Consider the following 56,225-nt stretch of genomic DNA (forward strand, 5'->3'; position numbering starts at 1 on the left):
GGGGCGGCCAGCAGGCTCTCCGGAGCCGCGGCGGTCGGTGCTGTCACAGTGTCTCCTTCGACGGGCGGAACGGCGTGCATCCATTCTCGGACACCGTGCCGCGGGCGAGCGATGCGCTCCCGATGAATGGGAAAAACGATCGATCCGTGGCAGCATGGAGCATGGCCAACTCCCCCACCGGCGACTCAGGCACCGACCGGCTGGTTCGCATCCTCGACACCTTCACGCCGACGCGCACCGTGCAGACGGCGACGGAGATCGGTCGGCGGTCAGGGCTTCCGAGTTCGACCGCGCACCGCATCGTGAACGAACTCGTCGACGCCGGCCTGCTCGAACGCGATGAGGAGCGGCGCGTTCGGATCGGGATGCGGCTCTGGGAACTGTCGACACGCTCGTCGCAGGCCCTCCGGCTGCGACAAGCCGCCATGCCCTTCATGGAACGGGTGCAGGCGCGGGTGCGGGAGCACACCCAGCTCGCCATCCTGGAACAGGATGAGGCGCTCTTCCTCGAGCGGCTGAGCAGCCCGGAATCGGGCTCGAACATCACCCGCGTGGCCGGACGGCTGCCGCTGCACGCCTCCAGCTCGGGACTCGTGCTTCTGGCCTTCGGGCCATCGGACCTGCAGGAACGCGTGCTCTCCTCGCGACTCGCCCCCCTCACCCGGGCGACGCTGTCGGACCCGGCGGCGGTGCGCCGGAAGCTCGCCGAGGTGCGCCGGCTCGGGCACGCCATCGCGCCGGGCTACATCGAGGAGGTCTCCACCGGCATCGCCGCGCCGGTGCGGGACGAGACCGGACGGGTCATCGCGGCCCTCTCCGTGGTGTTACCGCGCGATGCGGAGTCGGATTTCGCCGTGGTGGAACTGCACCGCGCCGCCGGGGACATCGCCCGCTCGCTCGGCTACCGTTCCTGACGGCGGTTCCCGATCATCGGGAATCATACAGACGACGGCGGCCATCGATCGCACACTGGCACCAGGCACCCGCCAGCACACCCACCGGCACCCCCGCCAGCACGACCGTCGAAGGAGACGCCATGACCACCACCGTCCGCACCCGGGTCGCCATCGTCGGTGCCGGTCCCGCCGGGCTCATCCTGTCGCAGCTGCTCGCCGACGCCGGCATCGACTCGATCGTCGTGGACTCCCGCTCCCGGGAGCAGATCGAGTCCACCATCCGCGCCGGCATCCTCGAACAGAACACGGCCGACCTGCTCCGCGCCATCGACCCCGACACCCGCGTCGACACGGTCGGCCACCGGCACGACGGCATCGAGCTGCGCTTCGGAGACGAAGGCCAGCGCATCGACTTCCCGTCCCTCGTCGGCCGGAGCGTCTGGCTCTACCCGCAGCACGAGGTACTCAAAGACCTGCTGGCGCTCCGGCTCGGCCGGGGGCAGGATCTGCGTTTCGGCGTGACGGTCGACGGGGTCGAGGGCGGTGAGTCCGAGCATCCGGTGGTCTTCGCCTCGGATGCCCGCGGCGAACACCTTCGGATCGAAGCCGAGTTCCTGGTCGGGGCCGACGGGTCGCGGAGTGTCGTCCGCGGCGCCGTGAGCGGCTCGCGTGCAGACGGCTACTTCCGCGAATACCCGTTCGCGTGGTTCGGGATTCTCTGCGAAGCCCCGCCGAGCTCGGAGGAGCTCATCTACAGCAACTCGGGGCAGGGCTTCGCCCTGATCAGCCAGCGGAGCCCCACGGTGCAGCGGATGTACTACCAGTGCGACCCGTCCGCCGACGCCGCGGCACCGAGCGACGCCGAGATCTGGGACACCCTCCAGGCGCGCGTGCCCGGCACGACGCTGAACGAAGGACCGATCATCCAACGCGACGTGCTGCGCTTCCGGAGCTTCGTGGCCCAGGAGCTCCGCCGTGGCCGGGTCGCGCTGGTCGGCGACGCCGCACACACCGTGCCGCCCACCGGCGCGAAAGGCATGAACCTCGCCATCGCCGACGTCGTGCTGCTCGCGGATGCCCTGCGAGCCCTGCTCGTCACCGGCGACGAACGGCTCATCGACAGCTACGCCGAGCGCGCCCTCGACCGCATCTGGAAGGCCCAGCACTTCTCCTGGTGGATGACGAGCATGCTGCACGTCACCCCCGACGCCAGCGACTTCGACCGCCGCCGCCAGCGGGGCGAGCTCCGCACCGTCGCCTCATCGGAGGCCGGTCGCACCTACCTCGCCGAGGGCTACACGGGCTGGCCGCTCGCAACGGATTCGGTTTAGAGGGCGAGAGACCGCGCCGCAAGCTCGACGATGCGCTCGGCCGGCATGCTGATGTCAATCGTTGTTCCCAGCTCGTCCGCTTCCAGCTCCTCCAAGGTCTCGATCTGCGAGGAGAGCAGCGCGGCCGGCATGAAATGGTTCGCCCGGTGAACGAGCCGGGACTGCAGCAGTGATTCTGTTCCAACCAGGTGCACGAAGTGAACGCTCAGGCTCTTGCTTCTGATGGAGTCTCTGTATGCGCGCCTGAGGGCTGAGCAGGCGATGACGAGTCCCCCATCCGACGGGGCCGCCCTCTCGAACGCATCGGCAACCTCAGACAACCACGGCCAACGATCACTGTCGGTGAGAGGAACTCCGGCAGCCATTTTGCGGAGATTCTCAACGGGATGGAGCGAATCCGCATCGAGGAAGCCGACTCCCAGTCGCGCAGCCAGTAACGCTCCGACGGTGCTCTTGCCGCATCCGGACACTCCCATGACGACAACATGGTACGGCGGGGTCACGCCAGTGCCGTTCACCAATCGTGCACAGTCCCGTCAGCGAGGCGGTTGTAGGGGAGGTAGGCCGTTTCGTACGGGTATCTTCCGGCTTCGTCGACGTCGAGGTCGACACCGAGTCCGGGCTTGTCACCGGGATGCAGCATGCCGTCGTTCCACGTGAAGGACTGCTGGAAGACGGCGTTCGTTCTCTCCCCGTGCTGCATGTATTCCTGAATGCCGAAATTGTGGACAGCAAGGCCGAGATGCATTGCCGCCGCCATGCCCACCGGAGAAATGTCGGTCGGGCCGTGCATCCCCGACTTGATCTGGTACTGCGCTGCGTACTCGAGGATCTTCTTCAAGGCGCTGATCCCGCCGGTGTGGGTGACGGCGCTCCGCACATAGTCGAAGAGCTGCTCGCGGATGAGTTGCTGGTAGTCCCACACGGTGTTGAAGATTTCACCGATCGCGAGCGGCGTCGTGGTGTGCTGACGGACAAGACGGAGCGCCTCCTGGTTCTCCGCCGGCGTGCAGTCCTCCAGCCAGAAGAGGTCATACGGCTCGAGCGACTTGCCGAGCTTCGCGGCCTGGATCGGCGTCATGCGGTGATGGCCGTCGTGGAGGAGCGGAATTTCGGGGCCGAACTCGTTACGCACTGCTTCGAAGACGGTGGGCACATGGCGCAGATAGCTCCGCGTGTCCCAGTCCTCCTCCGCAGGAAACGCGCCGCGCTGCGCGGGCTCGTGGTCGTACCTCTTTCCGTCGTTGCCCTCGAGGGTTGCGTTCGAGGCGATGCCGTAGATCGACTTCAGGCCCGGCACCCCTGTCTGGATACGGATCGCCCTGTAGCCCTGTTCCTGATGCATTCGAACACTGTCGAACAGTTCCGACGTGGTCTTCCCCGACGCGTGGCCGTAGGCGAGCAGTCCGGTTCGGGACGCGCCGCCGAGCAGCTGGTAGAGCGGCATGCCGGCGGCCTTGGCCTTGATGTCCCAGAGCGCGACATCCACTGCTGCGATCGCGGCCATCGTGACGGGGCCCCGGCGCCAGTAGGCGCTTCGGTAGAGGAACTGCCACGTATCTTCGATCTTGTGGGCGTCGATGCCGATCAGCAACGGGACGACGTGTTCCTGCAGGTAGGCGACCACGGCCAGTTCGCGCCCATTGAGGGTTGCGTCACCGAGACCGGTGACGCCGTCGTCGGTCGTGAGCTTGAGCGTGACGAAGTTACGGTCGGGGCTGGTGACAATGACTTCTGCCTTGTCGATTCTCATTGTTCTCTTTCAGTTTTCGATGTCGGTTGAGATGCGATGCGGTTCGTTGCAGATCAGCGTTCGGGGCGCTTGGACCCGGCACCGCGCGGAACAGTGAACGCGGCTGTGGAGAGGGACGGGTCGGTGGGTGCGGCGGATCCGTTTTCGGCGCGGCGTTCGGCTATTTCGGCGACGATCTCTCTGTGACGCTTGTCTGTGAGCGGGTAGAAGAGCATGACGATGATGGCGACGAGTGAGGCGGCGAGCGGGATGAGCCCAGCTCCGGCGCGGATGCCGAGTTCGGCTTCTGCCGACTGCCGGGCGGCCCCTGCTGCGTAGCCTCCCCACGCCAGCGAGAAGGCGGCGAGTGCGCCGCCGACGGCCTGGCCCGTCTTGCGGGTGAAGGAGAAGAGAGCGTAGGTGATCCCCTCTGCACGCACTCCGGTCTTCCACTCGCCGTACTCGACGGTGTCAGCCTCCAGGCTCCAGACGAGCATGTTGACCAACACGATGCCGATCTGGCAGAGGACCAGCCCGGCGAATCCGAGCGCCGGCAGGCTGGATGGTGTGACGAAGACGACTGCGCCTCCGAGTGCCATGATCCCTGCTCCGACGATGTAGCCCTGGCGCTTGCCGAATCGGCGCACGATGCTGGGCACCACCGCCGCCAGGCCGAAGGTGGCGGCGAGTTGCACGATCGAGATGACGGCATAGAGCGGAAGGGCGTGGAGTACGTCGCGCAGGTAGTAGAGCTGCACGGTGCTCAGCGCCAGCATGCCGGTCAGGAAGAGGAAGGAGCTGATGCAGAGCATGAACAACGGCTTGTTGCCCTTCAGCACAGCAAAACTCTGGCGCATGGTGACGCGCGGCACATCGCGAACGACCCTCTCCTTCGCGGTGAAGGCCGTGAAGAAGTACAGCACCGTTCCGACCACAACGAACGACAACGTCATCACGGTGAAGATCGTCTGAAGGTCGGCGCCGGGCACGATCAGCGGAGCGACGAAGATGCCAAGACCTGCCCCGACGAGCGCGGCGCCGATCGAACGCGCACTTCCGAGCTTCGCGCGCTCGGCGGGCACCTGGGTCATGGCGCCGGCCAGGGAACCGAAGGGGATGTTCACCAGGCTGTAGGCGAGGCCGAGGGCCGCGTACGTCAGGTAGGCGTAGAGCAGCATGCCACTCTCGCCGATCTGCGGAACGGAGAACGCGGCAGCGGAGAGAAGCAACAGCGGCACTGAACCGAACATCAGGAACGGGCGGAACTTGCCGAATCTCCTACTGTAGGTGCGGTCGACGATACGCCCCGCGAAGATATCGGCAAACGCATCGAAAATGCGTACGACGAGGAGCAGTGTGCCGGCGGCGGCCGCGGAGATCCCGGCGACGTCGGTGTAGTACACGAGGAGGAACATCGTCGCGGTGGTGAATGCGAGGTTGTTGGCCGCATCGCCTGCCCCGTAGCCGACGATGCTCAGTCGGCTGAGCTTCGTGCCGACCGCGGGCGCGGGTCGCGCGCCTGACGTGGTGAGATCGGGGTTCTGGTCTATCACGGCTGCCTTCCGGTCGCGTCTTTGCGGGCGCGTCATTGCGGGGAATCGACGGAGGGATCACGGGCACCATTCCGTCTGGTGTGACCAGTCAAGCACTTTCAGCACATTTTGGCAAGCGGTTGCCGAAATCAGATGGCGCGCATTTCCACCCGCTCGGCCCGCACCACCGCCGAGACGGCTTCACGCACGCCGGCGTCTGCGACCAGGCGCGGATCAAGGAGTTCGAGCAACGCGGCAACCGGCTCGTCTGCGCTCTTCGCGAGCGCGACAGCCTCCCCCGCGCTGTCGACGAGTCGTGCGCCCGAGAGCACGAGCGCGACCCATGAGCCGATGGCCCGGATGGAGGCACCGGCGTCGAGTCCGTCGGCACGTTCGGCCAGGAGCGTCGGTACGATGCGCACCCGGAGCTTCAGGACGCCCTCGCCAGAGATCTGCGAGAGCCGGTGCTCGATGCGGGTGTTGGTGAAGCGGCGCACCAGTGCAGAGCGATAGCCGTCGAGGTCGAGGCCGTGAGCGGGCAGGTGCCGAACCGCTTCGTCCCAGAAGGTGCCGACCCACGCACGACAGACCTGATCGGTCATCGCCTGCGCGACGGTCTCATGACCGCGCAGCATGCCGGCGTAGGCGAGCAGACTGTGCGCGCCGTTGAGCAACCACAGCTTGCGGTTCTCGAAGGGCTCAAGGTCGTCGACGAACAGTGCGCCCGAACGCTCCCAGGCGGGCCGGCCGGCGGGGAATTCGCCGCTCAGCACCCAGTCGCTGAATGGCTCGGTCACGACAGTGGCGTTGTCCCGCCAGCCCGTCAGTTCTGAGGCGATGAGGAGATCGGTCGGCATCGTGTGGGGTGTGATCCGGTCGACGGAGGTCGAAACGAAGGACACGTTCGCGGCGATCCAGTCCGTGAGTTCACGGCTCACCTCGGCCGCCAGAACGCCGATGGCACGCTGTACGAGGTACCCGTTCGCGGGCATGTTGTCGCACGGCACGATCGCGATCGGACCCGCATTCGCCCGCCTGCGAGCGTCGAGCCCGAACACCAGTCGGCCCATGGTGGTGACCGGCCCCCCGAGCGCAGGATCGGGCTGGTCGGCACCCGCCAGGTTTCCGACCAGCCACTCGCGGTCTGCGCACAGCTCGTGGTCGGTCTCGTCGGGGAGGCCGTCCCTCATCCGGTAGCCCGCCTCGGTGACAGTGATCGTGATGATCGCGGTCTGGGTAGCCGAGAGCAGCTCGATGAACCGGGTGAGGTCAGCGCCGTTGCGGGCTTCGACGATGCTGCCGACCACTTCGGCCCGGTCGCCGTCGTCGTCTCGCTCGATGAGCGTGAAGAGTCCACCCTGCGGCTGCAGGTCTTCGGCCGCCGCAGGGCTGCGGCCGGTGAACGCCGCGATACCCCACTCCGATCCCTCATCCACCCGGGAGGTGTACCACGCCTGATGCGCCCGGTGGAAGGCGCCGAGCCCGATGTGCACGATGCGCACGCCGGCGGTGGGAGCTTCTCCGGGATGCTTCCGGCTGAACGCCGTGCGGGTCAGGAGGGGAAGTGTGCTGTTCGGGGTGTCGATCACAGTTTGAACGCCTTCCGGGGCACGAGGTGAACAAGGTCGTGGATGATGCGCTCGGCACTGGGGCGGTCCACACGCCCCTCGCGGACGAGCCGAGCGAGGAAGCTCGCGTCGAGCCGCCTCGACATGTCGTGGCGGGCTGGAATGGAGAGGAACGCCCGCGTATCGTCGATGAACCCCGACCCACGGTAGAAACCGGCGGTCTCGGTCGTTGCTGCACGGAACCGCAGGACGGCGTCCGGAGCATCGAGGAACCACCACGGCGCACCGATGTACACAGCCGGGTAGTAGCCGGCCAGCGGCGCGAGTTCGCGGGAGTAGACCGTCTCGTCGACGGCGAAGAGCACGAGGTGGAACGAGGGGTCGTTACCGTAGCGCTGGAGAATCGGGCGGATGCCGTCGACGTAGGTCGTCGTGACAGGGATGTCGTGGCCCGAGTCTGGTCCGAAGGTCTCGAACGTGGAGGTGTCGTGATTGCGGAAGATGCCCGGGTGCACGGTCATCACCAGGCCGTCTTCGACGCTCATGCGGGCGGATTCGAGGAGCATGTGAGCTGCGAAGAGGCCAGCGCCCTCGGAATCCAGCCGACCCTCGAGTGCCTCGGAGAACAGTGCCTCTGCACGGTCCCGGGTGATCTCGGCGGCGACGGGCTGGAGAACACCGTGGTCTGCCGAGACGGCTCCGTGGTCGATGAAGTGGCGGCGGCGGCCGGCCAGGGCGGCGAGATAACCGTCGTAGTCGGCGGTCGGGGTGCCGTTCCAGGTCGCCAGGGCCGCGACGTTGTCGGCCCAGCCCGGGGCGGCGGGGTTGAGGTAGCTGTCGGGCCGGAAGGTCGGAATGACGCGGCCCGGGAAGCTCGGATCGGCGGCGAGCGCGGCGTGGGCGGCCAGATCGTCCATGGGGTCGTCGGTGGTTGCGAGAACGTCGATCCGGAAGGAGGCGAACAGCGCGCGCGGCAGGAACTCGTCCGTCTGCAAGGAGGCCGAGATCTGGTCGAAGAGTTCGTCGGCGGTATCGGCAGAGGGATGTTCGGCTATCCCGAAGAGGTCGACGAGCTCGTGCTGCAACCAGTATCCGGAGGCCGTTCCGGCGAAGAGGTGCCAGTTCTCGCAGAATGTGCGCCACGCTTCGCGCGGGCTGGCTGTGCGGCCCTGAGCGTCTCGGGTGGGGATTCCGAGCTCGCCCAGCCCGATTCCTGCTGCGTGCAGCAGCCGGGTCACGTAGTGGTCGTAGCGGAGAAACAATTGTGCGGGATCGGTGAACGGAACGTTCTCGAGCAGGATGCGGGGGTCGACGTGCCCATGCGGCGACACGATGGGCAATCCTGCCACGCTCTCGTAGAGGGCACGGGCGATCTTTCGGGTCTCGGGATCTGAGGGAAAGAGTCGGTCGGCATCAAGGTCAAGCATCATTTGCATTGCTCAATTCAAGGGTAGGACGCGAATTTTGTCAACCGGTTGCCATTCCATGCAGGCGGCAGTGCCGAAGCACTCGGGCCGAGCGTCAGGATCCGGGCAGAGGCCCGACCGACCCGCGCGAGACGAGTTCGGTGACAAGCGCGCGACCCGCGGAGTCGCCGGCCGCGACGCCAGTCGGGGAGTCGATGAGCTCCAGCGATCTCCGCACCGCCCTCTCCCCGATCTGATCGAGGGGAGTGCGGATGGTACTCAGCTGCGGAGAGGTGAAATCGGAGCCGAAGATGTCATCGAATCCGATGATGCTCAAGTCGTCGGGAATGATGATGCCGCGCTGCTGTGCGGCACGCATCAGGCCGATCGCCATCAGGTCGTTGTACGCCAGCACGGCTGTGACCCCGGAGGCGAGCACTCGCGTGAGAGCGTTCGTGCCCCCCTCGAGCGTCGGAGCGCCGACGGCGATCTCGACGATCGTCATGCCGTGCTTCGGAGCTCTCGCCAACAGCGTTTCCCACCTGGCCCTGCTCATCCAGGAATTCGCCGGTCCGGAGAGAAACGCCAGCGAACGGTGACCGAGCTCGGAGAGATGGGTGAGAGCTTGCTCGACTCCCGGCACGATGTCGGGCACCACTCCGTCGACGCCGTCGACCTGACGGTTGATGACCACGAGGGGCTTCCATTCGGCGAGTTCGCGGATCTGGTCGTCGTCAAGCCGGGTCGTCACCAGAATCAGCCCGTCGACGAACGGCGCGACGCGTTCGGCAGCTTCCGCCTCCCTGAACTCCGACTCCTGTGACTCCGCGAGGATCAGCGTGTACCCGCGCTTGAATGCCTCGCGCTGGGCCCCTCGAACGACGTTGAAGAACATGGGGTTTGTGATGTCGGCGATCAGCAGCCCGAGGGTCTGCATGCGCCCAGTGGGAAGAGCGCGGGCCATAGGATTCAGCCGGTAGTTCAGTTGTTTGGCCGCGGCCTGAATGCGCTGCTCGGTCTTGGCGTTGATTCGCCCCGGCTTGTTCAGCGCCCTCGACACAGTCGACGGATTGACACCTGCCGCCTTGGCGATGTCGTAGATCGTCGGAGCAGGGTGCCCCCGGCGCGGCGCGCGTGCCTGCTCCGGCACAGAGGGTGCTGCTTCGTCAGCGCTCACGGCGTGGCTCGACTCTCTTTTTCGATGCCCGGCGGGCGCATCTGGTCTCGACTCTCATCGTCGCACAGGATGCCCGCCACTCAGTTGACGGCCGGTACCGCATGGGCCGCAGACTCCGCCCGGATGCTGGCCTCGCGACGCTCGATCCGACGTGCGGCCTGTCGGTCGGGGTCGGGCACCGGCGACGCGAGAAGCAGGCGCTGGGTGTACGGATGCACGGGGTTGACGGTGACCGCGGCGGCTTCGCCCTGCTCGACGATCTCGCCGTGGTACATCACCGCGACCCGATGACTGATGTGCCGTACGACGTCGAGGTCGTGCGAGACGAACAGGTAGGACACCCCCGTGTCGCGCTGGATCTCGAGGAAGAGGTCCAGTACTCTCGCCTGGGTCGTCAGGTCGAGAGCGCTGACGGGTTCGTCGCAGACAATGAGTTTCGGCGACAGCACCAGCGCACGGGCGATGGCCACGCGTTGCCGCTGGCCGCCGCTGAACTCCCGGGGCGTCCGCCGGGAGGTGTCTGCGGGCAGTCCCACCTGTTCGAGCACTTCACGAACCCGCTTGCGGGCATCTGTGCGCGGCACCCCCTGGACGGTGAGTGGTTCGGCAAGGATCTCACCGATCGTCAGCGACGGATTCAGCGAGGTGTACGGGTCCTGGAAGACGACTTGGAGATCCCGACTGAGCGCGCGGCGCTTCTTTCCGCCGGCATGCGAGATGTCGTCGCCATCGAACGTCACCGTTCCACTCGTGACCGGGGCGAGTCCCAGCACCGCACGGCCGAGTGTGGTCTTGCCCGACCCCGACTCCCCGACCAGCCCCAGGGTCTCCCCCGGCGCGATCTGGATCGAGACCTCGTTGAGCGCTCGGAACGAACGGGCCCGCCACCCCTTGCCCGGGTATTCGACGACGAGCCTGTCGACGCTCAGGAGGGACGGTTCTGACGTGCGGTTCATGCGAGGCCTGCTTCCACGGGTTCATCATCGGGCACCGACAGGGGCGTCATGGGGGTTTTGCCTTCGAGCATGGCGCCCAGGAGCGTCTGCGTGTAGCGCTCGGACGGTGAACGCAGGATGCTCCGCACATCGCCCGTCTCGACGACGACCCCGTTCTGCATGACGACCACACGGTCGGCGAGATCGGCGATCACGCCGAAGTTGTGAGTCACGAGCACGACGCCCATGTCGAATCGTGACTGCAGGTCGCGCAGCAGGTCGAGTACTTCGGCCTGCACAGTGACGTCGAGTGCCGTGGTCGGTTCGTCGGCGATGAGCAGGTCGGGGTTGCAACTCACGGCTCCGGCGATGAGCACACGTTGCGCCATTCCGCCCGAGACTTCGTGCGGATAAGCGTCGAAGGTGCGCTGCGGGTCGGTGATACCCACGATGCCGAGAAGTTCGAGTGCCCTGGCCCTGGCGGCCGTTCTACTGAGCCCGAGCACTTTCACGAGGGGTCGCACCAGCTGGTAGCCGATCGTGAAGTTCGGGTCGAGGTTGCTCATCGGCTCCTGCGGGATGTAGGCGATCCGCTTTCCGCGAAGCGCCGCGAGCCGACCCTCTGAGAGGCGGCGGCCGTCGGCAGACACGAGCGGGATACCGTCGAAGGCGATGCTCCCGCCGGTGATGCGGGCCTCCGGTGGGAGCAGGCCGAGAATCGAGAACGCGGTCTGCGTCTTGCCCGACCCCGACTCGCCGACGATGCCCAGCACCTCGCCGCGGTCGACGAAGAACGACACGTCGGAGACGACGGTCTTGGTTCCGTTCGCCTGTGGATATCCGATGCCGAGCCCGGAGACGGTGAGCAAATGCCTGGAGTCCACTTCGGCGTGCTTGGGGTCGAGCACGATCGCCTCGGTCTTCGGAACCGACAGCGCCAGGCGCTTGACACCTCTGATCTTCGGTGCGTCTTCGAGGGCGTCACGGAGGGCGTTGCCGAGAATGACGAAGGCGCCGACCGTGATCGAGATCGCCAGCGCAGGCCAGACAGCAAGCAGCGGGGAGCTGTAGATGTTGATGAAGCCTTCGTTGAGCATCACACCCCAGGTGGAGACCAGCGGGTCGCCGAGGCCGAGGAACTCGAGCCCCGCCTGGATCGCGATCGCGATTCCGCTGACGATGGAGGTCTGGATGATCACCGGTGCCCGCACGACCGACAGGATGTGGCGGCCGATGATACTCGCGGTGCCGACCCCCGCCACCCGGGCGGCGTCGACATAGAGCTCATTGCGCACCGCTCGCACCGAGGTGCGGGTCAGCCGGAAGAACCCGGGTGTCATGAGCACACCGAAGACGGTCATCGAGACCCACACCGAACGGCCGAGCGCGGCGCTCACGGCCAGCAGGATGATGATCGCCGGCAGCGACATCAGTACGTTCGTGCACCAGCTGGCGACCGAATCGAACCAGCCACCGAAGTAGCCGGCCATGAGCCCGGTCGGCAGGCCGATACCGACCGCGACGACAGCCGCGAGGGCGGCAGCGATGAGCGTACTCTGAGCGCCGGTCAGCAGTCGGCTGAGTACATCGCGGCCGGCACTGTCGGTGCCGAGAAGGTGCTCGGACCCGGGAAGTTGCAGCGCGTCGCCGAGGTTCGCCACAGTCGGGTCGAAGGGCGAGATGAGCGGTCCGACGACCCCTGCGAGGATGACGATGGCCAGCACGGCCAACGATGCAGCACCGAGCGGGTTGGTCACGAGCCGGTGAGCGATACCCGGTCGCGCGGCGATTTTCGGGGCTCTGAGCGGTACGAGTGGTTCGGTCATGAGACACGCGCCTTGGGGTTGAGCCAGCCGACGGCGAGGTCGACCAGCAGATTGACGATGACGACGATGACGACGATGTACACGACCACGCCCATCAGCACAGGCATGTCCCCCTGTGTTGTCGACTGCAGGGCGAGGAAGCCCATTCCCGGGAGCGCGAAGATCTGTTCGATGATGACGACCCCGCCGAGCATCCCGATGAACTGGAGGGACAGCACTGTGAGGCCGGCCGGAGCGGCCCCCCTCAGCACGTGGCGGAACAGGATCTCACGCGGAGCGAGACCGCGACTCCGGAGAGTTCGCACGTAGTCGCGCCCGAGAACCGAGATCGTGGCACTCCTGACCTGCTGTGCGGTACTTGCGACAGCGCCGATCGCCAAAGCAAGCACAGGCAGGGTGATCGAGAGCAGCCAGAGTCGTGGGTCCACCGCTGGGGAGACGTATCCGGTGGCCGGAAAGAGTCGCAGTCGGATGGCGAGAACGGTGACGAGAATGATCGCGATCACGAACTGCGGCACAGCTGACGCGCCGATCGAGAGCAGCTGGAGCAGCCGGTCGACCCATCCCCGCCTGACCGCCGCCGTGACACCGAGAAGCGTGGCGCACACGGCGGCGATCACGATCGTCACGAGCACGATCGACAAGGTGGTGGGGATGCGGGCGAGGATGCTGTCGACCACGGGCTGATTGGTGAACCACGATGTACCGAAGTCCCCACGGACGATTCCCCCGAGCCAATCGACGTACCGGGTCACCAGAGGTTGGTCCAGCCCGAGTTGCGATTCTTTGAGCTTCACCTGGTCGAGGGTCGCTGACTCGCCCAGAATGTTGCGGGCGACGCTGGTTGCCGAGAAGTTCAGCAGAAAGAAGGTCAGGGTCGAGACGACGAAGAGTACGACGAGCCCCGAGCCGATCCTCTTCAGGATGAAGCCCAGCATCACTTGGCCGGAGCGTACGAGTACAGCGACGGAACGGCCTGCTGCAGCTGCGGGGCGGTGGTGGTCTGTGAATCGGTGAAGAAGACCTGGTCGGGACGGTAGAAGGGAGCGAACCACGCCTGGTCGGTCAGGTAGCTGTTCAGGGCCTTCGCCGCAGTCGCCTGGTCTGCCTCGCTACCGCTCTGGATGCCCCCGATCAGCTTCTCGACCTCAGGATCGGTCGTGCGGTCGGGGTTGTAGGTGGCGGTCGGTGCCACGATCTGGTTCACAGCAACCCACGGAGAGCCCTGGAAGAGCGAGAACCAGCTCATCGGCCACTTGCCCTGAGTCAGGCCCGAGACGAAGTCGCTGCCCTGGATGTTCTCCCAGTTGACCGTGATGCCGATATCACTGAGGTTCTGCTGGATACCAGCGGTGAGCGCAGGGTCGAAGAAACCGGAGACGGTCGGCATGGTCACCGAGAATCCGCCGGCGTAACCCGCGTCGGCCATGAGCTGCTTGGCCTTGGCCGGGTCATACGCGTAGGTGGAATCGAGCGCAGGATCGAACGCGGGGGTTCCTTTGCCGAAGACCTGGCTTGTGGTCGTGCCGAGCCCCTTGCCGACCTGCGCCAGCAGGGCATCCTTGTCGATGGCGTATTTGATGGCCTGGCGCACCTTGACGTTCGCCAGGGCAGGAACGGTGGAGCCGTCACGGTCGAAGATCAGGAGCCCCTGCCAGTCGGTCGGGTAGGTGTACTCGGTCATGCCGGCGCCCTTGGCCTGGTCGGCCGTCTTCGGGGTCAGGAGAGCGGCATCGACTTGGCCCGAGATCAGGGCGTTCAGCATCGCCGTGGTGTCGGTGATCGGCTTCAGCACGATGGTGTCGTAGACCTGCAGCGACGGATCCCAGTAGCCGGGCGTCTTCGTGAACGTGTAGGTGGAACTCGCGACGGTCGCGTTCTTGTCGAGGGTGTACGGCCCGCTGCCGACCGGGGTCGTGTCAAGCCCACCGGCTGCGGCGGCCGCAGGGCTCGCGATGAACCCGTCGGCGTTGCCGAGGTAGTCCAGCAGGGCCGGGTCGGCGGCGCTGAGGGTGATGACCACCGTGGTCGCGTCGGGCGCCGACACGTCTGAGACCTGCTTCAGCGTGGAGGCGTCAGGTCCGTTGCCCTGACGGAATCGGTCGAGGTTCACCTTCACCGCAGACGCATCGAGCACAGTTCCGTCGCTGAATTTCACGTCGCTCCTGATCGTCAGGGTCAACTGGGTGTTGTCGTCGTTGTACACCCATTTCGTCGCGAGCATCGGAACCAGGGTTCCGTCGGCTTCGCGTCGCAGGAGGGAGTCGTAGACGGCCTGGTAGTACTGGACGTAGTGCCCGATGTGCGCCTGGGCCGGGTCGAACGACTTGACATCGACGAGAGCGCCGATCGTCAGCGTGCCTCCGGTACCGGACTGCCCTTCGGAGCCGCTGTCGGTGCTGGCTGAGCAACCGCCGAGCGCGAGCGCTGCGGCGGTGAGCAGGGCAAATGCTGCTGCCCGTGGACGAAACTTCATTGTTTTCTCCTCTTGGTACGACCAGATTGGCAAGCGATTGCCATTCTGCGGCGCGGGGTCTCCGGCATTGGATGCGCCTATAGTATCCCGGCGAAATACTGGATGGCAACCGATTGTCAAATATTTTGGGGCGGAAAGATTCCCTCGTTGGCGATCCGCGCGTTGAGCTCGTCCAGGAACTCCTCCTGGTCGAAGTCGAGACCCACTTCCTGGCCCCGCCAACTCGAGAGATGAATGGCGTTGGCGAGCCGGACACCGATGATCCCGTCCGCACCCGGCGCCAGGAGGGGGGTGCCGTCGAGCACATTTGCGGCGAAGTTCGCCAGCACGCCTGAGTGCTGTGCACCCCAGGGCGAGTCGAACCGCAGGGTCTCCGTGGTGTACAGCTCGCTGGTGTCTAGCTGGCCCGTGAAGAGTCGCACGACGTCATCCATCGCCATCGACTCGCTGAGCTCGCGCTCCGGCTTCACCAAGCGGGTGACGGTGGCCACGGCAGAGTCCTCGACAACGATCTTCCCCTGGCTGCCCTGGATTTCGAAGCGGTCGGTACCGACGAGGTCATGGGTCGCCGTCACAAAGACTCCCGTGCGGCCACCGCCGAAATCAGCGAGCACCGTCACCTCGTCTTCGACCGCGATGTTGCGGGCGAAACCGTAGGCGACTTTGGAGAACACCGATCGGGGAACCCCGCAGATCCACTGCCAGAGGTCGAGCTGGTGGGGCGCCTGGTTCACAAGCACGCCACCGCCTTCACCGCCCCAGGTCGCACGCCAGGCGCTCTGGTCGTAGTAGCCCTGCGGCCGCCACCAATTGGTGATGATCCAGTTCGAGCGCAGTACGTCACCGATCTCGCCACTGTCGACGATCTCCTTCAGGCGGATGTAGAGGGGGTTGTTGCGCTGGTTGAACATGATTCCGAACGTCAGTTCGGGGTGCGCCGCGGCCACAGCGTTGAGCTGTTCGACCTGCTTCGTGTAGACACCCGCGGGTTTCTCCACCAGCGCATGCAATCCGCGGCTGAGAGCCTCGATTCCCAGCTGCGGGTGCAGGAAGTGCGGCACGCAGGTGACAACCGCGTCGACCTGCCCGCTGTCCATCATCGAGACTGCATCGGCGAAGAGTGCCACTCCCGGGTGCGCCGCCCCGGCCGCCTCGGCCTTTGCCGGGTCGGTGTCGGCTATGGCGCCGATCACTGTGTTCGGCACCAGCCCGTCGGCGATGAACTTCGCGTACAGGGAGCCCTGCGCTCCGTAGCCGATGATGCCCAGGCGGAGACGGGTGCGGGGTGCGGTTTCGTTCGTCATGCGTATGTCTTCCTCTGTTCGTTGGGGCCGGCCGGCCGTGCGTCTCGACCGGCGGCCGGGTGGTTCTCTTCGGCGGGCAGAGCCCGTTCGGGGTACGACTGGTCGTACACCTGCTGGATGATGTCGAGTGAGATGTAGGCCTCTTCCGGCGAGATCCAGAAAGGTTCAGGCGAGTCGAGAGTGTCGTAGAAATCGTTGATGAGACGTTCGTGCGATACGCCCCAATACGATCGGGCGCCGGTCGGAGCATTCTGCTCAGCCACCGTCTCAGTACTGCCATCGGCGCGAGTGACGATGAGGTCGCCCGCGATCCGCAGGGAGCCACGCTCGAGGACGATGTCGATCACGACGGGAGCATTCACGGCGTGAGCGTTCGTGGCGAAGAAGACGCTCCGCATGCCTCGGACGTGCTCGAGCACGAGCTCGGCCGTGTCTTCGACCTCGATCACGTCGGCGAGAGCTCTGGTCGCTGCGTGACCGCTCACCCCGGCCACGGGGCCAACAAGCCACTGCAGAAGGTCGAGGGTGTGGATGGCCTGATTCATCAGCAACCCGCCGCCGGCCGAGGCCCAGCGACCCCGCCAGGGCCGATCGAGATAGTAGTCGGCTGTGCGACTCCAGATCACTGTCGCCGACGCACCCAGCACCTGGCCGAGTTCACCGGAAGCCAACACGGCGGCTGCGGCCGAGGTCGACGCGTTGTACCTGTTCTGCAGGCAGATCCCGATTCTGGCACCGCTCGCCTCCGCCGCCGCGATGATGCGCCGGCCTTCCTCTCGCGAGTGGGCGAGAGGTTTTTCGAGCACGACGTGGATACCGCGCTGCAGGGCAGCGACGGCCATGGGTGCATGCAGGTGGTGCGGAGTGCAGATGTGCACGACGTCGGGCGCGGCAGTGGCGAGCATGTCGTCGAAGTCGGAGAATCCCGGTACGGCGTGGATGCGGGAAGACTCAGTGAGCCTGCCCTGATGCACGTCGCACACCGCAACCAGCGTGGCTGTGGGGCGGGCCGCGATCGCAGCGAGATGCAGGCTCGAGATGTCGCCGCAACCCACGACGGCGACGCGCACCGATGGTGCGGTCATACGGTACCCACACCGATCTCGCGGAGTAGGTCGGCAAAGGCCCTGGCGGCCTCGCCGAAGGCGACCGGGCCCGAGAATCCGCCGAGTTCGTGGGCGACCGCAAGGTGCGGCTCGAGGGAGGCGAAGCCGCTGTACCCGTCGTCTCGCAGGGCAGTGAGAGTCTCGAGCAGTTGGCCGTCGCCTTCGCCCGCCGGCACGACCTCGCCCGTGGCGGCGCGCGCGTCCTTCACCTGCAGGTAGTCGAGGTACGGCCGAAGCGCTGCGTAGCCATCTGTGAACGGGCGCACACCGACCTGCACGAAGTTCGCATTGTCCCAGGCGAGCCGGAGCGAAGACGAACCGACGCTCTCGACGATGTCGAGCACGCGTTCCGGCGTGTCGCCATAGATGTCCTTCTCATTCTCGTGCAGCAGCACGACACCCTCATCCTCTGCGAGATCGGCCATCAGACGCATCCGGTGCATCACGTCGTCGCGGATGCTCGACGCTTCGACGCCCGCATCCCTGAAGAAGGAGAAGACCCGGATGTTCGGGGTGCCGAGTTTCTGAGCAACCCTGATGACACGGGCGAGTCGGGCGACCTCCGCCTCCGCCGGGACCGAGATGTTCACCTTGCCGATCGGACTCGCTACGGCCGAGACTCCCATCTCCTCCGCCGCGAACCGCCGCGCAAGTTCTGCGAGCTGCTCGTCATCGAGGTCGATGACGTTCACGCCCCACGCGCTCCGCACCTCGATGTACCGGGCACCAAGGGCCTTCAGGACCGCGACCTGAACGGCCGGGTCGGGATCGATCTCGTCTCCGAACCCGGACAGGGTCCAGGCATCCGGTTGCACAGTCATGATGAGGAAGCGCCTTTCGTTCTCGGACCGGCAGATACCCGATCCGTTCGACCGGCGTCGGTTGCGGCCTACTGTACGCCCGGACGTGCATCTTTGGCAACCGGTTGACAACAGCTGTCCGCTCGGCTTGACTGGGATCATCAAGCAGAACTCCCGCGCCCCGTCCGGGGTGCCGTTCCCTTCCCCCGACACAAGGATGTGACATGGTCGACCTCGCCGCCTCGCCGTTCAATCTCGGCCCGGACGCCATCGAATGGGTGCACACCACCATCGCCTCGATGACGCTCGAGGAGAAGATCGGGCAGCTCTTCATCAACCTCAACACCCGGTTCGACCCGGCCTACCTCGACTCGGTGATCGACGGCTTCCACGTCGGCGGCATCCGGTACATGGGCTCCGACTCAGCAACCGTGCAGCAGCACATCCGGTACGCGCAGAGCCGCTCGAAGATCCCCCTGCTCGTGGCATCCAACCCGGAGATGGGTGGTTTCGGCAGCGCCGACGACGGCACGCTCGTGAGCACACATCTCCAGGCCGGTTCGCATCCCGATGCCTCGATCGCACGGGAGATGGGCCGGATCGCCGGCGTCGAGACGGCCGCCATGGGCTGCAACTGGGCGTTCGCGCCAATCGTCGACATCCACTACAACTGGCGGAACACGGTGATCAGCACGCGGGCATTCGGCAATGAGCCGGGAGTTGTCATCGAACGCGCGAAAGAGTACTTCGACGGTCTGAGCGAATCGAAGACCGTCGCGGCGATGAAGCACTTTCCCGGCGACGGAGTGGACGAACGCGACCAGCACGTGGTCACGAGCTACAACACTCTTTCGCTCGAGCGTTGGGAAGAGAGTTATGGCCGCGTCTACCGCGAGCTGATCGCCCACGGCATCCAGTCCATCATGGTCGGCCACATCGGCGCACCTGAGCTCTCGCGCGCCTTCCGTCCAGGGATCGCCGACGCAGACATCCGGCCGGCAACGCTGGCACCCGAACTGCTGAACGACCTCCTTCGGGGTGAGCTCGGCTTCAACGGCCTCATCCTCACCGACGCGTCGATGATGGTCGGGATGACCCAGGCGATGCGGCGACGGGATCTTGTTCCGGCTGCCATCGCCGCGGGCTGCGACATGTTCCTCTTTTTCAGGGAACCCTCCGAAGACTTCCAGTACATGCTTGACGGGTACCGCACGGGGGTGATCACGGAGCAGCGGCTGCAGGATGCACTCGAGCGCATCCTGGGGCTCAAGGCGACTCTCGACCTGCACGTGACCCCCACCGCAGAACTGGTTCCTCCGGTCGAGGCGCTCTCCATCATCGGCAGCGACGCGCACCACGCCGTCGCCGCCGCAGTAGCCGACAAGACCGTGACCCTCGTCAAAGACACCCAGAACAATCTGCCGCTCGACCCGAAGACGCACCGGCGCATCCGACTCTACGGAGTCTCGGGCGAGGCGGACTTCACCGGCACCGACCCCAACGGGTACCTTGCGATCGCCGCCGAAGAGCTCGAGGCGGCCGGATTCGAGGTTCACGTCTTCAAGAACGCCAAGCAGAGGGCCGCGGAGGGCGAGGCGGGCGTGTACTTCCACACTGTGATGGCCGAGGAGGCGAACGGCGACTACCCGAACAGATACGACGCAGCAGTCGTCTTCGCGAACGTCGCCGGATTCGCCCAGGAGGCCAGCGTGCGCATCCGCTGGTCTACTCCGATGGCCGCCGAAATCCCCTGGTACGTGACCGAGGTGCCCACGGTGTTCGTCTCGGTGAACCAGCCGAACCACCTGATCGATGTACCGATGGTCAAGACCATGGTGCATGCGCACAACCCGAGTCGCGAGGCAATCCACGCCGCCGTGCAGAAGATCGTGGGACTCTCCCCGTTCCAGGGCACCTTCAACGACAACGTCTGGTGCGACACCTTCGGAACACGACTCTAGAAAAGAGGACCCATTATGGCAAAAATCGGCGTACAGGCGATGATGCTCAAAAACGAATTCGCTGCCGACGGGCCGTTCGAAACTCTCCGAAAGGTGAGCGAGATCGGCTACAACGCGGTCGAGATATCTCAGATACCCATGACGCCGGAGAACGTCGCCGAGCTGGGAAGAGCACGTACCGATCTCGGCATGGACATCGCGGCCCTCTCGGCCAGCCTCCGACCGGGGCCAGCCACCGCCGAGTCACTCACCACCGACTTCGAGAAGATCGTGGCCGACGCGAAGACCCTCGACGCAGGTATGGTCCGCATCGGAATGCTCCCTTTCGACGCGATGGGGTCGCTGTCGAAGGTGCTGGAGTTCTGTGACCAGACCAACGACATGGCCGCGCGGCTGGCAGAGCACGGTATCGGCCTCTACTACCACAATCACCACATCGAGTTCCAGAAGTTCGACGGCCGTTACCTGCTCGACATCATCGCCGAACGGGCACCCCTCATGGGCCTCGAGCTCGATGTGCACTGGGTGCAGCGAGGCGGGTTGGACCCGGTGCGAACACTGGAGAAGTACGGCCATCGCGTATCCATGGTGCACCTGAAGGACTACCGCATCGGACAGATCCCCGCGGATGCCTTCGCGAAACTCGCCGCGGGCGACTACGCCTCATTCATGGCCGACTTCACAGGCGTGGTGCAATTCGCCGAGGTAGGCGAGGGTTCACTCGACTTCGCAGCCATCATCGCCACCAGCGTGTCGATCGGGGCTCGCTACCTGCTGGTCGAACAGGACGAACAGTACGGTCGCACCCCTCTGGACTGTCTGCGCACATCGCACGACAACCTCGTCGCGCTGGGCTGTTCAGCCCTGTTCTGAGCCAGAAGCGCAGCTACGCCACCGCCCGCCTCCGACTGGGTTTGTGAGACATTCGCGTCAGACAGTTCAGTGGCCACCCGAACCAACGTCTATGCTCGGCGCGGCAGAATGCAGTACATCCCCCAGTGCATCCTGCAGCATGGTGATCTGGGCGAGAACATGGTCCGTCAGTGTGGATGAGTCATCGAGCGCCACCCAGAGGTCGTAGCCGCTGTAGTAGGCCCTGATACCGAGGTCGGCCAACACTCCCGCCTGCCACCGGTCGATCCGATGACCGATGAGGGCCTGCTCGAGTGCCGAGGTGATCGCGGAGCGCTTGAAGATGGCCCGCTCGTTCAGTTCGGGGCTTCGGGCGAGGATCGGATCGAGGATCCGCCCCGTCGTGCGGTGCTCATGAGCGTGGGCGCCAGACAGGACGCGTATGCCGTTGATCATGCGGTCCAACGCGCTCGCGCCGCCAGGCGCTTCATCGACGCCCCGGGTGACGAGGCTGACGAGTTCACCCTGCCCCTGGAACACGATCTCCCGCTTGTCGGCGAAGAGACGGAAGAGCGTCGTCTTCGTCAGCCCCGCGCGTTCGGCGATCTGCGCCGTCGTCGTAGCCTCGTAACCGTTCTCGGCGAAGAGTTCCAGGGCGGCGCGCAGGAGTCTGCCCTGTGCATCCGGTTCCCATCGGCCCATGCTCACATCCTAGCTGATGCAACTCAGTCACATCAGGTGTACGGTGATGTTACTCAGTCACATAACACAGGGAGAACATCATGCACGTCTTCATCACCGGCGCGTCAGGCTGGATCGGCACCGCGCTGACCCGCGAACTTCTGGCTGCCGGCCACACGGTGACGGGGCTCGCCCGATCCGAAGCCTCAGCCGAGAAGATCCGGGCTCTCGGTGCCGGCGCGGTACTCGGCGACATGCACGACCACGATCTGATCGTGGCTGAAGCCGCGAAGGCCGATGCGACCGCGCACCTCGCCTTCACGCTCGACTTCGCGGCGTTCGATGAGACCATCGAGAACGAGCTGCAGCTCATCGCAAAACTCGATGGCGCCCTCGCGGGAAGCGGCAAGGCCGTCATCGCGGCATCCGGAACGCCGATTCTGGAAGGACGCCTCGCAACCGAGGCCGACCACCTCGACCCTGCCGGGCCCGCCGGAGCGCGGGTGAAGACCGCGAATGCGGTTCTGGCGCTCTCCGAGAACGGCATCCGTTCGGCTCTCGTGCGCATGCCCCGAACCGTTCACGGCGAAGGAGACCGCAACGGGCTGATCGCCGCGCTGGTCGGGCTCGACCGCCAGCTGGGCACGGCAGCGTACGTCGGCGACGGGTCGAACCGGTGGCCGGCTGTGCACATCAGCGACGCCGGGCGACTCTTCTTCCTGGCGATCGAGAAGGCACCCGCCGGGGCGGTGCTGCACGCCGTCGGCGAGGAGGGGGTGCCGATGCGTGACGTCGCGGAGGTCATCTCACGGAAGACGGGGCTGCCTGCCGCAGCGGTCGACCCCGCACAGCTGGGCGTTTTCGGCGCCCTGCTCGGCGGCGACCAGCCTGCGGCCAACACGGTCACCCGCCAGCTCGTCGGCTGGGAGCCGACCGGCCCGACCCTGCTCGAAGACCTCGAAGCCGGCTACTACACCTCCTGACCCCGCAGCTCCGAAAGGCATCCATCATGTCCACGTTCGCGCTCATCCACGACGCCTGGCACGCCGGTGAGGTCTGGGACCGCATGGTTCCCGGACTCATCGCCGCCGGGCACACCTGCCACGCCCCCTCGCTGACCGGGCACGGGGCCCTGAAACACCTGCTCGGCCCGGATGTCGGACTCCAGCGACATGTCACCGACATCGCCGGTCTCCTCGAGTCGGAGAACCTGGTCGACGTCATCCTCGTCGGCCACGGATACTCCGGCCTCGTCATCGAGGGAGTCGCCGACCGAATGCCCGAACGTGTCGCTCAGCTGGTCTACCTCGACGCCATGATCCCCGCCGACGGCGAAGCGGCAGTCGACATCGATCAGCCCACCCGCGTGCGGGTCGAACAGGCCGCGGCAACAGGCGAATCGTGGCGTATCGCGCCGGACGAACCGACCTCCGACGGATGGTTCGGCGTCACTGAGCCGGAGGACATCCGCTGGTTGCAGTCGTTCATCGGCGACGAGTCTGCGCGCTGCTTCACCGAGCCGGTGCGCATCCGCAACCCGCAGACCTTCCACATCCCCCGGGCCCACATCGACTGCGTGCGCGGGCCCTCCCCCGAAGCGGCACGCCGCCAGCTGCCGACGCTGCAACCGAACGGGGAGCCCGCCGTCGTCCGGCAGCTCGACGCCGGCCACGACTCCATGGTCACTGACCCTGATGCGCTCGTCGATCTTCTGCTGCGCTTCACCCGGCGCCGCTCATGAGCCGGTCCACGAGCGAAGTGCGATCCGCGCATCCTGCACCGGCCGCCCCGCGACTCGCAACAGTCGCACTCCTCAGCGCGGTAGCGGCCTTCTCGGTTCTGCAGAGCATGGTGTTGCCCGCGCTCCCCCAGATCCGGAGCTCCTTGAACGCCTCCGTCACCGAGACCTCGTGGATTCTCAGCGCCTTCCTGCTCGTCTCCTCCGTCTCGGCGATCATCCTCGGGCGGCTCGGCGACATGTTCGGCAAGAAACGCCTGCTGCTCATCAGCGTCGGCGCCCTCCTGGCCGGATCGGTCACCGCCGCACTGTCACCCACCATCGGCGTACTCATCGCCGGCCGAGCCCTGCAGGGTGTCGGAGCGGCCGCGTTCCCACTCGCCTACGGGCTCGTTCGGGAGATCGTCCCCGCCGAACGGATACCCGCCATCATCGGCGCGATCAGCAGCACCTTCGGGATCGGGTTCGCCGTCGGGCTGATCCTCCCCGCACCCCTCCTGGCCGCAGGGGGATGGCCGGCGATCTTCTGGTCGAGCGCGCTGGTGAACCTCGCCGCGCTCGTGCTCATCGCCGTCGGAGTACCGGAGTCGCCCGGCCGCACCCCCGGGAGGGTGGACTGGTGGGGGGCGGCCCTCCTGGCCGCGGCTCTCTCCAGCATCCTTCTCGCGATCGGTGAAACCCGCGCCTGGCCGGTGCCGTCGTTGCTGCTCGCTGCCGCCATCGGCATCCTCGCTCTGGGCGGCTTCGTGCTCCGCGAGCTCCGCGCCGCCGACCCTCTGGTGGAGCTCCGCCTGCTGGGGAACCCCGCCGTGCTCACTGCCGACATCGCCGGGCTGCTGGTCGGGTTCGCGCTCTACGGCGCCTTCAGCGTCATCCCGCAATACGTGCAGACCCCCACCACTCTCGGGTACGGCTTCGGCGCCACCTCACTGCAATCAGGATTGCTGCTCCTGCCGACCGCCGTGACCATGGTGCTCGTCGGGCCCGCCGCCGGGCGCCTGGGAGCACGGTTCGGGCACGCGAGAATGCTGGTCGCGGCCGGGGTGTTCGGCGTGATCGGCTACGGCATCCTCGTCGCCGCTGTCGACTCGGTCTGGGCGATCCTGGCCAGCACGACCATCCTGGGCATCGCCGTCGGCCTCGCCCTCACCGCAGCAGTGAACCTCCTCCTCGCCGCCGTCACACCCTCCGTCACCGGACAGGCGACCGGACTCAATACGATCCTCCGAACCATCGGAGGATCCCTCGGCGCCCAGGTCGCCGCAGCACTCATCGCCTCCACCGCGACGACCCCGACCCCCGAGACCGGATACCACCTCGCCTTCGGCGCGTGCGGCGCCGCCCTCGCCCTGGTGGCGGTCGCCGCCGGGTTTCGTTCTGCTCTCAGACTCCGTCGTATTCGTTGTCAGTGATGTGATCGAGCCAGGTGGTGGTTTCGGCAGGGTCGTCGCCGTTCTCGAGCATCGCGATGTGCTCCATGAACGTGCCGCCGGATGCTGCGTGGAAATGCTCCTCGCCCGGCGGGGTGTAGATGGTCTGTCCAGGGTGAACCTCGATGATGTTCCCCGCGCGGTCGCCGAAGCGGGCGACACCCTGGGTCACGCGAAGATACTGGCCGCGGGCGTGCGAATGCCAGGCCGTTCGGGCTCCGGGCGCGAACTTGACGATGGCCACGGTCATCCGCTGGTCGTCCGTGTGCGGTGCCGCGACGACATCGAGCCAGACGTCGCCGGCGAATTGCGCAGCGGGGTTCTTGGCGCTGGGCTTCTGCGGTTCGATCTCCATTGGTGCTCCTCTAGTTGTCTGCGTCGAAGACGCGTTTGGCGACGGTCATGGCGCCCATGCCTGTGGGCCAGCCTGCGTAGAACGCTACGCGGGTGAGCGCTTCGATGAGTTCGTACCGGGTGATGCCGTTCTCAACGGCGCCGCCGAGGTGGGTTCAGAAGAGTTCGCCGATGGCCTGGTCGCTGGAGTCGACGTAGCGGTCGCGCTGCTTCACACCGAACGGGCCGTACGGGTAGTCGTTCGGCGTCGGTGCGCTCGCGTCGTCGAGCCGGGTTGTCGCCTCGGCCCCGAGCTCCAGGTCGGCCGCTACGAGGTTCTCTTCGAGCTGCGCAAGGGTTCGTGCGCCGACGATCGGCGCGATCACAGCGGGCCGGTTGGCGACCCAGCTGTACGCGACCTGGCTCGGTGTCGCTCCGAGTGACGTCGCGATGTCGCGTACGGCGTCGAGGGTGGCCCAGTTCCGCTGTTTGGCGGCGAGGTCCCCGTGGATGTGATCCATCATCGGCCCACCGCTGCCGGCGCGGGTGCCCTCGGCGGGCTTGGCGTCCTTCTGGTATTTCCCGGAGAGGAACCCGCCGGCCAGCGGCGACCACGGCAGCAGCCCCACGTTGTTGTAGAGGGCGGCGGGCACGGTCTCGAACTCGATCTCGCGGGAGACGAGGTTGTACTGCGGCTGCAGGGTGACGGGCACGTTCAGACCGAGGGCCTTCGCAGCGGAGATGGCGAGCTGCATCTGCCAGGCGGTGAAGTTCGACAGGCCGATGTGGTGGATCCTGCCTGCCCGTACGGCATCGTCGAGGAAGCGCAGGGTGACCTCGATCGGGGTGAGCGGGTCCCAGCCGTGCAGCTGGTACAGGTCGATGTTGTCGCGGCCGAGCCGGGTGAGCGACGCCGTGAGCGCCCGGTCGAGGTTCCGGCGGGAGAGCCCGTTCTCGTTGACGTCGGGGCCGGTGCCGAACCGCGCCTTGCTGGCCAGAACGACCCGGGCTGTGACGTCGGTCGGCCGGCTGGCGAACCAGCGTCCGAGGAGACTCTCGGATGCTCCGGCCCCGTACACGTTGGCGGTGTTCTCTCGGTTCTTTTCAGTGGTCGATGGAGGCCATGTTGGCCTCGTCGTGCCGGTCGCCGGCGGCGGGGGTGAGGTTGTCGAGCCGTTCGAGCTGGTCGGGGGTCAGCTCGAACCCGTCGGCGGCGGTGTTCTCCTCCACCCGGGAGACGCGGCGGGTGCCGGGGATGGGGGCGATGTCGTCGCCCTGGGCGAGGATCCAGGCCAGCGCCGTCTGCGCGGAGGTGGCGCCGATTTCGGCACCGATCGCTCGCACCTCGTCGACGATCGCGAGGTTGCGGGCGAAGTTCTCGCCCGTGAACCGCGGGTTGGTCTTTCTCCAGTCGTCGTCGGCGAAGTCGTCGACCGACCGGATCTGGCCGGTGAGGAGCCCGTGCCCGAGCGGCGAGTAGGGAACGAAACCGATGCCGAGCTCGCGGAGAAGCGGGAGGATCTCTGCCTCGACGTCGCGTGTCCAGAGCGAGTACTCGGTCTGGAGAGCGGAGACCGGCTGTACCGCGTGGGCACGGCGGATGGTGGTGGCGCTGGCCTCAGACAGGCCGAAGTGCAGCACCTTTCCTTCGGCGATGAGGTCGGCGACGGCGCCGGCGGTCTCCTCGATGGGTGTGTTCGGGTCGACGCGGTGCTGGTAGTAGAGGTCGATGTGGTCGGTTCCGAGCCGCGTCAGCGACCCTTCGACGGCAGCCTTCACGTTCGGAGCGGTGCTGTCGACTGATCTGGGACCCCCACCGGCATGGGAGACGAGGCCGAACTTGGTGGCGATCACGACCTCGTCGCGGCGACCGGCGATTGCCCGGCCGACGATCTCCTCGCTGAGGTACGGGCCGTAGATCTCGGCGGTGTCGATGTGGGTGACACCGAGCTCGAGGGCGCGGTGGATGGTGCGGATCGACTCCGCATCATCCAGGGCCCCTTCCGAGGTGTAGGTGCCGGCCATCGTCATCGCGCCAAGGCCGATGCGGGAGACGGTGAGCCTGCCGAGGTGTGAGTTCTTCATTGCGATGTTCCTTCCAGCGGGTCTGCGCTTGTGACTCGAGTCTGATGAAGCGCCCGAAAGGGAGGGAGTCACCACCTATCGGGTTAACACCAGTGACCCCCAGCCCCGGTCGATCTGACGTACCGTCGAGAGATGGACACCCCGAACGACATCCGTGAGTTCCTCACCACCAGACGGGCCAGACTCACGCCCGAACTCGCTGGCATCCCAGACTTCACGACCCATCGCCGTGTCCCCGGGCTCCGCCGCGAAGAGGTCGCGCTCCTCGCCGGGATGAGCGTCGAGTACTACATCCGCCTCGAACGCGGCACGGTCAAGGGTGTCTCCGAAGCCGTCCTCGAGGGCCTCGTGCGAGCACTGCAGCTCGATGAAGCCGAGCGTACCCACCTCTACGACCTCGTGCGCACCGCCAACGAAGGCGCCACCCCGCGCCAACGCGCCAGCGCGACCGCCCCCCGCCACATCAGCACCTCGGTGCAGCAGCTGCTGAACGCCATGAAGGATGTGCCCGCCTTCGTGCAGAACGGCCGCCTCGACGTACTGTCGAGCAACCTGCTCGGCCGGGCACTGTTCTCGGAGATGTTCGAGCAGGTGCAGCCGCCGAACTTCGCCCGGTATGTCTTTCTCGACCCGAGGGCTGAGAACTTCTACCGGGACTGGAAGTCCACCGCCGCGCAGACCGTGGCGCTGATCCGTGCCGAGGCAGGGCGTTCGCCGCACAGCCGTCAGCTGAGCGACCTGGTGGGTGAGCTCTCCACGCGCAGCCAGCCGTTTCGCATCCTGTGGGCCGCGCACGATGTGCGCCAGCACCGCACCGGCGTGAAGAACATCAGCCACCCGATCGTCGGCGATGTCGACATCAACTACGAGGCCATGCAGCTCACCTCAGACCCGGGCCTGCAGCTCATCGCCTACAGCGCCCCTCCCGGCAGCGCCGCCGCCGATGCCCTGAACGTGCTTGCCAGCTGGGCCACCACGTTCGAGCAACGAACTCCGTCGGTGCCGCCCGTGGGAGCGGCACCGACGGAGTGTACCTAGCTCTGCGGTCAGGCCGTCTCGGGGAAATAGCCGCCTGCAGCCCCGCGCACTGCGCTGGCCAGCAGGTCTGTCGCCTTGTGTTTCGACATCGGGATGACCGGGGCTGAGAGCAACCAGGCGAGCAGCTGGTCGAACGGCAGTTTCTCCGTCGGCCACGCGGGCATGTACGGGTCGCAGTAGATCGGTGTGCCCGGCTCGTATCGCCAGCTGTCGGCAAGTACGCCGGTGTCGAGGCTGTCGTATCCGAGGGTGTCGAGCAGTTCGGCGACACGTGCATTTGCGGCGTCACGCTCAACGACAGAAGACCAGATAGCCCGGCCCACCGCCACCGCAGAGCGCGGCGACGCCAGAGGCCCCGCCGAGCCAGCAGGACGGTTTAGAGGAGGCGGTCGAGCGCCGGCTTCAGCACGCTCGCCCAGGCGCGGTAGCCCTGTCCGTTGAGGTGCAGGCCGTCGGGGGTGAACTCTTTGCGCAGGGTTTGGTCGGGGGTCGCGAGGGCGGGCCACAGGTCGAGGTAGTGCGCGTCGTACTGGGCGGCGATGCGGCGGTAATGGGTGTTGATGGTTGTGATGGCGTCGATGTACTTCTTTCCGCGGGGCATGACGCTGTTGATGATGAGGGGCGCGGAGGGTTCGCGTTCGCGGATCTGCGCGATGAGAGTTTCGAAGCGGCGGCCGATGGAGTCGGCGTCCTTCGGGTCGCCGCGCACGAGGTCGTTGGTTCCCGCGAGTACGGAGATGGCCAGGGGCGAGTCGATGGCAGTGTCGATGCGGGCCGTGAGTTGAGCGACGGTGTCTCCGCCGATGCCGCGGTTGGTGACGGGCCGGCCCGGCAGCCAGCCGTCCCAGAAGCCACCCTCGGTGATGCTGTCGCCGAACAGCACGAGGCGGCCGGTCGGCGCGGGCAGGGCCTCGAAGAGTTGGGCGCGTTTGCGCTCCATCTTGACGACGAAGCCGTCACCGACCTCTGTGAGCGGGGGCACGCGGCGAGCGGATGCAGCGGGCAGGCCGGTCGCGGTCGCAAGCGCCTGGGCGATCTGCGTGTAGACGGTCGCATCCCAGCGGAGGGGAGACACCATGTACCCGTCGGCGGACACGCCGTCGAACGAGCCGGGGGCGACGAAAGTGGCGCCACGGCCGGCGACGAGGGAGGCAGCCCGCCGGTTGAACCCCCGTGCCCGGGAGGCCATCGCGGGCCGCGAGGGCACGCCGACAACGAAGACAGACGAGGGATCGAATTGCGAGGTTGCACGGGCGACGAGCGCATCGAGGCGAGCCGCTGCGCGCTCGGGGGTGCTGCTTCCGCCCATGCCGAGCAAGTCGGCACTGCCGACGAGAAGCACGAGCGCCCGGGGCGCGGTGATCTGCGTGAGGTACGCACCGGCATCCTCGAGCAGTAGCAGTTCGTCACCGAGCACCCGCACCGTCGAGCCGGGGAACCATTCCGCCCATTCCCCGTGCAGGCTGAGGCCGTCGCCCAGGATGACGAGGTCGCCGGGCGTGGTCGGCAGCAGCTGCGATTGCAGTCGTGCTCCGGGGCTGAATCTGTTCAGGATGCTGTGGACAGCGCGTCCGCGGATCGACATTGTGTGCGCCTCTCGTCTTTGGTCTGGCGTGGTGTGGTGTGGGTGGTTCGGCAGCGAGATTCGGTCAGCGCTTCTTGAACTCCTGGCCGGCTCGGGTGCCGCCGTCGACGAGGATGTCTGTGCCGGTCAGGTAGCCGGGAGTCTCGCTCGCGCAGAAGGCGAGTACGGCGGCGACTTCTTCGGGCTTGCCGAAGCGCTTGATGGCCGAGAACTTGAGCAGTTCTGACGCTCCGTGGTCGGCCTCGAGCTTGCCCATGGCGGTGTCGAAGCTGCCCGGCGAGACGGAGACGATGCGCGCGCCGCGAGCCCCGAACGCGGCGGCCTGCTTGCGTGAGTACCAGATGACGAAGGCCTTGCTGAAGCTGTAGGCGAGGCCCGACTGCAGTTTCTTGCCGAGCACTCGCGACCGGCGCACGACGATCTTCTCGAACTCGGCCGGGTCGCTCTCCGCCTTCGGGAACGCGCCTGTGGGAACCAGCACCTTAGGGATGCTGTGCCCCGCCACCGAGGCGACGTTCACGAGCGCGTCGCCTTCGCCGGCCCGCGCCAGGAACGCCTGCGTCACGTTGACGGTGCCGATCGCGTTGATGCGGGCGACGAACTGCGCCGAGCCCATCTGCGGGCTGACACCGGCGGTGTGAACGACGGCTCGAACGTGGTGGCCGCCCGCTTCGGCGACGGCCATCAGGCGGTCGACGGATGCTCGGTCGGTGATGTCGCAGACAGAACCTGACACGTCGATACCTGAAGCGCTGAGTTCGGCGACAGCGGCGTCTATTCGCGCCTGGTCGAGGTCGGCGAGAACGATGCGGTGGTCGGTGCCGAGGATTCTCGCGGTGGCCATTCCCATGCCGCCGGTACCCCCGGTGATCACAGCAGTCTTGGTCATTTCTCTCCCTCGAAGTCACGTGTTCGAAGTTTACGATACACCTGTCTCGAAATACCATTGATCTCCTAGAATCAGTGGGTGCCGACACGACCGCCAGGACGACCGCGAAGCGAGGCCTCCCGCCGCGCCATCCTCGATGCCGCACGCGACCTGCTCGCCGAGGGCAGCTACGAGAGCCTCACCATCCAGGCGATCGCCGAGCGATCGGGAACAGGCCGGCAGACGATCTACCGGTGGTGGTCGACGAAGGCGCTCATCGTCGCCGATCTGCTGCTGGAAGGCGAGCTCGACGTGCCCTCCACGCCGGTCGCAGACACCGGATCACTGTCAAGCGATCTGACGACCTGGCTCGAGGCCATCGCCGCTGCGCTGACAGACCCGCGGCAGGCGTCGCTTGTGCGTGCGCTCGTCACCGCCGCGTCCGACGACCCGAATGAGGCGCGGCTGCTCTACTCGATGACCACGGGGCCTGTTCACCAGAGCCTGGTGAACAGGCTCGCGACGGGCAAAGCTGCCGGTCAGCTGCGCGCCGACGTCGACGAGACCGCGATCGCCGATGCCCTGATCGGAACCGTGCTCTTCGCGGCCCTCACCCCTGGCGCGAAGCCCGCGGCACCCGCTCACGTGGTCTTCGCCCTGCTCCCGCCACACTGAGTCGAACCGACGGGCGAGCCGCGCGTGTGGGGTGGGCGCGGCGCCATTCATGCACCCACGCATGGGCCTCGCGGCGGCACACCCGGTGCGGTGGCACGATGTGAGGGTGAACACCTATCGACTCATCGCTGCCCTGGGCAGCTCTTTTGCCGCAGGGCCCGGAATCGAGCCCATCGAAGAAGCCGCCGCCATGCGGTCGTCGAGAAACTACGCGCATCAGCTGACCACGCTGCTCGGCGCCGAGCTCGTCGACCTCACGGTCTCTGGCGCCACCACGGCGAACGTTCTGGACACCCCGCAACAGTTCAGCGAACAGCTCGTCTTCCCGCCGCAGGCCGATGGAGTGCCCGCCGACGCGGATGTCGTCACCATCACGGCCGGCGGAAACGATCTGCAGTTCGCCGGCGCCATGCTCTACACCGCGTGGCTCAGCGCAGACCCGTCGTCGCCACTGGTGCCGATGCTCGGCGCCATGTTCTCGGGCGGTATTCCCTTCCCCACCGAGGAGGCCGTCGAACAGGCGACCGCCGGCCTGGTTCGAGTCATCGAGAAGGTGCACACCAGAGCTCCGGATGCCCGCATCCTGCTCGTCGACTACCTGACGGTGCTCGACGACGAGTCGGTTACCGCGACACCCTTCACGGCTGGCGAACTCGCCCAGTTCCTGGTCATCCAGAACGCCATCGGTCGTGTCTTCGAGACTGCCGCAGATCGCACGGTCGCCGAGCTGGTGCGCGCGTCGGCTCTGAGCGTCGACCACGCTCTCGGCTCTGCCGAGCCGTGGGTGCAGCCTTTTCACCAGGACATGATGACAACGGCCGGCTCCTTCCACCCGAACGAGGCCGGCATGACGGCGATCGCGCTGGAGCTGCAGCGGGTTCTCGAAGCCTGAGACCGCGCTCGCTCCGGGGGCGCTGACGCCGCAGCCATCCCACTGCGGGGCCTTCATTTTGCGGGGCCGTCAGGCCGAGACATCCGCCCACCCGGGGTATCGCACGGCCAGCTGCCGGGCGTGGGCAATGAGCGCATCGGAATCGGCCGATAGCCGCGCGCTGTTCCACACAAGCCCGAACACGCGGTGGGCATCGGCATTCGCGATCGGCACGCTGACGGTTCGCGGGCTGAGCGAAGCGTCGGCCGGGAGGATCGCCACCCCGAGACCGGCCGCGACGTACCCGCGAACAGTCAACAGGTTGTCTGCCTCGAGAGCGATCCTCGGGCTGAAGCCAGCGGCCGCGCAGAGCGCGTCGGCTCTGTCGCGAGCATCGAAGCGGTGATCGAGCGCGAGAAAGGCCTCATCGCTGACGTCTGAGAGCGCGACACTGCCCGCCCCGGCCATCCGATGGCCCACCGGCACCACCAGCACGAGCGCCTGCCTCCCCACCGGCAGCCAGCCGAAGCGGCCCGGTGGCCTCGGCGCGGTGAGTGCGACGTCGATGCCGCCAGCGTCGAGACCGTCGAGCAGGTCTGCGCTCGACCCCTCGCGGTGCGCGATCACCGTCTGCGGCTGCGTGACGAGGAACGACGCGATGAGCTCGCCTGCTACGGTGGGCCCGAGGGAGCGCAGAAATCCGACGGTGAGCGAGGCAACGGGCGCATCGCCCCGGATGCGGTGCAGAGCCTGATCGAGCGTGCGAAGTGATTCGGCAGCCGCGGCGGCCAGGGTCCGCCCCTCGTCACTCAGCTCCACGCCTCGCCCACGACGGATGAGCAACTCGATGCCGAGCTGCTGCTCCCAGGCTCGAAGCGAACGACTGAGCGTCGGCTGGCTCACACCCGTTCGCTCGGCCGCACGCGTGATGTTGGGGTCGAGCGCCAACGCGGCCAGTTGGGCCAGGGCCGGTGCGAGGCCCGCGGCCGATGAATCATCCATCTATGCATGATTCCGTCGCCGGGCCCTTGGAAGCAAGGGGTACCGCGCCGAGAATGGCTTCATGACAGACGTGCAGAACCGATGGACGACCAGGCGCCGGGAGAAGAACCGGCGGATGACCGGGCTCGCACTTCGCTCCGGTTCGAAGATCGTCGATGCATCGGGTATCGACGATGTGCTCTCGACGCTCATTCAGCCGGGTGACCGGGTCTCGCTCGAAGGCGACAACCAGAAGCAGGCCGACTTTCTCGCCCAGGCTCTCGCCGATGCCGACCCCGAGCGACTGCATGACCTGCACCTGCTCATCTCGTCGGTGAGCCTTCCGGCACACCTCGATGTCTTCGAGCGGGGCATCGCCACCCGACTCGACCTCGCGTTCGCCGGGCCGCAGAGCCTGCGGCTGGCCCAGCTGGTTGAAGACAAGGTCGTGACGATCGGCGCGATCCACACCTATGTCGAGCTGTATGCCCGCATGTTCGTCGATCTGCCCCCCACTGTCGCCCTCCTCTGCGCTGAGGCCGCCGACGAACACGGAAACCTGTATACCGGGCCCAACACCGAAGACACACCGACCATCGCCGAGGCGACCGCGTTCCACGACGGAATCGTGATCGTGCAGGTCAACCGCATCATGAGCGAACTGCCACGTGTCGACATTCCGGGTGACTGGGTCGACGTCGTGGTCGTGAGCCCGCGCCCGTACAAGCTCGAGCCGTTGTTCACCCGCGACCCGGCGAAGATCGGGCGCGTCGAGATCCTCAAGGCGATGCTGGCCATCCGCGGGGTCTACGAACGCCACGAGGTGGTCTCGCTGAACCACGGCATCGGCTTCGACACGGCCGCGATCGAGCTGATTCTGCCCACGTTCGGAGAGGAGCTGGGTCTACGGGGGCGCATTGCCCGCAACTGGGTGCTGAACCCGCACCCCACGCTCATTCCCGCCATCGAGAGCGGCTGGGTCGAGTCGGTGCACTGCTTCGGCGGTGAGCCGGGCATGGAGCGCTATGTCGCCGCCCGGCCCGACGTGTTCTTCACCGGTCCCGATGGCAGCCTGCGCTCGAACCGGGTGCTCGCTCAGCTCGCCGGCCAGTACGCCATCGACATGTTCATCGGCTCCTCCCTGCAGATCGACGGCGAAGGCAACTCGTCGACGGTGACCGCGGGGCGTCTCGCCGGGTTCGGCGGGGCACCGAACATGGGCAACGACCCGCACGGCCGCCGGCACAGCAGTGCCGCCTGGCTCGACCTGGCCTCGGGCTCGGGAGCCAGCCGCCGCGGCAGGAAGCTCGTGGTGCAGCTCGTCGAGACCTTCAAGGCGGGCGGCACACCCACGTTCGTCGACCGCCTCGATGCTGTCGACGTCGGCACCGACGCCGGCATGCCCCTGCCGCCGGTCATGATCTACGGCGATGACGTCAGCCACATCGTGACCGAAGAGGGTGTCGCCTACCTCTACAGGGCGAACAGCCTGGATGAGAGGCGCGAAGCGATCGCGGCCGTCGCCGGTGCCACACCGATCGGCCTGCGGCACGACCCGCGGGTCACTGAACGGCTGCGGCGCGACGGCCTCGTCGCCTTTCCCGAAGACCTCGGGGTCGATGTGAGGCGTGCCGACCGGTCGCTGCTGGCCGCAAAGAGCGTCGGCGATCTGGTGGCGTGGTCAGGCGGGCTGTACGACCCGCCGGTGCGGTTCAGAAACTTCTGAGCCGATGACGACGACCTTGGCTTCGACCACTCCGACGGCAACCTCCATCGCGGCGGCAGCCCCGCGCCCCGGCATCGAACCAGCCACGCTCGAACCAGCCGCGCTCGCCAGGCTGGCGGTCGATGCGATCGCCAGCGAGGCGTTGCTGACCCCGAAACCGGGGCTCGTGGACGGCAATGGCCGGGGAAGCCACGACGACATGAACCTGCAGATGCTGCTGCGGTCATCCGAAGCCCTTCTTCCGACGTTCGAGGGTCTGGCCGGGCTCGGGCAGCAACAGCTCTCGCGGCAACAGCTCCGCGACCGGGTCGGCGTGCTCGGCCGCAGCGGAGAGGGGGCCATGCTGCAGGCCACCGACGGGGTGAACACCCACCGGGGGGCCCTCTGGGCGGTGGGGCTGCTTGTGACCGCCGCAGCCTCCTCCGCGACGGAGGACGAGACGCTCGCCCGGGCCGCCGAGCTCGCTGCAACGGCAGACTCCGCCGGGCCGCCACCCCGGTCATCCCACGGGCAGAAGGCGCTGCGGGCTCACGGGGTGTCGGGCGCGGTCGGCGAGGCCGTCGCGGGCTTTCCCCACATCGTGGATGTCGCGCTGCCCGCCCTGCGGTCGAGCCTCGGGCGCGGCGAGAGCGTCGAGCGCGCCCGCCTGCGCACGCTGCTCGCCCTGATCGCCACCGTCGACGACACCTGTGTACTGCACCGGGGCGGAGCCGCTGGGCTCCGCTGGATGCAGCGCTCCGCCCGCCGCGCAGAGAGCGCACCGGATTTCGACCACGCCCTCCGCGCCTTCAGCGACGAGGCCGACCGCCGACGCCTCTCCCCCGGCGGCAGCGCCGACCTGCTCGCGGGTGCCATCTTTCTCGACAGCCTCAGATTCCACCTTCAGGAGAACGATCATGCACACGTTTGAGTTCGAATTCCCGGGCGACCGGCCCGCTCAGCAGCGCGCGCACGTCGGAGTCGTGGGATCGGGCGACCTCGAGATCCTCGTCAGCCCGTCAGCCGATGGGGCCGCCGTGGTGCAGGTGCGAACGAGCGTCGACGGCTTCGACGATGTCTGGCGCAACGTGCTCGAACGCTTCTTCACAAGATACGGCCTGACCGGCGCGATTCAGATCAACGACTTCGGCGCGACGCCCGGGGTCGTCTCGATTCGGCTGCTACAGGCGCTCGACCAATCGACAACCGCTGAGACGGGGCGCAACTGACATGTCCACAGAAATCTCAGCCACACCCTCCACCGACGGCGGCGCCTACCTCCGTCGAGACAGTTTCATCGAGCGGGATGCCCGGTCCCGGGCCTTCGCGCTTCTCGACGCCGGGGCGCACGAACTACTCGACCCCTTCGATCGCATCGAGTCTCCGTGGCTCGCACTGCAGGGTGTCGTGCCGGAGTCGGATGATGGCCTGGTGGTCGTTCGCGGCACCGTCGAGGGGCGCGCGACTGTGGTGATCGCCATCGAGCAGGCGTTCCAGGGCGGCGGCATCGGCGAAGTCTCCGGCGCCAAGATCGCCGCAGCCCTCGGGTCGGCGCTGCGCGACACACTGGCCGGCCGGCCGACAGCCGCGGTGCTGCTGCTCGAAACGGGCGGCGTGCGGCTGCAGGAGGCCAACCTCGGTCTCGCTGCTGTCGCCGAGGCCTGCGCCGGCGTTCTGGCTCTTCGCGAGCATCAGCCCGTTGTCGCCCTCATCGCCGGAGGTCTCGGCAGCTTCGGCGGTATGAGCATCGTGGCCGCACTCTGTTCGAGCGTCATCATGACGCGAGAGGCGCGGCTGGGCCTGAACGGCCCCGAAGTGATCGAGTCAGAGGCGGGCATCCGCGAGTTCGACGCGGCCGACCACGCGCTCGTCTGGTCGATCGACGGCGGCGTGCAACGGCACTCGCTGCACCAGGCCGACGTGCTCGTGCCCGACGACACCGAGCCGATCCGGCTCGCCGTCGCCGAGGCGGTCGCAGCGCTCGCGGCGCCGCGCGTTCACGCACCGGCCGACGAACCGGCGGGGCCCGACGATCTCGCTACGCGGGATGTTCGCACCCCGGCATCACGGGCGCTCGACACTCTGCGCCGCCATCTGGCCGCGATCGATCCCGCCGACCCGCCGGCCCCCGCCGACCTCGGGGCGATCTTGGATTCTGCGGCAGAAGCACCGCTCGCCCCGCGGGGCGTCACGACCCGCGGGCTCGACCCCGCCGCCGGTCGCGGCACCGCGTGGACGATCGCACTGGCAGACACCGCCCCGGCCTTTCTCGAGTCGACACTGCTCCAGGCGACACTCGAGTTGGCCGGGCAACCGGCCACGCTGCTCACCGTGGTACCCGACCCGGGCAGCCCCTACCACCGGGCCCGCCACGGAGAGGTCGGCCTGCTCGAGGGCCTGGCCCTCGCCGAACGCATCACCCAGATCACCGCGGAAGACGCCGCAGCGCCCGTCGAGAAGAAGCGGCCGATCATCGCGATCGTCGACCTGCCGAGCCAGGCGTACGGCCTGCTCGAAGAGATGATGGGCATCCACCTGCATCTGGCGGCAGCGGCAGACGCCTACGCCACGGCTCGTGCCGCCGGGCATCCGGTCGTCGCTCTCGTCGTCGGCACAGCCCTGTCGGGCGGCTTTCTCGCCCACGGGCTGCAGGCGAACCAGATTCTCGCGCTCGACGATCCGCACGTCGAGATCCATGCGATGCACAAGCCAGCTGCGGCACGAATCACGAAACGGTCGGTCGCTGAGCTCGATGAACTCGCCACCCGCATTCCGCCCCTGTCGTACGACGTTCGGGAGTGGGCGACGCTCGGCCTCTGCAACAGACTGCTTCCGGTGAGCGACGCCGACCACCCGACGAGGGACGACGTGTCGGCGATGCGCCACCAGCTTGCCCTCGCGGTACAGCGGGCGCGCTCAGGCAGCCGTTCGCTCGAGAGCCGCTGGTCAGCCGAGACCTCGGGCGAGAACCGGGCCGCCACGAGACGCGTCTGGCAGGCGATGGCCGACCAATGGCAGTGAGCGAACGGGCGCCGGCGAGAACCCATGATCTCGTGCGCTTCGACACCGGCCCGTACGAAGCGCAGCTGCCCGCCTGGGTCGATCGGGTGACCGGAGAAGCGTGGGCAGTGGTCACCCGGCAGATTCTGCCGGACAAGCACACCGCAGCCGGCCTCCGCGGCCGACTCCGAAGCGAACGGGCGGCGGTGCAGATCGACGACCGGCACATCGTCGATCTGATCTCGCCAGAGAACCTGGTCGCGAAGACACTGCACGCAGGGTTCCCGTCGGTGCCGGGCGACATCTGGCGGACCCTCGACGCCCTTCTGACGTCTGCACCCACCTGGTTCGGCGGCCGCGCCTGGGGGCCGACGGGCTCGGTCGGCTTCCAGCTCGCGACCGGCCTGCCTGTGGTGCGCGAGACGAGCGACCTCGACCTGGTCATCCGGGTCGACGGCTACCTCGATCCGGAGGAGGCGCAGTCGATTCAGGATGCCCTGGCCACACTCCCGACGAGAGTGGACTGCCTTCTCGAAACCTCTGTCGGCGCCGTCGCTCTCGCCGAGTGGGCGGCGACGACCCCCGACGGCGAGGTACTGCTGCGCACTCCGACGGGGCCGTCACTGTGCCGGAACCCCTGGGCGGCCGGCGACCGGGTTCGCCGGTGATCGCCTTTCTCTTCCCGGGGCAGGGGTCGCAGCATCCGGGAATGCTCGCAGCTCTCCCCTCGGCCTCCACGGTCACCTCGACGCTCGACTCGGTGAGCGGTGTGCTCGGCCACGACGTGCGCGAGCTCGACTCGGCTGACGCCCTGGCCGGGACTGTGGGCGCGCAGCTGGCACTGTTCACCGTCGGAGTCGCCAGCTCCCGGCTGCTCGCCGAGCAGGGGGTGCTTCCCGACATCGTGGCCGGCCACTCCATCGGGGCGTTCGCCACCGCCGTCGCCGCTGGAGTGCTGACACTCGACGAGGGCGCCGCCGCCGTGCGCATCCGTGCCGAGGGAATGCGCGACCTCCACCCCTCGGGGTTCGGGCTGCTTGCCCTTCTCGGCGCCCGTCTCGCCGACGCGGAGCGCCTCGTCGCCGAATTGCGGCCCGGTGGCGGCGACCTCTTCGTGGCGATGGAGAACGCCGAAGACCAGATCGTGCTCGCGGGAAGCGACGATGCCTTCCAGCGGGTACACGACGTTGCCGCGCGCTTCGGCTTCCGCCAGGTGCGGCGGCTGGATGTCGCTGTGCCCTCACACTGCGCGCTGATGGCCCCGGTCGCCGCCGCCGTGGAGGAGTACCTCGCTGACATTCCCGCGCGACGACCCACTGCACGCTACCTCTCGGCCATGACAGCCCGTGCTGCACCGACGAGCGCAGCCATTGGCGACGACCTGGCGAACGGCGTGGCGCGCAGGGTTCGCTGGCGCGACACTACCGAGCTTCTCGCCGAACTGGGCAGCACGGTGGTCGTGCAGATCGCGCCGGGTCATACGACGGCCGCGCTCTTCGCCGCAGCGCACCCTGACATTCCCGTCATCGCTGTAGGTGACGCCCCCTTCGACGACTCCCTCGCGCGCATCCGACGGGCACTGTCGATTGGAGCGTGACACTCTGCGCGGCGGCCACGACGCGGTCGGGCTTCCGCGGTCCACGCGGTCAGGCGCTGGCCTGAGCACCACTCTTCGACTGGAATTCCCTCTCGACGACGTCGATCTGGTCGAGTTGCGTGAGGATCTCGCCCGGCGTTCCGTCGCCGATCATCTTCTGCAGGAACGGCGAGTGATCGAAGAAGAGGTCACGCACGGGGCGTAGGGGTGCCGGGATGTGATGGAAGATCTTGCCCAGCTTGTAGGCCGTGTCGACCTGGAAGGCCGTGTGGGGCTTCCGCGGTGTCTCATAGGCTTCGAGTGCTGAGGCGAGCGCGACCGGGTCCGAGATATCGACTCCCGCGATTCGGCGACCGAGGAAGTAGCCGTCTTCGATCGACATACCCGCGCCGTACGCGGCATAGGGCGACGTGGGGTGTGCCGCGTCGCCGACGAGCGTGGCGCGGCCCTTCGACCACTTCTCAAGCGGGGGGCGGTCACGAATCGGCCAGCGCTGCAGGCGTGCGGGATCGGTCGCTGCGATCAGCTCAGGCAAGGGAGAAGCGAAGCCCTTCGCCATCGCCGTTGCTGTCTCGTGCAGGTCCCCCGTGAACTCCTTCGAGGAGTCGAAAGCACCGAGCACCCACCACTGGTATCCCGCTCGGCCTTCGTGCCGAATCGACGTCCAGCTGCCCTGGATGGTTCGTGTGTGCGAGACCACACAGCGCCCGGTCGGCACATCGAGAGTGTCGTCGAAGGTGAACCCACCGATGATGTGGAGGTTGTGCTCACGCTTCGGGGCGTCGCCCCAGAGCGTGCGGCGAACCAGCGAGTCGATGCCGTCTGCGCCGACGAGCAGGTCAGCCTCGAGAACGCTGCCGTCGGCCAGTTTCAGCCGAACTCCTGAATCGTCCTGTTCGAAGGACTCGACCTGGGTGTTCGTCCGCAGGACGCCCTCGGGGATGGTCTGCAGCAACCGGCTGTAGAGCTGGGGGCGCAGCATGCCGATGAATCCACCGCCGAACTGGTCGACGACATCCTGCGGCAGATGCACGACCGCCCTGACGCGCCCGGATGCGCTGCGGAACTCGGACTGGCAGGGAGCGCCGAGGTCGACCGTGTCGACACCCATCAGCCCCAGCGCCTTGATGGGCGGCGGCCAGAGATTCAGGATATTGCCGGCCGGGCGGGCGGCCGGGTAGCGCTCGAGCATGATGACGTCGTGCTCGGTCTGTGAGATGGAGAGGGCGGCGGCCATTCCGGCCGGGCCCGCTCCCATGACGATGACGCGTCCTTTTTTTGTCATTGTGTTCTCCTCATTGAGTTGACTGGTGTGGGGTGGACGTGGAACGACGTTGTCGGTTCTAGAGTTCGGTCTCGTGCATGACGGGTGCATCTGACAACACACCGTCGAGGCTCGCGATGAACCGCTGGGTGTGCTCATGCCTCATGTGGGCGTCCAGAGCCGCGCGGTCACGCCACAGTTCGACACCGATGATGGCGTCGCTGTCGAGGGCGGCGGCGAAGGTGTAGCTCACGCAACCCTCATCGCCTTGAGTCGCTTCGCTGACCTTGCGGGCGAGAGCGATGAGTCGGTCGCGGGCCTCCGGATGAGCGGTGGCGCTTCCCGTGATGAGAATCATTGAGTGTCCTGACGTCGTTGTCGTAAAACCGTAGTGCGCACTACGTTTCTATCCGCCATGGCACAATGTGTCAAGGCTTTTCTTTGGAGGAATCACGAGTAACCCCGTCCGCCCCCCGCTCCAGAAGCGCAGCCGCGAAGCGTGGACGCGTCTCCTCGACGCCGGCGTGGAGCTCCTCGCTGAGCGCGGGTACGAAGGATTCACCATCAGCGCTCTGTGCGAAGCATCCGAGGTTGCTCCTCGGTTCATCTATGACCGGGTCGACGGCAAAGACGACCTGTTCCTGGCCGTCTATGAGCACGGTCTGGCGCGGGTGCGGCTCGGTCAGTCTGAGCTTCAGCGCGAAGATCGGTGGCACGGCCTCGCGGCCGCTCCCCTGGTGCGAGGTGCCATCGGCGAGATCGGTGCCCGTTTTCGCGAGAATGCCCCGTTCCTTCGCGCGGTCGTCCTGCTCTCGAGCACCGTCGCCGAGGTGGCGAATCGGGGCGCGCTCTACCGCGAAGAGTTCGAAGGGCAGTTCGTCGAGCTGCTCAGTCGGGTGACTGCCGAGATCCGTCATGCGGAGCCTGTAGCCGCTGTTCGCTACTGCTTCGACACCGCGTTCTCGGCCTGGGTCGTGCGAGTGGCATACGGGGCGGAGTTCTCCTCTCTCGAACTCGACGACGAGCAGTTCGATCGACACCTCCAGGAACTCGCTGTTCGCTACCTGCTGCGCTGAGGCCCCTGACGAAGGCACCGGCTTCGCGAGCCCAGACAGGCGCAGCCGTCTCCCCCGTCAGCTCTCCCTGACTTCGGCGAGGAGGGCCCGGGCCGCCATGCCGATCACCGCACTGTAGGTGGGGTAGGCAAACCGCACGTTCGCGAGGGTCGAGACATCCACCCCCGCGGCCATGGCCGTGGTGACCGACTGGATGACCTCGATCGCGTTCTCACCCACCGCGTGGGCCCCGAGGATCAGTTCGCGGCGGCGGTCCGCGATGAGTTTCAGGAATCCGATTTCCCGATCGTCGATCACCGCGCGGTCGACCCGGGAGTAGGGCACCGTGGCCACGACACAGCTGGGGTCACGGTCGCGGGCCTGCTGCTCGGTGAGTCCGACCCCGGCATAGTCGGGGTCGGTGAAACCACCGGCCGGGAGCAGGTGGTGGGGTGTGCGCCGGTTGGCGCCGAGCACAGCATTCTCAGCCGCAGCCTCACCCTCGAACTGCGCAGCCTGGACGAGCATGTCCCGCCCGTTCGCGTCCCCGACGGCGAAGATGTGCGGCACGATGGTGCGGAAGTACTGGTCGGCAGGGATGGCGGATCGAACCACCTCGATGCCCGCGTTCGCAAGGCCCAGGTCTTCGACATCGGCCGGCCAGCCCGTGGCCATGATGACGACGTCGACATCCCTCGTCGATGTCTTACCGGCTTCCCGCCAGGTGAGCGCGATGGTGCCGTCCGCCGTGCGGGCGAGTCTGTCGACACCGTCGATCCCGGTCCGCACGTCGACGCCCTGCTCGGCGAAGGAGTGGGAGACGACATCCGAGATCGAGGCGTCCGACGCCATCAGCACGCGCGGTGCCACGTCGAGCAGGGTCACCTCAGACCCGAAGGAGTTGAAGACGGTGACGAGTTGCGCCCCCGTGTTGCCCGCACCGATGACAGCGACCCGCCGCGGCAGTACCGGCAGGGCCAGCACCTCTTCGGGCACCGTCGCGAGCTCGCTGCCCGGGATCGGGAGCCGCCGGGAGTGCCCACCGACGCAGATCAGGATCGACGACGCCGTTATCCGTCGCCCACTGTCGAGAACAAGAGTCGAGTCGTCAACGAACCGTGCCCGTCCCTCGTGCACGAGATCGATTCCGGCCTCGGCGAACCGCTCGGCCTCGCGCTTGATGGAACGCACCCTGTCGACGCGCTCACCGACACGGGCGACGGTCGCCCGCCAGTCGATGACGGGCTCCCGAACCTCGACACCGTAGACGTCCGCATGGCGGGTCTCACGGATGAGACGCGCCGTCTTCGCGAGAACACGTGTCGGCACACAGCCCGTGTTCACGCACGTTCCGCCGACGCGCGCGGCCTCCAGCACGACCACCCGGGCACCGAGCTCTGCGGCCCGGAGCGCTGCAGCCGTGCCGGCCGGGCCCGCCCCGATCACGGCGACGTCGTAGTGCGCGGAGGTGTCTGGCATGAGGTCCTCGTTCGGTCGGCAGGAATCTGTGTTCGAGCCGACCCTATCCGGGACCGGGGCGCGCGAGTGTCACCGACCCCCGCAGCGTTCGTCAGGCCAGAGCGGCCCGAGCGTCGGCGACCGCGTCGGCGAACCAGCGGGTGATCGACTGGGGGTGCGTGATGGCCGTGCCGACGACGACCGCGAAAGCGCCCGCCGTCAGGCAGGCATACGCCTGGGCAGGCGTGTGGATGCGGCCCTCCGCGATGACGGGTACGGCGAGGCGACCGGCCAGGGCAGCGAGCAACTCCAGGTCGGGGCCCTCGGTCTTCGGCCGGTCGCCCGTGTACCCGCTGAGGGTGGTGCCGACACAGTCCGCCCCCGCGTCTTCAGCGGCGAGGCCATCGTCGAACGACCCCACGTCGGCCATCACCAGCGTACCGGTCTCGTCGTGCAGGCGCCGAACCGTCTCGGCGAGAGTGAGGCCGTCGGGCCGCACCCGGCGCGTACCGTCGATCGCGACGATCTCGGCACCCGCCCTCACCACGGCGAGAGCATGCTCGAACGTCGGCGTGATGAAGACATCGTCATGGCCGTCCTTCCAGAGGCCGATCTGGGGCAGCGCCACGCGTTCGTGGATGAGGGCGATGTCCGCGAGGCCCTGTGCACGGATTCCGACCGCACCGCCCCGCACCGCGGACTCGGCGATCTGCGTCATCGTCTCGGCGTGGCGCATGGGCTCGCCGGGATAGGCCTGGCACGACACGATCAGCCCTCCCCGCACCGAGAGAAGTGTCGACGGAACCTCGGCAGCGAGCCCGCTCATGCGTTCGCTCCCGCCTCGGCGAGTGCTGGATGCTCGCTGCGGAACACGGCAGCCGCCCCCGCGAGCGCGGCATCTCCACCCAACTCTGCGGGCACGATGGGGCAGGCCCGAAGCACCGGGATGACCTCGGTCTCGACTCCGCGCGACACCGCCGACCACCACCGGTCACCGCCGTCACTCAACCCTCCGCCGACCACGACGACATCGGGGTCGAGGGCGTTGATGAGGCCGCCGAGCGTGCGGCCGAGCGCCACGCCGGCGGAGTCGATCACCGTGGCGGCGAGGGGATCGCCGTCGTCGGCGAGTGCGAAGACGGCCTCCGCGTGCGCAACTGGCTCCCCCGCGGCGGGCAGCGCGCGGGCCCGGTACAACGAGGCGATCGCCGGCCCCGAGGCCACGGCCTCGAGATGTCCGCTCCGCCCGCAGGTGCACGGCAGGCCCGAGGCCTCAGCGGAGGGCATGTGCCCGAGGTGTCCGGATGCACCGTGGGCGCCGGTCTGCACCGTTCCGTCGATGACGAGGGCGCCTCCGATCCCGGTGCCGGCGGCGACCATCAACACCGTTCGCACGCCCCGGCCTGCGCCGAAACGGGACTCACCCACGGCATGGGCGTGTACATCGTTGACGACGGAGACGGGCATCCGGAGCCGTGTCGAAAGGACGCGTGCCAGCGGCGTACCGGCCCAGCCGGGCAGGGAGGAGGTCGCCGAGACGACACGGCCGACACCCGGTTCGATGACCCCGGCCGAGCCCACACCGCACCCCAGCACGGGCGAGGCACCCGACTGCGAGAGCACGTCGATGGCGAGCCTGATCGCGGTTTCGACCACGGCTTCGGGTCCGAGATCGGCGGGTGTGCGGGCGGATGCCCGGGCCCAGACCCGGCCGTCCGGGTCGACAAGGCCGGCGGCCGTCTTGGTGCCGCCGATGTCGATACCGAGAACCAGGTCGCCGGCACTCATCGAACGAGCAGTCCCGCGCGGTCGACGATCGCGTTGATGAGGTCGGTGGTGTCGTTGTCGAGCGGCGGCACCGGCGGCGACATGCGGTTGGTGGCGATGACGCCCAGTCGGACGAGGGCCGTCTTGAATGCGCCGAGGCCGGCAGCCTCACCACTCACACCCTGCGCCTGGAAGACGATCTCGAAGAGCGCGCAGAGGTCTTCCTGCAGGTCCCGTGCACGGTCCCACTCCGCATTCTGCGAAGCGTTGTACATCTCGACGTAGCGGCGCGGGTCGACGTTTCCCAGACCGGGAACGATGCCGTCGGCGCCCCAGAGCAGCGCACCGTCGGCCACCACCTCATGCCCGGTGAAGAGCACAAGCGGGCTGCCGGCCGCCCGGTTGGCCAGAACGAGGCGACGGAACGCGACGTCGTCGCCGCTGGAGTCCTTCACTCCCGCGATGACACCCTCGCTGCCGAGCCGCACGAGCATCTCGACCGAGAGCTTGTTGTACACCCGCACCGGCACGTCGTAGGCGAACACCGGCAGCGTGGTGGCAGCGGCGAGCAGGCGGAAGTGGGCTTCGATCTCGGCAGCGCTCGGCCGGGCGTAGAAGGGAGCGGTCGCGACGATGGCGTCGGCACCGGCCGCTTCGACGAGCTGCAGCTGGTCGATCATCCGCGCCGGCGTCATCTCGTTGAGCCCGACGACGATCGGTACGCGCCCGGCCGTGACACGAACGGCCTCCTCGATGACCGTGCGCCGCTCGGCGTCGGTCAGAAAGGCGACCTCGCCCGACGAACCGAGCACGAAGAGGCCGTGAACCCCACCGGCGATCAGGTACTCGATGAGGGTGCCGAACGAGTGCAGGTCGAGGGCGCCGTCGGCCGTGCGGGGGGTGACGACGGGCGGGATGACGCCGTGGAAGCGGGGGGTGGTCATGGTGGTTCTCCTTGCGTTGGTGACGAGAGGTGTGGAAAGTCGGCGGCAGGGCTCCGAGGTGTGGTGGGCCCGCCTGTCGGGTCAGTGCGTCAGCAGCCCGGGAGCGGCGCCGAGCAACGTACGGGTGTAGGGATCGGCCGGATGCTCGAACACCTGCCGCGCCGTACCGTCTTCGACCACCCGCCCGAAGTACATGACGAGAATGCGGTCGGAGACGTAGCGCACGGTCTGGATGTCGTGCGAGATGAAGACCATGCCGAGCCCGAGTTGCACCTTGAGGTCGGTGAGCAGGTTCAGGATCTGCGCCCGCACCGACACGTCGAGCGCCGACGTCGGTTCATCGGCCACGATCACGTCGGGTTCCAGGGCCAGCGAGCGGGCGATCGCGACGCGCTGGCGCTGGCCGCCCGAGATCTGCGAGGGGAGCACTTCGGCGGCCGATGGCGGCAGTCCGACGAGGGCGAGCAACTCGGCCACGCGGCTCTCCCGGGCAGCCTTCGAGCCGATGCCGTGCACGTTCAGTGGATCGATCAGCACGTCGTGCACGCTCATGCGGGGGTTGAGCGCGGTGGCAGGATCCTGGAAGATCACCGACACGGCCTTGCCGTACGCCTTCGCCGTCGACGCCGACCGCCTGTCGATGTTCGTTCCGCGAAAGAAGACAGAGCCCGATGTCGGCTTCTGCAGCCCCACCATCACCCGCGCGAGCGTCGACTTGCCGCAACCCGACTCCCCGACGACGCCGATGGTCTCACCACGGTGAACGCTGAGGCTCACGTCGTTGACGGCGTGCACGCGGTCGGGCCGGAAGAGCCCACCGGTCCGCGCTTTGTGCACCACGTGGATGTTCTCGAGCCGCAGGATCTCGGTCGTGTTCGCTGTGCCGGTCATCGCCGCACCTCCAGTTCATCGACGGGCAGGCCGATTCCGGCCGCCAGTTCGTCGCCGACCGGCAGGTCGACGGGGTTGAAACTCGCGAAGGAGTGCTCGGTGCCCGGGATGAACTGCAGCTCCGGTCGCTCCGCACGAACGGCAGACCCGCTGAGTGAACGCGAAGCGAACCGGTCGCCCGAAGCGAAATCGCGGGGAGAAGGCACCATGCCGGGGATCTGGTGCAGGCGCTCCGCCCCGTCTTCGATCGAGAGCACCGACCCGAGCAGCCCTCGGGTGTACTCGTGCTGGGGCCTGGTGAGCAGGCTCGTCGTCGGGGCCGATTCCACCACCTGCCCGGCGTACATCACGGTGATGCGGTGCGCGAGCTCTGCCACCAGGGCGAGGTCGTGACTGACGAACACCATTGCGAAGCCGAGCTTCTCGCGCAGGTCGTTCAGCAGGTCGATCACCTGCGCCTGCACCGTCACGTCGAGTGCGGTGGTGGGCTCGTCGGCGACGATGAGCTTGGGGCTGCGGGTGAGCGCCAACGCGATGAGGACCCTCTGCCGCTGGCCACCGCTCAGTTCGTGCGGGTAGCTCTTGAGCGTGCGGGCAGGATCGAGCCCGACCAGGTCGAGCAGTTCCTCGGCGGTGCGGGTTCCGCCCCGCTTCAGCAGTTGGTTCAGCTGGCTGCGGATGAGCATCGACGGGTTCAGCGAGCTGAGAGCGTCCTGGTAGACCATCGACATGTCGTGGCCACGGAGCGCATTGCGCTGGCCGGGCGCCAGTTCGAGCAGGTTCCTGCCCTCGAAGAGGATCTCGCCGGTGACCTTCGCCGACGCAGGCAGCAGCCCCATGATCGCCAGGCTGGTGATGCTCTTGCCACAGCCCGACTCGCCCACGAGCGCCATCGTCTCGTCGGGTCGCACGGAGAAGCTCACGTTGTCGACCACGGCGACGTCGCCGTGCCGCTCCGGGAACCGGATGCTCAGATTCTTGACCTCGAGGAGCGGGTCCGCGCTTCCGCGGTAGACCAGACGGTCGGTACGGCCTCGTTCGGCCACCCGCAGCTGATCGAGGTGGCGCCGGAGCGTCTCGGGCTCATAGAGCGTCGCGGCGGTCGTGACGGTGGCCAGCTCGGCCTCCGACCCGTCGACCTCGGCGACAGCCGCCACGGCGGCAGCGTTCTTGCGCACGCTCGGCCGCACCATGGCGTCGGTGATTCCCTCGGCGAGGATGTTGAGGGCGAGCACCGTGAGCAGGATGAGGAGGCCGGGGAAGAAGGTGGCCCACCAGCCGCCGCTCAGCAGCAGGTTTCGCCCGTACGAGATGACATTGCCCCATGAGGGCGCCGGATCCTGCACGCCTGCACCGATGAACGACAGGCTCGCCTCGAACACGATGGCGTCGGCGACGAGGATGGTCGCGAAGACCATCACCGGCGCCGCACAGTTGCGGGCGACGTGCTTCAGCAGGATGTACCCGGTGCGCGCGCCCATCACCCGTTCGGCCGACACATAGTCTTCACCGAACTGGCTGAGCACGTTCGCCCTGACGATGCGCGAGAGCTGCGGAACATAGAGGAACGCGAGCGTGCAGATCAGCACCGGCAGCGATTTGCCGAACACCGCCACGAAGACGACGGCGAGCGCGATGCCGGGGAACGACATCACGATGTCGAGCAGGCGCATGATCGTCTCGGCGACGGCCTTCCTGGCGGTCGCGGCGATCGAGCCGAGTACAGCGGCCACGACGAGTGCGATGACTGTCGCCCCGAGGCCGATGGCGAGCGAGTAGCGTGCCCCGTACACCAGGCGGGCATAGATGTCCCGGCCGGTGCGATCGGTGCCGAACCAGTGATCGGCCGAGGGCGGCTGTGCAGGGATGCCGGACTCGAGCGGGTCGTGCAGCGCCACAAGCGGGGCGAAGACGGCGGCCAGCACGATGAGCACGAAGAAGACGAGAGCGATCTTCGACCCGATCGGCAGCGCTTTCAGGCGGAGCCCTGGTGTGCTCAGGCGTTCGGTGAGCGTACGGCGCATGATCAGACCGTCCTGATTCGTGGGTTGATGAGCAGATAGAGCATGTCGACGACGATGTTGACGATCACGAAGGTGAGAGCAATGATCAGCGTCACGCCCTGCACCAGGTTCGTGTCACCCGAGGTCACTCCGTTCAGAATGAGCTTGCCCATGCCCGGCAGGTCGAAGATGACCTCGATCACCACCGCGCCACCCAGCAGGTAACCCACCCGCAGTCCCAGAACCGTCACCGGCGTGATGAGGGCGTTGCGAAGCACGTTGCGGCCCACGACCACCCTCATCGGCAGGCCCGATCCGATGGCCGTCCGGACGTAGTCCCGGTCGAGTTCTTCGACCATCGACGTACGGACGACCCTGGTGAGTGAGGCTGCCACCGGAATGCCGAGAGCGAGAGCGGGCAGCCAGAGCGACTGCAGCCAGCCGGTGAACGAGTCGCCCGGGTTGACGTAGCCGCCGCTCGGAAACCACTGCAGGTCGAGGGCGAACGACTTGATGAGCAGGATGGCCAGCCAGAACGACGGCGTCGCGATGCCGGCGATCGACACCACCCTGATCAGCTGGTCAGGCCACCGGTCGCGGTAGAGCGCAGCCAGCACACCCAGCACGAGCGACAGCACGACCGCGATCAGCAGCCCGAGGAACGTGAGCTGCAGGGTGAGCGGGAACGCGGTCGAGATGAGCGAGGTGACCGGCTGGGCGGGAGGCACCGTGTCGCCGAGGTTGCCCGTGAAGAGCCCGCCGAGAAAGCGGAAGTACTGCACGAAGAACGGATCGGTCAGCCCATGCGAAACGCGGTAGGCCTGCTTGGCTGCCTCCGTGGCGCTCTCACCGAGCGCATTGGTGGCGGCATCCGTCGGCGTGAACTGCATCACGAAGAAGACGAGCAGCGTGATGCCGAGCACCATGAACGGCAGCCAGACGAGCCGCCGCCCGGCCAGCCTCAGCAGCGCGATCATACGGTCGAACCGACGTCGAGGAACGACAGCCCGGTGATCGACAGCGGTTTGAAACCGGGGACCTTTGCGGGGTCGTACGCCGTGGGCAGCTTGCGGTGGAAGAGAGGGTAGAGAGGAACGTTTTCAGAGATGATGTCGTAGATCTGGCCCCAGGTCGCCTTCTGGGCGGCGTCGTCGGTCGCTGACGCGGCCTCGTTGAGCAACGACGTCACCTCGGCGAACTCGGGTGTGCCCGCCCAGCGGTAGCGGCTGACCGGCCAGACCGAACCGGCGAACCACCAGCGCAGCAGAAGGTCGGCGTCGGGGCCGAACACCGACGGGTCACCGGGTGCGACCATGACCTGCAGCTCTCCGCCGTCGACCTTCTTGTACTGGCCGCCCGACTGGCCGATGTCGAGGGTCGTGGCGATGCCCACCGAGTCGAGGCTCTCCTTGATCAGCGGTGCGACGTCTTTCACCCAGGCCGTGTCGGTGGTCAGGAGCGTCACGGCGAGGTTGGAGACGCCGGCGTCTGCGAGCAACTGCTTCGCCTTGGCCGGGTCATAGCTGTAGACCGTCTTCGCCTCTACATAGGCGGGGTGGTCTTTCGGCACGAAGCTCGTCGCAGCGGTCGCGTTGCCGAGCAGCGCGGTGTTGATCACCTTGTCCATGTCGATGGCATAGAAGAAGGCCTGGCGAACGCGCTTGTCGTCGAACGGGGCGACCTGGCAGTTGAACATCATGAAGAGCAGGCCGAACGACTGCACGGAGTCGACCGTCAACGTCTTGGCCAGCCCGTCTGCATCGAGATAGGGCACGTCCTCGATGGCTTCGACCCGGCCCGACTGCGCCGCGGTGACCCGGGCTGACGCATCCGAGAGAAGATTCCAGGTCATGCCGGCGGCCAGTGCGGGCCGCGATCCGTTGTAGGCGTCGAAACGCTCGAACACGATCTTGTCGTCTTTCGTGGCCGAGACGTACTTGTACGGCCCCGAGCCCACGGGCAGGCTGTCGTAGGCAGCTTGATCGGCGGTCACCAGCGCCTTCGGAACGATCTTGACGACCGAGATGCGGGTCGGGAAGAGGCTGAAGGCGTATTTCAGCTTGAACTGCACGGTCGAGGCGTCGACAGCGGTCACCGAATCGATGAACGGCAGGAAGCCGAGATAGAGGGAGTTGTTCGCCGGGTCGAGCACCCGGGTGAACGAGAAGACGACGTCGTCGATCGTCACCGGGCTGCCGTCATGGAACGTGGCGCCGCTCCGGAGTGTCGCCTTCCAGGTCGTGTCGTCGACCTGGGTCGGCAGTGACGTGGCGAGAGCGGCGTAGGGCGTACGGGTGACGGGGTCGAGGTCGACGAGACCCTCGAGCACGTGCCAGTTGCCGGCCACGGTCAGCGCGGCCGAGGTGGTCATGGGGTCGAAGCCGGTCGAAAGAGGGTACGACATTCCGGCGGTGATGAGGCCGTCGGTCTTGACCGGGCCGGCCGACCCGCCGGCGGCACCGTTGGCCCCGGTTGTCGAGCCCGGGCCGGAACACGCCGCCAGTGCGGCGACGATGCCCATGGCGCCAACGGAGCCGATGAAGGCGCGGCGGCTGGTCTGCAGGTGGAGCACGTCTTTGAGCATGTTCTGCCTTTCGAGAGAATATCGGACATCAGATGTCCTAAGTCGATACACTGAAGCTAATACCTCACCGCACGAAAGGTCAAGCGCGAGATGGAATTCCCTACAACTCCTGCAGTCGAAGCGTTCACCGTCGAACCCGGCCATCGTCGCAACACGGTCACCGACCAGATCAAGAACTACATCCTGAAGAACGATCTGCGACCCGGCGACCTGATGCCCACCGAGACGGAGATCTGCGCAACGCTCGGCGTGAGCCGGTCGAGCGTTCGCGAGGCCATCCGCACCCTGCAGGCCCTTGACATCGTCGAGGTGCGCCACGGGTACGGCACCTATGTCGGCAACCTGTCGCTTGCGCCCCTCGTCGAAGGACTCGTCTTTCGCGGTGTCCTCAGCCCCGAGAACAACTTCGCCGCGCTCCGCGAGGTGGTCGAGGTCCGCGAGGCGCTCGATCTGGCGATGGCGCCGGCGATCGTTGCGGCGCTGAACGGATCGGCCGACTCCGTCCTCAAGGAACTGGTGGCCGTGATGGTCACGAAGTCCACGGCTGGCGAATCCTTCCCCGACGAGGACCTGGCGTTCCACTCCCGACTGCTGAGCTATCTCGACAACGCTCTCGTGGGTCAGCTCGTTGCGGCGTTCTGGGAGGTCAACACGGTCGTCTACCCCCTGCTCGGCCTCCCGCCTGCGGCAGACATGGACGAGACGGCGAAGGCCCACGGCGCCATGCTCGATGCCGCCCAGACCGGAGACCTCGAGGCCTACAAGAAGGCCGTCATCGACCACTACCAGCCCCTTCGTCGTGCTCTCGAGAAGGCGACCACGGTGCACTGAGGTCACCTGAAGGCGGCTCGGGCACTGGACATAGGATGTCTGATGTGGTTGGGTGGGCGGACCTTCAGTAGAAACGAGATCCCTCATGCTCGCAAATCTCAACGGCTGGCACGCCGTCGTCGTCATCGCCGTTCTCCTCCTGCTCTTCGGAGCAACGAAGCTGCCGGCGCTCGCCCGCAGCCTCGGGCAGTCGGCTCGAATCCTCAAAGACGAGGTCAAGCCAGAGCTCCGCACCCCCGCCTCCACCGATGACGTTTAGAGTCGCGGTCGTCGGCACCGGGGCCTTCGCCCGCGAGCACGTGCTCGCGCTGCAGGGAATCCCCGGCGTCACCATCACCCACGTCGCCGGCTCCGATCTCGGCCGAGCCTCCGCCCTCGCGGCGCTGGCCGGCGGGGCGGCCGCCACCACCGACATCCACACCGCCGTCAGCGGGGACGATGTCGACGCTGTCGACGTGGTCAACGCCACGCCCGACCACCACCGGTGGACCGTGGCCGCAGGTGAGGCGGGCAAGCACGTGCACGTCGACAAGCCCGCCGCTCTCACCGTGAGCGACTTCGACGAGATGGTGGAGGCGACCGAAGGCCGTGAAGGCACTCTGATGGTCGGCCAGACCGTGCGCTTCCAACCGGTGATCACCGAGTTGCAACAGGCTCTTGCACGCGGCGACATCGGCGACCCGAAGCTGCTGCACGTCAGCTGGTACACCGGGCATGTCTGGCCGAACGGCTGGCGGGGATGGCAGCTCGACCTGTCACGGTCGGGTGGGCACCCCGTGCACAACGGCACACACAGCATCGATCTCGCCGTCTGGCTGACCGGTTCGCGGCCCGTCGAGGTGTTCGCGCGCAACTTTCCCACCTTCGCAGCGGAGATGCCCATGCCCGACAGCTTCCAGGTGCAGGTGCGGTTCGAGAACGGAGCGCTCGCAACGCTCGAGCTCTGCTACGCCCTGCGCCAGCCGGGAGAGTTCCTGCGGCGAATCGTGCTCGTCGGCACTGAAGGCACGCTGGCGCACAGCACCGACGACGATCCGGGGCTGTCGTCGCCCGGTCATCCGGTCGCCCCACCCTCGATCGAGAACGCCCTGAACCTGCAGCTTGCACACTGGGTGCGGGCGGCGCAGGGCCTCGAACCCTTCATCGTCACGACGACGGAGGCGCGCGTGGCGCTGGCGACCGCGGTCGCAGCGCAGCGGTCCCTCGAGTCCGGCCAGCCCGTGCGGGTCGACCATGGCGAACCGGGCAACCGAGTGACGGGAGTCGCGGCATGAGCGCTCCGCTCAGAGTGAGTTTCGCCTCAGGCGTGCGGCATGCGCTGCCCTACCTCCAGCTGCTCGGCCGTGACCCGCGCGTCGAGATCGTCGGGGTGGCAGAGCACGACGACTGCCCCGACTGGATGATCGCCGACAGCCGCCGCGCGGCAGCAGATGCAGGCGTACCGTGGCTCGGCGACATCGCGCGGGCCCTCGATTCCCAGGCCGTCGACCTTGTCGTGGTCTGCAGCGAACCGACCCGGCACGCCCGGCTGGCCATCGACGCCCTCGAGCGCGGCATAGACGTGCTCATCGACAAGCCGGTAGCGGCGACCCTGGCCGACGCGGATGCCGTCGCAGCGGCCGCCCACCGCTCCGGCCGGATCTGCACCGTCGTGAACCGCACCCACGCCCCGGGGCTTCGCCGGGCCCGTGCCTGGGTCGACGCCGGGCACCTCGGCCTGCCGCGGCACATCGACGTCGAGTTCCTCGCGAGCGGCGCCCACTTCGCCACGTCGGTCGAGCGCCCCGAGCTGGTCGTCGACCCCGCCCTCAGCGGTGGCGGCGAGCTGCTGAACTTTCTGGGCTACTGCGTCGACAGCATCCGGTACCTGACCGGCCTCGAGACGGTGAGCGTCTACGCGATGGCCGGCTCGCTGTTCGACAATGGGCACGCTCGCTTCGGTGTCGAAGACACGGCGGTCGTCTCGCTGGGGCTCGAACACGGAGTGACAGCAACCGTGACCGTCGGTCGCGTTCCCTTCGCTCCCGGGCTCGGGCCGACAAGCACGAGCATCCGGCTCCTCGGATCTCACGGGCACGCGAGCATCGACGATGACCGGCCGGCCGTCACGCGCTTCGGCCATGAACCGTCGGTCAGCTCCCACGCCCTCGGCGGAGGCGGATCGGAGGCCGCACTGGCCGGGTTCTTCACCCACCTCGTCGATGCACTGGCGGCCGGGCGGGCGCCGGACTACGGCATTGCGGATGCCCGCGCCTCCGTCTCGGTGATCGACGCCGCCTACCGGGCCATCGCTTCGGGTGCCGTCACGGTGCCGCGATGATCGTCGGCGCCTATGCGGCCTCGCCGCCCGACCTCGCCGCGGCACCGGAGCTCGAAGAGCAGTGGTACCGCCGTCTGCGCCGGGCGCCGGGTATCACCGGGCTGGAGCTGCCCTTCACCACAACGCTTCACCCGGAGGGCATGGCGAGGCTCGCGCACCTGCTCGACCAAGCCTGGCGAAACGTCGTGACCTGTGTTCCGGGAACCGGTCGCATCCTCCTCACCGATCCGTTCTACGGTCTGGCTTCGGACGACCCGGCAGGCCGCCGACGCGCACTCGACGATCTGCGAACGGTGCACGCCGAGGTCACGGAGCTGTCCGACGTGCTCGGGGCGGGATGCGTGCAGGCGATCCAGGTGCAGTCGGCACCGAACCGCACCGTCGCCTCGTCGTCGGCCGCTGCCTTCGCCGCATCGCTGGCCGAACTCCAGGCGCTCGACTGGCAGGGAGCCGCCCTGATGGTGGAGCACTGCGACGCGTTCCTGCCGGATGCCGCGTGGGCTGCCCAGAAGGGTTTTCTCACGCTGGAGGAGGAGATCAGTGCGGTTCAGGATGCCCGGGCGAGCGTCACGCGCCTCGGCCACACCATCAACTGGGCACGATCGGTCATCGAGACCCGCGATCCCCTGGAGGCGAACCGCCATTCGGCACTGCTCCGCGAGACGGGTGCACTCACCGCACTGATGTTCTCGGGGGTCTCTCCCGACAAGACGGGCTACGGCGAGGCCTGGCTGGATGCGCACCTGCCCCCCGCTCCGGAACTCCCCTCTGCGGGGCTTCCGGAAGCAGACGGCGCCGAACCGGCGTCACTGCTCACGACCGAGGCGATGGGTGCAGCCCTGGCCACCGCGGGCCCGCTGCTCTACGCCGGGGTGAAGGTGGGTGCTAAGCCGGGAGCGACATCCGTCGACCAGCGCCTCCAGCCCACCCTTCTGACGCTCGGCGCGCTCGCTGCCCTCACGAGCTGAGCCCGGCCGCCTGGGCGACAGGATGATGCGTCAGAGCTGCTGCGTCAGAGCTGCTGCCAGGCGGGGCGGTTCGCGAAGACGTACCGGTAGTAGTCGGCACGTTCGAGCTGGGCGGCCGCGGCCTCGTCGACGATCACCGTCACGCGGGGGTGCAGCTGGATGGCGGAGGCCGGCACAGATGCCGTCACCGGCCCTTCGACCGCCGCGGCGAGCGCGCTCGCTTTGGCCTCGCCGAACGCCAGGAGAATGAGGTGCCGTGCACGCAGGATGGTGCCGATCCCCTGGGTGACGCAGTGCATCGGCACGTCGTCGATCGAGTCGAAGAACCGTGCGTTGTCCGCGCGCGTCTCCGGTGTCAGCGTTTTGACGCGCGTCGGTGAGGCGAGCGACGACCCCGGCTCGTTGAACCCGATGTGACCATCGGTGCCGATGCCGAGAATCTGCACGTCGACGCCGCCCGCCAGAGCGATCGCGGCTTCGTAGTCGGAGCCGGCGTGCGCCAGCTCCTCCGGGTCGCCGTTCGGCACATGCACCCGCGTCGGGTCGAGCCCGAGCGGCCCGACCACTTCGCGTTCGATGACCTGCCGGTAGCTCTCGGCATGCCCGGGCGGCAGCCCGACGTACTCGTCGAGGGCGAACGCAGTGACTCCT

55 protein-coding genes and 1 pseudogene (2 of these 56 cut by a window edge) are annotated in these 56,225 nt (G+C 67.3%); 22 read left to right on the plus strand and 34 right to left on the minus strand.

All coding sequences use genetic code 11. The features are described 5' to 3' along the window. Positions 1-80: the beginning of a protocatechuate 3,4-dioxygenase subunit beta gene (gene pcaH / locus FB464_RS12505; protein WP_116413562.1), read on the minus strand. The gene continues 763 nt to the left of window position 1, outside the view; 80 of the gene's 843 nt are visible here — the first part of the coding sequence; the start codon lies at positions 78-80; its stop codon lies off the left edge, out of view. A gap of 66 nt (positions 81-146) precedes the next feature. Here pcaH and FB464_RS12510 point away from each other — a divergent pair, with 66 nt between their 5' ends. After that, a complete protein-coding gene (locus tag FB464_RS12510; protein ID WP_342780709.1) occupies positions 147-914 on the plus strand; it encodes an IclR family transcriptional regulator in 768 nt (255 codons plus the stop codon). 122 nt (positions 915-1,036) lie between these two features. Further along, entirely contained in the window at positions 1,037-2,227 is a 1,191-nt protein-coding gene (locus tag FB464_RS12515; protein ID WP_116413560.1) for a 4-hydroxybenzoate 3-monooxygenase, read from the plus strand. Here the strand turns inward: FB464_RS12515 and FB464_RS12520 are convergent. The 13 genes from FB464_RS12520 to FB464_RS12580 all read right to left on the minus strand — a co-directional run bounded on the left by FB464_RS12520 (position 2,224) and on the right by FB464_RS12580 (position 18,110). Next, a complete protein-coding gene (locus FB464_RS12520) occupies positions 2,224-2,745 on the minus strand; it encodes a gluconokinase (protein ID WP_246093189.1) in 522 nt (173 codons plus the stop codon). The two genes, FB464_RS12515 and FB464_RS12520, sit on opposite strands and share 4 nt — an antisense overlap. After that, the gene (manD, locus tag FB464_RS12525) at positions 2,742-3,980 is read right to left on the minus strand and encodes a D-mannonate dehydratase ManD (protein ID WP_116413559.1); all 1,239 of its coding nucleotides are present in this window, start codon (positions 3,978-3,980) and stop codon (positions 2,742-2,744) included. Before manD ends, FB464_RS12520 begins: the two co-directional genes overlap by 4 nt. A gap of 53 nt (positions 3,981-4,033) precedes the next feature. Further along, on the minus strand, positions 4,034-5,512 hold the full coding sequence (gene uidB, locus FB464_RS12530; protein WP_246093048.1) for a glucuronide transporter: 1,479 nt from the start codon (positions 5,510-5,512) through the stop codon (positions 4,034-4,036). Positions 5,513-5,640: 128 nt separating this feature from the next. After that, positions 5,641-7,080 carry a mannitol dehydrogenase family protein gene (locus FB464_RS12535; RefSeq protein WP_246093049.1) on the minus strand — a complete coding sequence of 480 codons (1,440 nt, stop codon included), beginning with the start codon at positions 7,078-7,080 and terminating at the stop codon, positions 5,641-5,643. Then, positions 7,077-8,489 (minus strand): glucuronate isomerase, encoded by a 1,413-nt coding sequence (uxaC, locus tag FB464_RS12540; RefSeq protein WP_211327278.1) that lies wholly within the window; start codon positions 8,487-8,489, stop codon positions 7,077-7,079. The genes FB464_RS12535 and uxaC overlap by 4 nt, the downstream gene beginning before the upstream one ends. Positions 8,490-8,580: 91 nt before the next feature. Further along, positions 8,581-9,642, minus strand: a complete 1,062-nt coding sequence (locus tag FB464_RS12545) for a LacI family DNA-binding transcriptional regulator (RefSeq protein WP_116413556.1) — start codon at positions 9,640-9,642, stop codon at positions 8,581-8,583. Between the two features lie 80 nt (positions 9,643-9,722). Next, positions 9,723-10,598 carry an ATP-binding cassette domain-containing protein gene (locus FB464_RS12550; RefSeq protein ID WP_116413555.1) on the minus strand — a complete coding sequence of 292 codons (876 nt, stop codon included), beginning with the start codon at positions 10,596-10,598 and terminating at the stop codon, positions 9,723-9,725. Then, a complete protein-coding gene (locus FB464_RS12555) occupies positions 10,595-12,403 on the minus strand; it encodes a dipeptide/oligopeptide/nickel ABC transporter permease/ATP-binding protein (protein WP_116413554.1) in 1,809 nt (602 codons plus the stop codon). The genes FB464_RS12550 and FB464_RS12555 overlap by 4 nt, the downstream gene beginning before the upstream one ends. Next, the gene (locus tag FB464_RS12560; RefSeq protein ID WP_116413553.1) at positions 12,400-13,341 is read right to left on the minus strand and encodes an ABC transporter permease; all 942 of its coding nucleotides are present in this window, start codon (positions 13,339-13,341) and stop codon (positions 12,400-12,402) included. Before FB464_RS12560 ends, FB464_RS12555 begins: the two co-directional genes overlap by 4 nt. After that, complete coding sequence (locus FB464_RS12565; RefSeq protein ID WP_116413552.1) at positions 13,341-14,879, minus strand: ABC transporter substrate-binding protein; 1,539 nt, start codon at positions 14,877-14,879, stop codon at positions 13,341-13,343. Before FB464_RS12565 ends, FB464_RS12560 begins: the two co-directional genes overlap by 1 nt. Positions 14,880-14,995: 116 nt before the next feature. Next, positions 14,996-16,183 carry a Gfo/Idh/MocA family protein gene (locus FB464_RS12570; RefSeq protein ID WP_116413551.1) on the minus strand — a complete coding sequence of 396 codons (1,188 nt, stop codon included), beginning with the start codon at positions 16,181-16,183 and terminating at the stop codon, positions 14,996-14,998. Next, positions 16,180-17,268: a Gfo/Idh/MocA family protein gene (locus FB464_RS12575; protein ID WP_116413550.1), complete on the minus strand. Its 1,089-nt coding sequence runs from the start codon at positions 17,266-17,268 to the stop codon at positions 16,180-16,182. The genes FB464_RS12570 and FB464_RS12575 overlap by 4 nt, the downstream gene beginning before the upstream one ends. Then, positions 17,265-18,110 (minus strand): sugar phosphate isomerase/epimerase family protein, encoded by an 846-nt coding sequence (locus FB464_RS12580; RefSeq protein WP_116413549.1) that lies wholly within the window; start codon positions 18,108-18,110, stop codon positions 17,265-17,267. The genes FB464_RS12575 and FB464_RS12580 overlap by 4 nt, the downstream gene beginning before the upstream one ends. 203 nt (positions 18,111-18,313) lie before the next feature. Here FB464_RS12580 and FB464_RS12585 point away from each other — a divergent pair, with 203 nt between their 5' ends. Both FB464_RS12585 and FB464_RS12590 read left to right on the plus strand, forming a co-directional pair. Then, positions 18,314-20,050 carry a glycoside hydrolase family 3 protein gene (locus FB464_RS12585; RefSeq protein ID WP_116413548.1) on the plus strand — a complete coding sequence of 579 codons (1,737 nt, stop codon included), beginning with the start codon at positions 18,314-18,316 and terminating at the stop codon, positions 20,048-20,050. 39 nt (positions 20,051-20,089) lie between these two features. Then, entirely contained in the window at positions 20,090-20,923 is an 834-nt protein-coding gene (locus tag FB464_RS12590; protein ID WP_116416420.1) for a sugar phosphate isomerase/epimerase family protein, read from the plus strand. 66 nt (positions 20,924-20,989) lie between these two features. Here FB464_RS12590 and FB464_RS12595 read toward each other — a convergent pair whose 3' ends face one another. Further along, entirely contained in the window at positions 20,990-21,604 is a 615-nt protein-coding gene (locus FB464_RS12595) for a TetR/AcrR family transcriptional regulator (protein ID WP_116413547.1), read from the minus strand. Between the two features lie 80 nt (positions 21,605-21,684). On the opposite strand from FB464_RS12595, the gene FB464_RS12600 reads away from it, so the two are divergent. From FB464_RS12600 to FB464_RS12610, 3 genes are read left to right on the plus strand one after another with little or no spacing between them, the layout of a single operon-like run. Beyond that, complete coding sequence (locus FB464_RS12600) at positions 21,685-22,566, plus strand: NAD-dependent epimerase/dehydratase family protein (protein ID WP_116413546.1); 882 nt, start codon at positions 21,685-21,687, stop codon at positions 22,564-22,566. Positions 22,567-22,592: 26 nt separating this feature from the next. After that, positions 22,593-23,324 carry an alpha/beta fold hydrolase gene (locus FB464_RS12605; protein WP_116413545.1) on the plus strand — a complete coding sequence of 244 codons (732 nt, stop codon included), beginning with the start codon at positions 22,593-22,595 and terminating at the stop codon, positions 23,322-23,324. Then, on the plus strand, positions 23,321-24,733 hold the full coding sequence (locus FB464_RS12610) for an MFS transporter (RefSeq protein WP_116413544.1): 1,413 nt from the start codon (positions 23,321-23,323) through the stop codon (positions 24,731-24,733). The genes FB464_RS12605 and FB464_RS12610 overlap by 4 nt, the downstream gene beginning before the upstream one ends. Here the strand turns inward: FB464_RS12610 and FB464_RS12615 are convergent. From FB464_RS12615 to FB464_RS12630, 4 genes and pseudogenes are all read right to left on the minus strand, one after another. Continuing rightward, positions 24,705-25,106, minus strand: a complete 402-nt coding sequence (locus tag FB464_RS12615; protein WP_116413543.1) for a (R)-mandelonitrile lyase — start codon at positions 25,104-25,106, stop codon at positions 24,705-24,707. The genes FB464_RS12610 and FB464_RS12615 overlap by 29 nt on opposite strands. 10 nt (positions 25,107-25,116) lie before the next feature. Next, positions 25,117-25,245 (minus strand): annotated as a pseudogene (locus FB464_RS20450) (carboxymuconolactone decarboxylase family protein); the annotation flags it as partial. A gap of 15 nt (positions 25,246-25,260) precedes the next feature. Beyond that, the gene (locus FB464_RS12625; RefSeq protein WP_116413542.1) at positions 25,261-26,163 is read right to left on the minus strand and encodes an aldo/keto reductase; all 903 of its coding nucleotides are present in this window, start codon (positions 26,161-26,163) and stop codon (positions 25,261-25,263) included. A gap of 25 nt (positions 26,164-26,188) precedes the next feature. Then, positions 26,189-27,169 (minus strand): aldo/keto reductase, encoded by a 981-nt coding sequence (locus FB464_RS12630; protein WP_116413541.1) that lies wholly within the window; start codon positions 27,167-27,169, stop codon positions 26,189-26,191. 132 nt (positions 27,170-27,301) lie between these two features. Here FB464_RS12630 and FB464_RS12635 point away from each other — a divergent pair, with 132 nt between their 5' ends. Next, positions 27,302-28,207, plus strand: a complete 906-nt coding sequence (locus FB464_RS12635) for a helix-turn-helix transcriptional regulator (RefSeq protein ID WP_116413540.1) — start codon at positions 27,302-27,304, stop codon at positions 28,205-28,207. A gap of 8 nt (positions 28,208-28,215) precedes the next feature. On the opposite strand, the gene FB464_RS12640 is transcribed toward FB464_RS12635, so the two are convergent. The 3 genes from FB464_RS12640 to FB464_RS12650 form a co-directional block, all read right to left on the minus strand. Then, complete coding sequence (locus FB464_RS12640; protein ID WP_142206688.1) at positions 28,216-28,530, minus strand: hypothetical protein; 315 nt, start codon at positions 28,528-28,530, stop codon at positions 28,216-28,218. Between the two features lie 53 nt (positions 28,531-28,583). Continuing rightward, positions 28,584-29,792: a GDSL-type esterase/lipase family protein gene (locus FB464_RS12645; protein WP_116413538.1), complete on the minus strand. Its 1,209-nt coding sequence runs from the start codon at positions 29,790-29,792 to the stop codon at positions 28,584-28,586. A 64-nt stretch (positions 29,793-29,856) separates the two neighbouring features. After that, the gene (locus FB464_RS12650; RefSeq protein ID WP_116413537.1) at positions 29,857-30,681 is read right to left on the minus strand and encodes an SDR family NAD(P)-dependent oxidoreductase; all 825 of its coding nucleotides are present in this window, start codon (positions 30,679-30,681) and stop codon (positions 29,857-29,859) included. A gap of 78 nt (positions 30,682-30,759) precedes the next feature. Here FB464_RS12650 and FB464_RS12655 point away from each other — a divergent pair, with 78 nt between their 5' ends. Together FB464_RS12655 and FB464_RS12660 are read left to right on the plus strand one after the other, a co-directional pair. Then, entirely contained in the window at positions 30,760-31,335 is a 576-nt protein-coding gene (locus FB464_RS12655) for a TetR/AcrR family transcriptional regulator (protein ID WP_116413536.1), read from the plus strand. A gap of 106 nt (positions 31,336-31,441) precedes the next feature. Beyond that, positions 31,442-32,227, plus strand: a complete 786-nt coding sequence (locus tag FB464_RS12660) for an SGNH/GDSL hydrolase family protein (RefSeq protein ID WP_211327276.1) — start codon at positions 31,442-31,444, stop codon at positions 32,225-32,227. 69 nt (positions 32,228-32,296) lie between these two features. Here the strand turns inward: FB464_RS12660 and FB464_RS12665 are convergent, their stop codons facing one another. Next, complete coding sequence (locus FB464_RS12665) at positions 32,297-33,208, minus strand: LysR family transcriptional regulator (protein ID WP_116413534.1); 912 nt, start codon at positions 33,206-33,208, stop codon at positions 32,297-32,299. A gap of 61 nt (positions 33,209-33,269) precedes the next feature. Between FB464_RS12665 and mdcA the strand changes: the two genes are divergently transcribed. Genes mdcA through FB464_RS12695 form a run of 6 tightly spaced genes read left to right on the plus strand, consistent with a single transcriptional unit; the run spans position 33,270 to position 39,489 of the window. Further along, positions 33,270-34,913 (plus strand): malonate decarboxylase subunit alpha, encoded by a 1,644-nt coding sequence (mdcA, locus tag FB464_RS12670; protein ID WP_116413533.1) that lies wholly within the window; start codon positions 33,270-33,272, stop codon positions 34,911-34,913. Positions 34,914-34,917: 4 nt separating this feature from the next. Then, positions 34,918-35,823, plus strand: coding sequence for a triphosphoribosyl-dephospho-CoA synthase (locus FB464_RS12675; RefSeq protein WP_116413532.1), 906 nt, complete (start codon positions 34,918-34,920; stop codon positions 35,821-35,823). After that, positions 35,810-36,121, plus strand: coding sequence for a malonate decarboxylase subunit delta (locus FB464_RS12680; RefSeq protein ID WP_116413531.1), 312 nt, complete (start codon positions 35,810-35,812; stop codon positions 36,119-36,121). Before FB464_RS12675 ends, FB464_RS12680 begins: the two co-directional genes overlap by 14 nt. Before the next feature lies 1 nt (position 36,122). Then, the gene (gene mdcD, locus FB464_RS12685; RefSeq protein WP_116413530.1) at positions 36,123-37,913 is read left to right on the plus strand and encodes a biotin-independent malonate decarboxylase subunit beta; all 1,791 of its coding nucleotides are present in this window, start codon (positions 36,123-36,125) and stop codon (positions 37,911-37,913) included. Next, a complete protein-coding gene (locus FB464_RS12690; protein WP_116413529.1) occupies positions 37,904-38,560 on the plus strand; it encodes a malonate decarboxylase holo-ACP synthase in 657 nt (218 codons plus the stop codon). The genes mdcD and FB464_RS12690 overlap by 10 nt, the downstream gene beginning before the upstream one ends. Next, positions 38,557-39,489: an ACP S-malonyltransferase gene (locus FB464_RS12695; RefSeq protein ID WP_281279773.1), complete on the plus strand. Its 933-nt coding sequence runs from the start codon at positions 38,557-38,559 to the stop codon at positions 39,487-39,489. Before FB464_RS12690 ends, FB464_RS12695 begins: the two co-directional genes overlap by 4 nt. Before the next feature lie 49 nt (positions 39,490-39,538). Here the strand turns inward: FB464_RS12695 and FB464_RS12700 are convergent, their stop codons facing one another. Further along, positions 39,539-40,774 carry an FAD-dependent oxidoreductase gene (locus FB464_RS12700; RefSeq protein ID WP_116413527.1) on the minus strand — a complete coding sequence of 412 codons (1,236 nt, stop codon included), beginning with the start codon at positions 40,772-40,774 and terminating at the stop codon, positions 39,539-39,541. Positions 40,775-40,832: 58 nt separating this feature from the next. Continuing rightward, complete coding sequence (locus FB464_RS12705) at positions 40,833-41,111, minus strand: putative quinol monooxygenase (RefSeq protein ID WP_116413526.1); 279 nt, start codon at positions 41,109-41,111, stop codon at positions 40,833-40,835. Positions 41,112-41,178: 67 nt separating this feature from the next. Here FB464_RS12705 and FB464_RS12710 point away from each other — a divergent pair, with 67 nt between their 5' ends. After that, complete coding sequence (locus FB464_RS12710) at positions 41,179-41,829, plus strand: TetR/AcrR family transcriptional regulator (RefSeq protein ID WP_281279774.1); 651 nt, start codon at positions 41,179-41,181, stop codon at positions 41,827-41,829. Between the two features lie 57 nt (positions 41,830-41,886). On the opposite strand, the gene FB464_RS12715 is transcribed toward FB464_RS12710, so the two are convergent. From FB464_RS12715 to FB464_RS12750, 8 genes are all read right to left on the minus strand, one after another. Next, a complete protein-coding gene (locus FB464_RS12715; RefSeq protein ID WP_116413525.1) occupies positions 41,887-43,287 on the minus strand; it encodes a dihydrolipoyl dehydrogenase family protein in 1,401 nt (466 codons plus the stop codon). 91 nt (positions 43,288-43,378) lie between these two features. After that, on the minus strand, positions 43,379-44,092 hold the full coding sequence (locus FB464_RS12720; RefSeq protein WP_116413524.1) for an N-acetylmannosamine-6-phosphate 2-epimerase: 714 nt from the start codon (positions 44,090-44,092) through the stop codon (positions 43,379-43,381). After that, positions 44,089-45,054 carry an ROK family protein gene (locus FB464_RS12725; protein WP_116413523.1) on the minus strand — a complete coding sequence of 322 codons (966 nt, stop codon included), beginning with the start codon at positions 45,052-45,054 and terminating at the stop codon, positions 44,089-44,091. The genes FB464_RS12720 and FB464_RS12725 overlap by 4 nt, the downstream gene beginning before the upstream one ends. Continuing rightward, a complete protein-coding gene (locus FB464_RS12730; RefSeq protein ID WP_116413522.1) occupies positions 45,051-45,977 on the minus strand; it encodes a dihydrodipicolinate synthase family protein in 927 nt (308 codons plus the stop codon). The genes FB464_RS12725 and FB464_RS12730 overlap by 4 nt, the downstream gene beginning before the upstream one ends. A gap of 81 nt (positions 45,978-46,058) precedes the next feature. Then, on the minus strand, positions 46,059-46,868 hold the full coding sequence (locus tag FB464_RS12735) for an ABC transporter ATP-binding protein (protein ID WP_116413521.1): 810 nt from the start codon (positions 46,866-46,868) through the stop codon (positions 46,059-46,061). Continuing rightward, positions 46,865-48,892: a dipeptide/oligopeptide/nickel ABC transporter permease/ATP-binding protein gene (locus tag FB464_RS12740; RefSeq protein ID WP_116413520.1), complete on the minus strand. Its 2,028-nt coding sequence runs from the start codon at positions 48,890-48,892 to the stop codon at positions 46,865-46,867. The genes FB464_RS12735 and FB464_RS12740 overlap by 4 nt, the downstream gene beginning before the upstream one ends. A 2-nt stretch (positions 48,893-48,894) precedes the next feature. Continuing rightward, positions 48,895-49,848: an ABC transporter permease gene (locus tag FB464_RS12745; protein WP_116413519.1), complete on the minus strand. Its 954-nt coding sequence runs from the start codon at positions 49,846-49,848 to the stop codon at positions 48,895-48,897. Then, on the minus strand, positions 49,845-51,455 hold the full coding sequence (locus FB464_RS12750) for an ABC transporter substrate-binding protein (protein ID WP_116413518.1): 1,611 nt from the start codon (positions 51,453-51,455) through the stop codon (positions 49,845-49,847). Before FB464_RS12750 ends, FB464_RS12745 begins: the two co-directional genes overlap by 4 nt. Positions 51,456-51,545: 90 nt before the next feature. Here FB464_RS12750 and FB464_RS12755 point away from each other — a divergent pair, with 90 nt between their 5' ends. The 5 genes from FB464_RS12755 to FB464_RS12775 all read left to right on the plus strand — a co-directional run bounded on the left by FB464_RS12755 (position 51,546) and on the right by FB464_RS12775 (position 55,574). After that, positions 51,546-52,286, plus strand: a complete 741-nt coding sequence (locus FB464_RS12755) for a FadR/GntR family transcriptional regulator (RefSeq protein WP_116413517.1) — start codon at positions 51,546-51,548, stop codon at positions 52,284-52,286. A gap of 85 nt (positions 52,287-52,371) precedes the next feature. Beyond that, positions 52,372-52,545: a twin-arginine translocase TatA/TatE family subunit gene (locus FB464_RS12760; RefSeq protein WP_116413516.1), complete on the plus strand. Its 174-nt coding sequence runs from the start codon at positions 52,372-52,374 to the stop codon at positions 52,543-52,545. Continuing rightward, on the plus strand, positions 52,535-53,560 hold the full coding sequence (locus FB464_RS12765; protein WP_116413515.1) for a Gfo/Idh/MocA family protein: 1,026 nt from the start codon (positions 52,535-52,537) through the stop codon (positions 53,558-53,560). Before FB464_RS12760 ends, FB464_RS12765 begins: the two co-directional genes overlap by 11 nt. Next, on the plus strand, positions 53,557-54,606 hold the full coding sequence (locus FB464_RS12770; RefSeq protein WP_116413514.1) for a Gfo/Idh/MocA family protein: 1,050 nt from the start codon (positions 53,557-53,559) through the stop codon (positions 54,604-54,606). The genes FB464_RS12765 and FB464_RS12770 overlap by 4 nt, the downstream gene beginning before the upstream one ends. After that, entirely contained in the window at positions 54,603-55,574 is a 972-nt protein-coding gene (locus tag FB464_RS12775) for a DUF4862 family protein (protein WP_116413513.1), read from the plus strand. The genes FB464_RS12770 and FB464_RS12775 overlap by 4 nt, the downstream gene beginning before the upstream one ends. A 44-nt stretch (positions 55,575-55,618) precedes the next feature. On the opposite strand, the gene FB464_RS12780 is transcribed toward FB464_RS12775, so the two are convergent. Further along, a protein-coding gene (locus FB464_RS12780) for a glucosamine-6-phosphate deaminase (protein ID WP_116413512.1) crosses the window boundary here: on the minus strand, positions 55,619-56,225 show its 3' portion. 167 nt of this gene lie beyond the right edge of the window; the window shows 607 of its 774 coding nt (coding positions 168-774); its start codon lies off the right edge, out of view; it ends in the stop codon at positions 55,619-55,621.

Source organism: Subtercola boreus (genome assembly GCF_006716115.1).
Lineage (GTDB): Bacteria > Actinomycetota > Actinomycetes > Actinomycetales > Microbacteriaceae > Subtercola > Subtercola boreus.

Excerpts from the sequence above, each read along its gene's own strand:
- FB464_RS12515 (WP_116413560.1), top strand. The coding sequence starts at position 1,037 with ATGACCACCACCGTCCGCACCCGGGTCGCCATCGTCGGTGCCGGTCCC.
- manD (WP_116413559.1), bottom strand. The coding sequence starts at position 3,980 with ATGAGAATCGACAAGGCAGAAGTCATTGTCACCAGCCCCGACCGTAAC.
- uxaC (WP_211327278.1), bottom strand. The coding sequence starts at position 8,489 with ATGATGCTTGACCTTGATGCCGACCGACTCTTTCCCTCAGATCCCGAG.
- FB464_RS12550 (WP_116413555.1), bottom strand. The coding sequence starts at position 10,598 with ATGAACCGCACGTCAGAACCGTCCCTCCTGAGCGTCGACAGGCTCGTC.
- FB464_RS12555 (WP_116413554.1), bottom strand. The coding sequence starts at position 12,403 with ATGACCGAACCACTCGTACCGCTCAGAGCCCCGAAAATCGCCGCGCGA.
- FB464_RS12560 (WP_116413553.1), bottom strand. The coding sequence starts at position 13,341 with ATGCTGGGCTTCATCCTGAAGAGGATCGGCTCGGGGCTCGTCGTACTC.
- FB464_RS12565 (WP_116413552.1), bottom strand. The coding sequence starts at position 14,879 with ATGAAGTTTCGTCCACGGGCAGCAGCATTTGCCCTGCTCACCGCCGCA.
- FB464_RS12570 (WP_116413551.1), bottom strand. The coding sequence starts at position 16,183 with ATGACGAACGAAACCGCACCCCGCACCCGTCTCCGCCTGGGCATCATC.
- FB464_RS12575 (WP_116413550.1), bottom strand. The coding sequence starts at position 17,268 with ATGACCGCACCATCGGTGCGCGTCGCCGTCGTGGGTTGCGGCGACATC.
- FB464_RS12580 (WP_116413549.1), bottom strand. The coding sequence starts at position 18,110 with ATGACTGTGCAACCGGATGCCTGGACCCTGTCCGGGTTCGGAGACGAG.
- FB464_RS12585 (WP_116413548.1), top strand. The coding sequence starts at position 18,314 with ATGGTCGACCTCGCCGCCTCGCCGTTCAATCTCGGCCCGGACGCCATC.
- FB464_RS12590 (WP_116416420.1), top strand. The coding sequence starts at position 20,090 with ATGATGCTCAAAAACGAATTCGCTGCCGACGGGCCGTTCGAAACTCTC.
- FB464_RS12595 (WP_116413547.1), bottom strand. The coding sequence starts at position 21,604 with ATGGGCCGATGGGAACCGGATGCACAGGGCAGACTCCTGCGCGCCGCC.
- FB464_RS12600 (WP_116413546.1), top strand. The coding sequence starts at position 21,685 with ATGCACGTCTTCATCACCGGCGCGTCAGGCTGGATCGGCACCGCGCTG.
- FB464_RS12605 (WP_116413545.1), top strand. The coding sequence starts at position 22,593 with ATGTCCACGTTCGCGCTCATCCACGACGCCTGGCACGCCGGTGAGGTC.
- FB464_RS12610 (WP_116413544.1), top strand. The coding sequence starts at position 23,321 with ATGAGCCGGTCCACGAGCGAAGTGCGATCCGCGCATCCTGCACCGGCC.
- FB464_RS12615 (WP_116413543.1), bottom strand. The coding sequence starts at position 25,106 with ATGGAGATCGAACCGCAGAAGCCCAGCGCCAAGAACCCCGCTGCGCAA.
- FB464_RS12630 (WP_116413541.1), bottom strand. The coding sequence starts at position 27,169 with ATGAAGAACTCACACCTCGGCAGGCTCACCGTCTCCCGCATCGGCCTT.
- FB464_RS12635 (WP_116413540.1), top strand. The coding sequence starts at position 27,302 with ATGGACACCCCGAACGACATCCGTGAGTTCCTCACCACCAGACGGGCC.
- FB464_RS12645 (WP_116413538.1), bottom strand. The coding sequence starts at position 29,792 with ATGTCGATCCGCGGACGCGCTGTCCACAGCATCCTGAACAGATTCAGC.
- FB464_RS12650 (WP_116413537.1), bottom strand. The coding sequence starts at position 30,681 with ATGACCAAGACTGCTGTGATCACCGGGGGTACCGGCGGCATGGGAATG.
- FB464_RS12665 (WP_116413534.1), bottom strand. The coding sequence starts at position 33,208 with ATGGATGATTCATCGGCCGCGGGCCTCGCACCGGCCCTGGCCCAACTG.
- mdcA (WP_116413533.1), top strand. The coding sequence starts at position 33,270 with ATGACAGACGTGCAGAACCGATGGACGACCAGGCGCCGGGAGAAGAAC.
- FB464_RS12675 (WP_116413532.1), top strand. The coding sequence starts at position 34,918 with ATGACGACGACCTTGGCTTCGACCACTCCGACGGCAACCTCCATCGCG.
- FB464_RS12680 (WP_116413531.1), top strand. The coding sequence starts at position 35,810 with ATGCACACGTTTGAGTTCGAATTCCCGGGCGACCGGCCCGCTCAGCAG.
- mdcD (WP_116413530.1), top strand. The coding sequence starts at position 36,123 with ATGTCCACAGAAATCTCAGCCACACCCTCCACCGACGGCGGCGCCTAC.
- FB464_RS12690 (WP_116413529.1), top strand. The coding sequence starts at position 37,904 with ATGGCAGTGAGCGAACGGGCGCCGGCGAGAACCCATGATCTCGTGCGC.
- FB464_RS12700 (WP_116413527.1), bottom strand. The coding sequence starts at position 40,774 with ATGACAAAAAAAGGACGCGTCATCGTCATGGGAGCGGGCCCGGCCGGA.
- FB464_RS12705 (WP_116413526.1), bottom strand. The coding sequence starts at position 41,111 with ATGATTCTCATCACGGGAAGCGCCACCGCTCATCCGGAGGCCCGCGAC.
- FB464_RS12715 (WP_116413525.1), bottom strand. The coding sequence starts at position 43,287 with ATGCCAGACACCTCCGCGCACTACGACGTCGCCGTGATCGGGGCGGGC.
- FB464_RS12720 (WP_116413524.1), bottom strand. The coding sequence starts at position 44,092 with ATGAGCGGGCTCGCTGCCGAGGTTCCGTCGACACTTCTCTCGGTGCGG.
- FB464_RS12725 (WP_116413523.1), bottom strand. The coding sequence starts at position 45,054 with ATGAGTGCCGGCGACCTGGTTCTCGGTATCGACATCGGCGGCACCAAG.
- FB464_RS12730 (WP_116413522.1), bottom strand. The coding sequence starts at position 45,977 with ATGACCACCCCCCGCTTCCACGGCGTCATCCCGCCCGTCGTCACCCCC.
- FB464_RS12735 (WP_116413521.1), bottom strand. The coding sequence starts at position 46,868 with ATGACCGGCACAGCGAACACGACCGAGATCCTGCGGCTCGAGAACATC.
- FB464_RS12740 (WP_116413520.1), bottom strand. The coding sequence starts at position 48,892 with ATGCGCCGTACGCTCACCGAACGCCTGAGCACACCAGGGCTCCGCCTG.
- FB464_RS12745 (WP_116413519.1), bottom strand. The coding sequence starts at position 49,848 with ATGATCGCGCTGCTGAGGCTGGCCGGGCGGCGGCTCGTCTGGCTGCCG.
- FB464_RS12750 (WP_116413518.1), bottom strand. The coding sequence starts at position 51,455 with ATGCTCAAAGACGTGCTCCACCTGCAGACCAGCCGCCGCGCCTTCATC.
- FB464_RS12755 (WP_116413517.1), top strand. The coding sequence starts at position 51,546 with ATGGAATTCCCTACAACTCCTGCAGTCGAAGCGTTCACCGTCGAACCC.
- FB464_RS12760 (WP_116413516.1), top strand. The coding sequence starts at position 52,372 with ATGCTCGCAAATCTCAACGGCTGGCACGCCGTCGTCGTCATCGCCGTT.
- FB464_RS12765 (WP_116413515.1), top strand. The coding sequence starts at position 52,535 with ATGACGTTTAGAGTCGCGGTCGTCGGCACCGGGGCCTTCGCCCGCGAG.
- FB464_RS12770 (WP_116413514.1), top strand. The coding sequence starts at position 53,557 with ATGAGCGCTCCGCTCAGAGTGAGTTTCGCCTCAGGCGTGCGGCATGCG.
- FB464_RS12775 (WP_116413513.1), top strand. The coding sequence starts at position 54,603 with ATGATCGTCGGCGCCTATGCGGCCTCGCCGCCCGACCTCGCCGCGGCA.